The organism is Bradyrhizobium sp. SZCCHNRI3043, from assembly GCF_032377735.1.
Lineage (GTDB): Bacteria > Pseudomonadota > Alphaproteobacteria > Rhizobiales > Xanthobacteraceae > Bradyrhizobium.
In genome coordinates, this window is sequence record NZ_JAUHID010000013.1 from 1 (window position 1) to 54,956 (window position 54,956).

At 65.9% G+C, this 54,956-nt stretch carries 54 protein-coding genes and 1 riboswitch (1 of these 55 running past the window's edge); of the genes, 26 read left to right on the plus strand and 28 right to left on the minus strand.

The features are described from left to right. The first annotated feature begins 331 nt into the window (after positions 1-331). The gene (locus QX124_RS22600) at positions 332-1,012 is read left to right on the plus strand and encodes a DUF429 domain-containing protein (protein WP_315798323.1); all 681 of its coding nucleotides are present in this window, start codon (positions 332-334) and stop codon (positions 1,010-1,012) included. A 130-nt stretch (positions 1,013-1,142) separates the two neighbouring features. Here QX124_RS22600 and QX124_RS22605 read toward each other — a convergent pair whose 3' ends face one another. Next, positions 1,143-1,661, minus strand: a complete 519-nt coding sequence (locus QX124_RS22605; protein ID WP_315798324.1) for a hypothetical protein — start codon at positions 1,659-1,661, stop codon at positions 1,143-1,145. A gap of 618 nt (positions 1,662-2,279) precedes the next feature. Between QX124_RS22605 and QX124_RS22610 the strand changes: the two genes are divergently transcribed. Further along, entirely contained in the window at positions 2,280-2,453 is a 174-nt protein-coding gene (locus QX124_RS22610; RefSeq protein ID WP_315798325.1) for a hypothetical protein, read from the plus strand. A gap of 391 nt (positions 2,454-2,844) precedes the next feature. On the opposite strand, the gene QX124_RS22615 is transcribed toward QX124_RS22610, so the two are convergent. The 4 genes from QX124_RS22615 to QX124_RS22630 form a co-directional block, all read right to left on the minus strand. Then, complete coding sequence (locus QX124_RS22615) at positions 2,845-3,141, minus strand: hypothetical protein (protein ID WP_315739925.1); 297 nt, start codon at positions 3,139-3,141, stop codon at positions 2,845-2,847. 112 nt (positions 3,142-3,253) lie between these two features. Next, positions 3,254-3,805, minus strand: coding sequence for a septation protein IspZ (locus QX124_RS22620; RefSeq protein ID WP_315739924.1), 552 nt, complete (start codon positions 3,803-3,805; stop codon positions 3,254-3,256). Between the two features lie 25 nt (positions 3,806-3,830). Then, entirely contained in the window at positions 3,831-4,415 is a 585-nt protein-coding gene (locus tag QX124_RS22625) for a hypothetical protein (RefSeq protein ID WP_315798326.1), read from the minus strand. A gap of 116 nt (positions 4,416-4,531) precedes the next feature. Continuing rightward, positions 4,532-5,959: a carotenoid oxygenase family protein gene (locus QX124_RS22630; RefSeq protein ID WP_315798327.1), complete on the minus strand. Its 1,428-nt coding sequence runs from the start codon at positions 5,957-5,959 to the stop codon at positions 4,532-4,534. A 109-nt stretch (positions 5,960-6,068) separates the two neighbouring features. Here QX124_RS22630 and QX124_RS22635 point away from each other — a divergent pair, with 109 nt between their 5' ends. Together QX124_RS22635 and QX124_RS22640 are read left to right on the plus strand one after the other, a co-directional pair. After that, positions 6,069-6,803, plus strand: a complete 735-nt coding sequence (locus QX124_RS22635; RefSeq protein WP_315798328.1) for a TetR/AcrR family transcriptional regulator — start codon at positions 6,069-6,071, stop codon at positions 6,801-6,803. A 139-nt stretch (positions 6,804-6,942) separates the two neighbouring features. Next, positions 6,943-7,599 (plus strand): SET domain-containing protein, encoded by a 657-nt coding sequence (locus tag QX124_RS22640; RefSeq protein ID WP_315756537.1) that lies wholly within the window; start codon positions 6,943-6,945, stop codon positions 7,597-7,599. Between the two features lie 26 nt (positions 7,600-7,625). On the opposite strand, the gene QX124_RS22645 is transcribed toward QX124_RS22640, so the two are convergent. From QX124_RS22645 to QX124_RS22655, 3 genes are all read right to left on the minus strand, one after another. Then, positions 7,626-8,243: a class I SAM-dependent methyltransferase gene (locus QX124_RS22645; protein ID WP_315739919.1), complete on the minus strand. Its 618-nt coding sequence runs from the start codon at positions 8,241-8,243 to the stop codon at positions 7,626-7,628. 125 nt (positions 8,244-8,368) lie between these two features. Then, positions 8,369-8,767, minus strand: a complete 399-nt coding sequence (locus QX124_RS22650; protein WP_315798329.1) for a hypothetical protein — start codon at positions 8,765-8,767, stop codon at positions 8,369-8,371. Between the two features lie 33 nt (positions 8,768-8,800). Then, positions 8,801-9,025, minus strand: coding sequence for a hypothetical protein (locus QX124_RS22655; RefSeq protein ID WP_315798330.1), 225 nt, complete (start codon positions 9,023-9,025; stop codon positions 8,801-8,803). Positions 9,026-9,125: 100 nt separating this feature from the next. Here QX124_RS22655 and QX124_RS22660 point away from each other — a divergent pair, with 100 nt between their 5' ends. Then, positions 9,126-9,944: a helix-turn-helix transcriptional regulator gene (locus tag QX124_RS22660; protein WP_315777520.1), complete on the plus strand. Its 819-nt coding sequence runs from the start codon at positions 9,126-9,128 to the stop codon at positions 9,942-9,944. Positions 9,945-10,011: 67 nt separating this feature from the next. Beyond that, the gene (locus QX124_RS22665; RefSeq protein WP_315798331.1) at positions 10,012-10,677 is read left to right on the plus strand and encodes a DsbA family oxidoreductase; all 666 of its coding nucleotides are present in this window, start codon (positions 10,012-10,014) and stop codon (positions 10,675-10,677) included. Here the strand turns inward: QX124_RS22665 and QX124_RS22670 are convergent. From QX124_RS22670 to QX124_RS22680, 3 genes are all read right to left on the minus strand, one after another. Then, positions 10,655-11,890 carry a GNAT family N-acetyltransferase gene (locus QX124_RS22670; RefSeq protein WP_409997735.1) on the minus strand — a complete coding sequence of 412 codons (1,236 nt, stop codon included), beginning with the start codon at positions 11,888-11,890 and terminating at the stop codon, positions 10,655-10,657. The two genes, QX124_RS22665 and QX124_RS22670, sit on opposite strands and share 23 nt — an antisense overlap. A gap of 139 nt (positions 11,891-12,029) precedes the next feature. After that, on the minus strand, positions 12,030-13,076 hold the full coding sequence (locus QX124_RS22675) for an HD-GYP domain-containing protein (protein WP_315798332.1): 1,047 nt from the start codon (positions 13,074-13,076) through the stop codon (positions 12,030-12,032). Positions 13,077-13,288: 212 nt separating this feature from the next. Continuing rightward, entirely contained in the window at positions 13,289-13,699 is a 411-nt protein-coding gene (locus QX124_RS22680; RefSeq protein ID WP_315798333.1) for a hypothetical protein, read from the minus strand. Positions 13,700-13,917: 218 nt separating this feature from the next. Between QX124_RS22680 and QX124_RS22685 the strand changes: the two genes are divergently transcribed. Both QX124_RS22685 and QX124_RS22690 read left to right on the plus strand, forming a co-directional pair. Then, positions 13,918-15,426 (plus strand): caspase family protein, encoded by a 1,509-nt coding sequence (locus QX124_RS22685; protein WP_315798334.1) that lies wholly within the window; start codon positions 13,918-13,920, stop codon positions 15,424-15,426. A gap of 275 nt (positions 15,427-15,701) precedes the next feature. Next, positions 15,702-17,675 (plus strand): pyrroloquinoline quinone-dependent dehydrogenase, encoded by a 1,974-nt coding sequence (locus QX124_RS22690; protein WP_409997738.1) that lies wholly within the window; start codon positions 15,702-15,704, stop codon positions 17,673-17,675. A 15-nt stretch (positions 17,676-17,690) separates the two neighbouring features. Here the strand turns inward: QX124_RS22690 and QX124_RS22695 are convergent, their stop codons facing one another. Together QX124_RS22695 and QX124_RS22700 are read right to left on the minus strand one after the other, a co-directional pair. Then, the gene (locus tag QX124_RS22695; RefSeq protein WP_315716061.1) at positions 17,691-17,942 is read right to left on the minus strand and encodes a PilZ domain-containing protein; all 252 of its coding nucleotides are present in this window, start codon (positions 17,940-17,942) and stop codon (positions 17,691-17,693) included. A gap of 163 nt (positions 17,943-18,105) precedes the next feature. Beyond that, positions 18,106-18,564: a PaaI family thioesterase gene (locus QX124_RS22700; RefSeq protein ID WP_315798336.1), complete on the minus strand. Its 459-nt coding sequence runs from the start codon at positions 18,562-18,564 to the stop codon at positions 18,106-18,108. A 260-nt stretch (positions 18,565-18,824) separates the two neighbouring features. On the opposite strand from QX124_RS22700, the gene QX124_RS22705 reads away from it, so the two are divergent. Both QX124_RS22705 and QX124_RS22710 read left to right on the plus strand, forming a co-directional pair. Next, complete coding sequence (locus tag QX124_RS22705; protein WP_315739911.1) at positions 18,825-19,121, plus strand: hypothetical protein; 297 nt, start codon at positions 18,825-18,827, stop codon at positions 19,119-19,121. 121 nt (positions 19,122-19,242) lie between these two features. Next, on the plus strand, positions 19,243-19,491 hold the full coding sequence (locus QX124_RS22710; RefSeq protein ID WP_315798337.1) for a hypothetical protein: 249 nt from the start codon (positions 19,243-19,245) through the stop codon (positions 19,489-19,491). Positions 19,492-19,509: 18 nt separating this feature from the next. Here QX124_RS22710 and QX124_RS22715 read toward each other — a convergent pair whose 3' ends face one another. The 3 genes from QX124_RS22715 to QX124_RS22725 all read right to left on the minus strand — a co-directional run bounded on the left by QX124_RS22715 (position 19,510) and on the right by QX124_RS22725 (position 21,734). Continuing rightward, positions 19,510-19,647 (minus strand): hypothetical protein, encoded by a 138-nt coding sequence (locus QX124_RS22715; RefSeq protein WP_315739909.1) that lies wholly within the window; start codon positions 19,645-19,647, stop codon positions 19,510-19,512. Between the two features lie 182 nt (positions 19,648-19,829). Next, on the minus strand, positions 19,830-20,069 hold the full coding sequence (locus QX124_RS22720; protein ID WP_012045383.1) for a DUF6894 family protein: 240 nt from the start codon (positions 20,067-20,069) through the stop codon (positions 19,830-19,832). 1,371 nt (positions 20,070-21,440) lie between these two features. Beyond that, positions 21,441-21,734, minus strand: coding sequence for a hypothetical protein (locus tag QX124_RS22725; RefSeq protein WP_315777640.1), 294 nt, complete (start codon positions 21,732-21,734; stop codon positions 21,441-21,443). Between the two features lie 562 nt (positions 21,735-22,296). On the opposite strand from QX124_RS22725, the gene recA reads away from it, so the two are divergent. Both recA and QX124_RS22735 read left to right on the plus strand, forming a co-directional pair. After that, positions 22,297-23,385 carry a recombinase RecA gene (gene recA / locus QX124_RS22730; protein WP_315739908.1) on the plus strand — a complete coding sequence of 363 codons (1,089 nt, stop codon included), beginning with the start codon at positions 22,297-22,299 and terminating at the stop codon, positions 23,383-23,385. 297 nt (positions 23,386-23,682) lie between these two features. Then, positions 23,683-24,762, plus strand: a complete 1,080-nt coding sequence (locus QX124_RS22735) for a DUF1835 domain-containing protein (protein ID WP_315798338.1) — start codon at positions 23,683-23,685, stop codon at positions 24,760-24,762. Here the strand turns inward: QX124_RS22735 and gcvP are convergent. From gcvP to gcvT, 3 genes are all read right to left on the minus strand, one after another. Continuing rightward, positions 24,741-27,614, minus strand: coding sequence for an aminomethyl-transferring glycine dehydrogenase (gcvP, locus tag QX124_RS22740; RefSeq protein ID WP_315798339.1), 2,874 nt, complete (start codon positions 27,612-27,614; stop codon positions 24,741-24,743). The genes QX124_RS22735 and gcvP overlap by 22 nt on opposite strands. A gap of 149 nt (positions 27,615-27,763) precedes the next feature. Beyond that, positions 27,764-28,129: a glycine cleavage system protein GcvH gene (gcvH, locus tag QX124_RS22745; protein ID WP_315786738.1), complete on the minus strand. Its 366-nt coding sequence runs from the start codon at positions 28,127-28,129 to the stop codon at positions 27,764-27,766. A gap of 9 nt (positions 28,130-28,138) precedes the next feature. Then, positions 28,139-29,287 carry a glycine cleavage system aminomethyltransferase GcvT gene (gene gcvT / locus QX124_RS22750; protein ID WP_315798340.1) on the minus strand — a complete coding sequence of 383 codons (1,149 nt, stop codon included), beginning with the start codon at positions 29,285-29,287 and terminating at the stop codon, positions 28,139-28,141. 145 nt (positions 29,288-29,432) lie between these two features. Continuing rightward, positions 29,433-29,544: riboswitch (glycine riboswitch) on the minus strand. 181 nt (positions 29,545-29,725) lie between these two features. Here gcvT and alaS point away from each other — a divergent pair. Further along, positions 29,726-32,404 carry an alanine--tRNA ligase gene (gene alaS / locus QX124_RS22755; RefSeq protein ID WP_315798395.1) on the plus strand — a complete coding sequence of 893 codons (2,679 nt, stop codon included), beginning with the start codon at positions 29,726-29,728 and terminating at the stop codon, positions 32,402-32,404. Positions 32,405-32,406: 2 nt separating this feature from the next. Continuing rightward, positions 32,407-33,636: a cyclic nucleotide-gated ion channel gene (locus QX124_RS22760; protein WP_315739936.1), complete on the plus strand. Its 1,230-nt coding sequence runs from the start codon at positions 32,407-32,409 to the stop codon at positions 33,634-33,636. A 587-nt stretch (positions 33,637-34,223) separates the two neighbouring features. Here the strand turns inward: QX124_RS22760 and QX124_RS22765 are convergent. The 3 genes from QX124_RS22765 to QX124_RS22775 all read right to left on the minus strand — a co-directional run bounded on the left by QX124_RS22765 (position 34,224) and on the right by QX124_RS22775 (position 36,408). After that, positions 34,224-34,613 carry a hypothetical protein gene (locus QX124_RS22765; protein WP_315798341.1) on the minus strand — a complete coding sequence of 130 codons (390 nt, stop codon included), beginning with the start codon at positions 34,611-34,613 and terminating at the stop codon, positions 34,224-34,226. A 59-nt stretch (positions 34,614-34,672) separates the two neighbouring features. Beyond that, complete coding sequence (locus QX124_RS22770; RefSeq protein ID WP_315798342.1) at positions 34,673-35,311, minus strand: leucine-rich repeat domain-containing protein; 639 nt, start codon at positions 35,309-35,311, stop codon at positions 34,673-34,675. 719 nt (positions 35,312-36,030) lie between these two features. Then, complete coding sequence (locus QX124_RS22775; protein ID WP_315798343.1) at positions 36,031-36,408, minus strand: tautomerase family protein; 378 nt, start codon at positions 36,406-36,408, stop codon at positions 36,031-36,033. Positions 36,409-36,505: 97 nt separating this feature from the next. On the opposite strand from QX124_RS22775, the gene QX124_RS22780 reads away from it, so the two are divergent. From QX124_RS22780 to QX124_RS22790, 3 genes are all read left to right on the plus strand, one after another. Next, positions 36,506-37,363 (plus strand): LysR family transcriptional regulator, encoded by an 858-nt coding sequence (locus QX124_RS22780; RefSeq protein WP_315716073.1) that lies wholly within the window; start codon positions 36,506-36,508, stop codon positions 37,361-37,363. 432 nt (positions 37,364-37,795) lie between these two features. Next, the gene (locus QX124_RS22785) at positions 37,796-39,145 is read left to right on the plus strand and encodes a carbohydrate porin (RefSeq protein WP_315739900.1); all 1,350 of its coding nucleotides are present in this window, start codon (positions 37,796-37,798) and stop codon (positions 39,143-39,145) included. A 191-nt stretch (positions 39,146-39,336) separates the two neighbouring features. Next, a complete protein-coding gene (locus tag QX124_RS22790; protein ID WP_315798344.1) occupies positions 39,337-40,536 on the plus strand; it encodes an adenylate/guanylate cyclase domain-containing protein in 1,200 nt (399 codons plus the stop codon). A 156-nt stretch (positions 40,537-40,692) separates the two neighbouring features. Here QX124_RS22790 and QX124_RS22795 read toward each other — a convergent pair whose 3' ends face one another. Beyond that, positions 40,693-40,980: a DUF3303 domain-containing protein gene (locus QX124_RS22795; protein ID WP_315798345.1), complete on the minus strand. Its 288-nt coding sequence runs from the start codon at positions 40,978-40,980 to the stop codon at positions 40,693-40,695. Positions 40,981-41,156: 176 nt separating this feature from the next. On the opposite strand from QX124_RS22795, the gene QX124_RS22800 reads away from it, so the two are divergent. Then, entirely contained in the window at positions 41,157-42,065 is a 909-nt protein-coding gene (locus QX124_RS22800) for an amino acid ABC transporter substrate-binding protein (RefSeq protein ID WP_315770475.1), read from the plus strand. Positions 42,066-42,139: 74 nt separating this feature from the next. On the opposite strand, the gene QX124_RS22805 is transcribed toward QX124_RS22800, so the two are convergent. The 3 genes from QX124_RS22805 to QX124_RS22815 all read right to left on the minus strand — a co-directional run bounded on the left by QX124_RS22805 (position 42,140) and on the right by QX124_RS22815 (position 45,058). Beyond that, complete coding sequence (locus tag QX124_RS22805; protein WP_315739896.1) at positions 42,140-43,555, minus strand: TolC family outer membrane protein; 1,416 nt, start codon at positions 43,553-43,555, stop codon at positions 42,140-42,142. A 249-nt stretch (positions 43,556-43,804) separates the two neighbouring features. Continuing rightward, positions 43,805-44,584, minus strand: a complete 780-nt coding sequence (locus tag QX124_RS22810) for an enoyl-CoA hydratase (protein WP_315798346.1) — start codon at positions 44,582-44,584, stop codon at positions 43,805-43,807. Between the two features lie 84 nt (positions 44,585-44,668). Further along, entirely contained in the window at positions 44,669-45,058 is a 390-nt protein-coding gene (locus QX124_RS22815) for a hypothetical protein (RefSeq protein ID WP_315756518.1), read from the minus strand. A 324-nt stretch (positions 45,059-45,382) separates the two neighbouring features. On the opposite strand from QX124_RS22815, the gene QX124_RS22820 reads away from it, so the two are divergent. Together QX124_RS22820 and QX124_RS22825 are read left to right on the plus strand one after the other, a co-directional pair. Beyond that, entirely contained in the window at positions 45,383-45,928 is a 546-nt protein-coding gene (locus QX124_RS22820; protein WP_315798347.1) for a sigma-70 family RNA polymerase sigma factor, read from the plus strand. Positions 45,929-45,930: 2 nt separating this feature from the next. Further along, on the plus strand, positions 45,931-46,569 hold the full coding sequence (locus QX124_RS22825; protein ID WP_315798348.1) for a DUF1109 domain-containing protein: 639 nt from the start codon (positions 45,931-45,933) through the stop codon (positions 46,567-46,569). 28 nt (positions 46,570-46,597) lie between these two features. On the opposite strand, the gene QX124_RS22830 is transcribed toward QX124_RS22825, so the two are convergent. Next, positions 46,598-47,707, minus strand: coding sequence for a DUF2336 domain-containing protein (locus QX124_RS22830; protein WP_315798349.1), 1,110 nt, complete (start codon positions 47,705-47,707; stop codon positions 46,598-46,600). Positions 47,708-47,718: 11 nt separating this feature from the next. Continuing rightward, positions 47,719-48,867 carry a GGDEF domain-containing protein gene (locus tag QX124_RS22835; protein WP_315739890.1) on the minus strand — a complete coding sequence of 383 codons (1,149 nt, stop codon included), beginning with the start codon at positions 48,865-48,867 and terminating at the stop codon, positions 47,719-47,721. Positions 48,868-49,189: 322 nt separating this feature from the next. Here QX124_RS22835 and QX124_RS22840 point away from each other — a divergent pair, with 322 nt between their 5' ends. The 6 genes from QX124_RS22840 to QX124_RS22865 all read left to right on the plus strand — a co-directional run. After that, complete coding sequence (locus QX124_RS22840; protein ID WP_008961196.1) at positions 49,190-49,759, plus strand: sigma-70 family RNA polymerase sigma factor; 570 nt, start codon at positions 49,190-49,192, stop codon at positions 49,757-49,759. Continuing rightward, positions 49,756-50,601: a hypothetical protein gene (locus QX124_RS22845; protein WP_315785081.1), complete on the plus strand. Its 846-nt coding sequence runs from the start codon at positions 49,756-49,758 to the stop codon at positions 50,599-50,601. The genes QX124_RS22840 and QX124_RS22845 overlap by 4 nt, the downstream gene beginning before the upstream one ends. Before the next feature lie 33 nt (positions 50,602-50,634). Next, positions 50,635-52,278: a S8 family serine peptidase gene (locus tag QX124_RS22850; protein WP_315798350.1), complete on the plus strand. Its 1,644-nt coding sequence runs from the start codon at positions 50,635-50,637 to the stop codon at positions 52,276-52,278. 469 nt (positions 52,279-52,747) lie between these two features. Then, on the plus strand, positions 52,748-53,362 hold the full coding sequence (locus QX124_RS22855) for a TIGR03809 family protein (protein WP_409997736.1): 615 nt from the start codon (positions 52,748-52,750) through the stop codon (positions 53,360-53,362). A 123-nt stretch (positions 53,363-53,485) separates the two neighbouring features. Next, positions 53,486-54,082, plus strand: a complete 597-nt coding sequence (locus tag QX124_RS22860; RefSeq protein WP_315770663.1) for a TetR/AcrR family transcriptional regulator — start codon at positions 53,486-53,488, stop codon at positions 54,080-54,082. Positions 54,083-54,150: 68 nt separating this feature from the next. Beyond that, positions 54,151-54,956, plus strand: partial view of a DMT family transporter gene (locus QX124_RS22865; protein WP_315777538.1) — the 5' portion only. Its footprint extends 55 nt past the window's final position; 806 of the gene's 861 nt are visible here — the first part of the coding sequence; the start codon lies at positions 54,151-54,153; its stop codon lies off the right edge, out of view.

Here is a 54,956-nt window from a genome sequence, read left to right on the forward strand (position 1 = left end):
GAGACAACACAGCAGTGATCGAATAGTGTCAGGGATCAGCCCGGTCCAAAATGTCAGGGATCAACCCGGTCGGTCAGAGTCGCGCTCTATCTGATGGGCGAGGAAACGCAGCGAGATGCGACCTCGCTCTCTCGATAGTTTGGTGGTTGATGTGTATGCGCGCCCATAGCGTTCAGCGCCTGGAGACCCCCACCCCCGACCCCTCCCCGCAAGGGGGAGGGGAGCTCACTGCTGTTGTGGGGCCAGCTCGGCTCCGACTACCGTGGGGCTCAGCGTGCGTTCGTGGCAAGAGGAGCACGATGCTGAACGAAGCAACTGGTAGTCTGATGTAATGCACACCAACCGCATCATCGGTCTCGACGGCTTCTCCCGCGGCTGGGTCGCGGTGTCGATTGCAGGCGACCGGCGCGACATCGCCTTTCCCGCCGACGTTTCGACGGCACTATCGGCTCCTTTTACCCGCGCCGCGATCGACATCCCCATCGGCATGACCGACGACGGCAACAGAACCTGCGACAAGCTCGCGCGCGACAAACTCGCGCCTCATCGCTCGCGCGTGTTCACCGGCGCGCGGCGCTGGCTGTGGGAGAACTACAAGGACCCAGATGAGGCCAATATCGAGGCCTCACGGCGCGGGCAGAAGCGCGCCTCGCGCCAGCTCTGGCATCTCGGCCGCAAGATCATGGAGATTGACTCCTTCGTGCGCGCGCATCTCGATCGCGATATTCGCGAGGTGCATCCCGAGCTAGTGTTCCTGCGCCTCCACGGCGCGCCGTTGCCGTCGAAGAAGACGGAACATGGCGCCAGGCTGCGGCGCGACGTGTTAGTTTCTGCAGGCTTCGCCGCCATCGACGACTGGATGACCCGCGCCCGCATCGGCACCGGTGCCAAGCCCGACGACGTCCTCGACGCCTGCGCGGTCGCGCTGGGCGCTCGCGACTGCGCGGGCTGCGTACCGGAAGAAGCTGCGCCGCGCGACGCGCATGGCGTGCCGATGCAGATCTGGTTTTGAGGCGCGGCCCGGCCAAGTTTGTCCCACATCTGCTTCAGCGCGGAGGGCTGGCGTACATGGGGTAAGCGATCAACGGACGGGTTTCCGCTTATCCCTGCATAGGGCTAGGCCGTCGAGTTTCGAGATGCTGCTAGCGGAAATCGCGTGCGTTGAGCGGGTGCTTGTGGTTGGGCACCGGGCCGAATTCGCTGCGTGGTGCAAGAGGGAGCGTCTTTGTTGAGCACTGAACCATGTTCGTGCTGAGATTCAGGTCGCAGTCGTCATAATCCAACGTCACCCGCCGCTTGCAGCTGTTCTTCAGGCTGTACCAGTTGACCCCAGGAGCTTTCGGCCACGCCTTCTCTACCACGCACTGGCTTGGATCTGATTGTGGGGCCGAACTGACTGTCCGCGGCGGTCGAACTACGCTTGATGGTGGCTCGGCAACGGGATTGGTAATGGGAGTTGCTGCCGGATTCGGCTGCGTTCTGTCCACGCCGAGAATGTCAGCGGTCACATTCTTCGCTGCAGAGCCAAGATCCCGGGAACGAGCGTTTGCCGGTACCGCTCCGATGCGGACAGCGGTGGCGGCCCCGCCATTCGTGGACATGGACTTTCCGTCCGGCTCGAGCGTGTAGTTCCATGTCCCCGCGCTGTTCGTATAGGTCAATACGTTTCCCGAGCAGGTCCACGTACCCTGGACACAAGCCGGGTGTTCGCTGCACAATGCTCTGCCGTCAGGGAGTAGCGTACCTCTGTTGCCACTGCCTGAGTGTCGCCAGTCACCGATAAACTTGGCTGCGCAACTCGATTGCGGAGCGGCCTCTGCCGCGGCGGTACCGGAAAGTAGTACCGAAAGAAGTAAGAAATATCTCATTGTAGTTCCAATGAAGCAGGTTGGACTATGATTACCCAATTCCTAGCTCGAATGTGAGTTAGGTGATCCAATCAGATTCCGATCGCGACCGCAACGATGACCGCTTGAGCCATTGCGGCAGCCGTAGCGATGGATATAGGAAGTCCCCGCCTCACGGTTGATGGCTTCGATGCCTGCCAGGGGGCGAAATACAAACAAGTGCGCGCACTGTCCCGCTGGCCGGACCTCAATGAGGGGGGCGCGGCTTCCCTGACGGGCCATAGGCCAATGTTCGATCCGATTCCAAGGGGAAGGTTCTAAAAAAAATAAATCGCTTGTGATTTTTCCGAAATCGTGATTTTATCTCGCCATCCCGCCTCACTGCGGAGGGGCGTTGCGCGCGATCGTCACGACACGCGAGGCGGGGAGGCGATGGCCGCGATGGAGCCGCAGCGTGTCTTCGGATACGCGGACGAACGGCTTGGCGCGGACGCGAAGTCGCAGCGTCCTGACACCCCGAAGCTGGTGTCACGTTCGTGCGGTGCTGAGCGCATCGCGCGGATCATGGTGGCCAACAAGCCGGTGCACCAGGGAGACTGCGTATAAGCGTGAAGCCATCGCGCAGGGAAGGCCGGGCGTTTCCGGCTGCACCTGTGGTACCTGCCGCCTGCATTTTTTCTCGCAGGCGGGCCGCAGGCGTCAGCCGACGCCTGGCCTTCCCTGCGCCCTCTGCATTTTGAAGAGGGACATGTCGATGCATCCCTCGGGCGATGTTCGCTGCGAGGCTGCGTTCGCGTGTCCGGGCTGTTTGAGATGTGAAGCGGAACGAGCCGGACAAACGCTGCCGTAGGGTGGGCAAAGCGTCCGCCCGCGGGGCGGGGTGCGTGCCCACCGTCGATTGGCGCACTCCCGAGCTAATGGTGGGCACGGCGCGCGTGGGGCCGCCACGAAGCGGCGGCCGGCGTGGCGTGCCTTTGCCCACCCTTCAGAACGGTGATCAGGCCCGCGCGCCGGTGAACGGGAAGCTGCCCATGAAGCCGATGCCCATCTCGCCGGAGATGGTGTCGCCGGCGACCTTGCCCTTGAAGTCGAGCGTCAGCGGCATCGGGCTGGTGATGGAGACCTTCCAGGCGACGTCGTCGCCGTTGACGGTGCCGTCGAAGATCTCGGCGGAATCGCCCTCCGCGGCCTGGGTCCCTGTCAGCGTCGCGCCCGAGCTCTTCACGCTCAGCGTCGCGCTGCGCTCGCCCATCGGCGTATTCAAGGTCAGATTCCAGTTGCCGTCCACAGCCATCGATCGTTCTCCTGGCGTTGCCATCCCGCACCCCGAAGCACTGTTCGAGGAAGCCTCGGGGCGCCCCTATAGCGCATCTTTGCTGATAAGCCCAATACGGCGATCGGTTGCGTCACGCGCGCGCGGCCCGCAAGCGGTTGGCGACCACGAAGCGGAAGGCGACGAACTGCAGTGCAAAAGCCGCGACCTTGGCGCCGCCCGCGACCACGGTGATGTAGAGCACCCACAGCTTGATGTCGCCGGTCATGGCGACCGCGATGGTGCCGAGACCGAGCGCGAACATCAGCGCCGCCCAGGCGAAGCCGGCGACGTTGACGTATTCCGGAATGGTCTCCGCCACGATCGGCGGAACGTAGCGCAGCATCCAGCCGCGCTTGAGCATGATGAGGCCGATGGCGAAATGGCCGATCGCAGGCTTGGCGAACATGAAGCGCGGGTCGTTGGTCAGCAGCGTGACGCCGCCGAGCACGATGACGAGGCCGACGCTGGCATAGGCCATGAAGCTGAGGCTCACGCCCCTGACGCGGGCGTAGACCACCTGGACCACCGCGACGGCGACCGCGGCGGCCGTGGCCAGCACGACGTTATCGGTAGCGATATACAGGATGAAGAAGACCGCAGCCGACAGGAAGTCGGCCGTCAGTTTGGCAAACACGTCCTTCACGCACGTCTCCCTGGGGCACACCCCGTCACGAATCCTGGCCGGACATTGCGGCCGCAGTCGGTGCGGCGATGTCTTTCGTCTTACGATACTCAGGATACCAGCGCGTGAAATAAAGTGCACTGTTGCGTGCGGCAAAGGCGATGGCGAGGCCGGTCCAATAGGGCAGGCCGGGCACGTAGAGCGTCATCAGGTTGCCGACCATCATCAGCAGCGCCGACAGCGTCCAGGCGCCGGTGATGACGTAATTGGCGCGCAGAAAGCCGGGAATCGCCACGGTTTCCGGCGGGACCGCCTCGAGCGCATATTGCAGCGTGAACGGAGTGCGCAGCAGCATCGAGCCGAGCGACAGCGCGAAAATGCCGCAGTCGACCGCGAGGCGCACCGCCGAGGCGCTCAGCATCGGGTCGATGAGGCTGAGGTAGGCGGCTACGCTTGCGAACACGATCGCCGAGCCCAGGCCGAGGATCTTGATCGAACGTCCCTTGGCGACGTCGAGTGCAATCACGGCCAGGCACATCACCGTGGCTACGGCCAGGCTGAGCGGGGCCGAGACCACCATCATCAGCGCCGCGTAGACGCCGTAGGGCGCAAGGATAAGGAAGATCGTCATGGCGTTGGTCTGGTCAATCTTTACACTGCCAAGATTGATAGGGCGCGGATGGCACCGCGTCAAGCAAATCTTGACAGTGTCAAAATTTCGTGAGATCGCGAATTAATCCAGGCTGATCAATGGTTTGGATTTTCGCTGCCGACCCAATTGCCGTGGAAGCCATCGGGCACGCGGTGTCCGAGATGCACCAGGGCGACGGGACCGCCGCCGATATCGGTGGCGTTGAAGACGGCGAGGTCGCTGGTGTTGGAGCCGGCGCGCCAGACCACGGTCAGCAGCCAGCCGTCGCCCTCGGCGGCATCGAGGCTGCGCGGCACGAACACCGGCTCGGACAGGGTGTCGCCTGCGGGCAGCAGGTGGGTCGCCTGGCGCGTGCCGGCCCCGTCGACATGGGCGAGCCCGGACAATGCGCCGAACAGCGGCCCGTCCGGATTGGCGCAGGCGTACCAGCCGTGATGGCTCGAGAGCCCGGCGCGGCGGTCGTCGATGCGGGGGAATTCGCCGGTGAGGTCGTCGAGATAGGTTTGCGTGAAGCGGTCGGTGCTGCCGGCGAGGTCGAAGCTCCAGCGGCACAGCCGCGCGACCGACTTTGCCGGATCTGTCGGGCGCCCGTCGGGATGCGGAAACAGCGGCGCTTCCTCGAACTGCATGACGTCGGCGACGATGCGGCCGCCGTCCTCCCAGGCGTTCATGATGTGGAAGACGTAGCAGGCGTCACCGCGAAACCAGACGATGTCCTTGATGTCGCCGCTGCGCTTCATCACACCGACATAGGCGCCCTTGTCGGGCTCCCAGGCATAAGGCGGCTTGCCGGACATTGCGCGCTCGATGCTGCCGGTGAGCGGCAGGATTGGAAACAGCACGTGGTTGGCCGTGACGATGAAGTCGTGCACCATGCTGGCATAGGGCGCCTCGAAACGATCGATGCGCGTCAGTTTGCCGGCCGCATCGACCGTGCCGTAGGACAGCGCCGGCGTCAGCGGACCGGCGGCGTTGTAGCCGAAGAACAGCAATTCGCCGGTGACCGGATCGGTCTTCGGATGCGCGGTGAAGGCGCCGCGCAGGCGGCCGCCGAAATCGTGGTAGCCGCGGGTGGCGAGCGTGCCCGGCTCGATCTCGGTCGGCAGATGCGCCTCTTCGAGCGCGAGCAGGCGGCCGGCATGGGCGATGATGTTGGTGTTGGCGACGCCGCCATCGGTGACGTCGGCGGGCGCGTCCGCCAGCCGGCGGCCGAAGCCGCCGAACAGGGCGTGGCCGGCCTTGCGCTCGGCCTCGAATTTCGGCGTGCGGATCCAGCGGTTGCGATAGGACGCGCGGCCGTTCTCGAGATGGAAGGCGTGCAGCATGCCGTCGCCGACGAACCAGTGCGAGCCGGGCGAAGCGAATTGCGGGTTGGGGCCATTGCGATAGAGCGTGCCGTTCAGCTCACGCGGCAGCTCGCCGGTGATTGCGAGGAACGGCGCGTCGCATTCGAACGGGATCGGCGCGAGATTGCTGCGCTCCTTCCGAGTCTGCCGGGCGGTCGTCGGCGTAGCGTCGCTCATGGTCGTTCCTCCACTGTATCTTTACGTTGTAAAGATAAAGCTAGCGGGCGAACATGGCGGGGTCAAGCCAAATCTTTACGCTGTCAAAATTGATTGTATAAGGAGGCTCATGACGAGCAAGACTGAAAAGGTCCGGGCGCAGCCTCGACGCATCGCGACATCGGCGGCACGGGCGCGGGTGCGGCGGGCGGCCGGCACTGCGGGCGAGGCGGCGACGCCCTATCATCACGGCGCGCTGCGTGATGCGCTGCTGGAGGCGGCCGAGCGCGTGCTGGAGCGCGACGGGCTCGCCGGACTCACCCTGCGCGCAGTGGCGCGCGAGGCCGGCGTGTCGCATGCGGCGCCGACGCATCATTTCAAGGATCTCACCGGCCTCGTCAGCGAGCTCGCCGCGATCGGCTTCACGCGCTTCAACGCCGCGATGAAGGCGGCGGGCGAGCAGCCGGGCACGCCGATCGAGCGCGCGATGGCGCGGGCCCGCGCCTATGTCGCCTATGCGCAGGCCAATCCCGGCATGTACGGACTGATGTTCCGCACCGAGCGTCTCGACTATTCGCGGCCGTCGCTGCACGAGGCCGCGGAAGCCTCGTTTGCCGGACTCGCCGGATCGGTCGCCGCGCGCAGCGAAGGCCCGGTCGGCGACGAGGAATTGTCGCTCGATCAGTCCGCGGCGATCGCCCGCGCCTGGTCCCTGGTGCATGGCTACACGATGCTGCTGCTCGACGGCCGTCTCGCCGACATCCTGCGCCGCTCGCCGTCGGGCACGACGGCCGAATCGTTGCTGGAGGCGATGCTGAAGGCCACCGTGCCGAAGCTGCCGCCTGGCGCGCAAGTCGCGGGATGAGGACCAGGAATGCAAGAGAAAGCGGCTCGCGGCCCGCGCAAGCTGGGGACGGCTCGAAACGGCGGCCGGAAACACCTGACAGCGTCGCCAAATTATCCTAGAACGACGGCCTCGCGAGGTTCATCTCTTCTCATCGATCATGCCTGTCATCCCGCCGACCAAACCCTATCGCATCGGCCGCTCCAAGACGGGGCTCGGCCTGTTCGCAACCCAGCCGATCAAGAAGGGCACCAAGATCGTCCGATATTTCGGTCCGCTGCTGGATTCGAAGAAGGCGGACGAGGACGCGATCGAGAACAAATATCTGTTCGAGCTCGACAAGCGCTGGACCATCGACGGCTCGGTCCGTGAGAACGTCGCCCGCTACATCAATCATTCCTGCAAGCCGAACGCCGAGTCCGACGTCAAGCCGCGCAAGAAGAAGATCTTCATCCGGGCCATCAAGAACATCGAGCCCGGCGAGGAGATCAACTACGACTACGGCACCGACTACTTCAAAGCCTATCTGAAGCCGATCGGCTGCAAATGCGACGCCTGCGAGAAGAAGCGGGCGAAGCAGAAAGCCGAGGCGCGTGCCGAGCGGACGCGGGTGAAGGCGAAGGCCGAGAAGAAGGCGAAGAAAAAGGCCGAGAAGCCCGTCAAGGACAAGGCCAAGCAGCGGCCCAAGGCCAGAGCCAAATCGGGCGGCGAGGCTGCTCGCGGCAAGGCCAAGACCCGGCGCCCGGCTGCCGGCAATCGCGGTAAGACCAGATCCACCCCGGCGAAGACCCTGACCAGCCGCGCCAAGGCGGCCTGAGCCGATCAGCTCGTTTCCGGGATCTCTCAGGACGGCTTGCCGAAGGCCAGCGTCGTCCAGGTGACGCCGGCAACCCGGTTCTCCGCGCCGAGCGACTCGCCATGCCGGTTGAGCTGGAGCGTCAGCCCGAGCTGCCGCGCCGGCTCAACGATCGTCTCGGCCGCGATCTCGAACATCCGGCGGCCCGGCGGCACCGGACCATGCCGCAACGTCATGATCAGTATTCCGCCGGGAGCAATCCGCGCCGCGATGTTGGGAAGCGCGCGTCGCCGCTGCTCCTCATCGAGATGCATCAGGACGGCGGTCAGCATGACGAGGTCGAACTGCTCATCACGAGCGGCCAGTGTGGCGAGCTCCGGAAGGCTGTCGTCGATCCAGGTGATCGCAGGCGAGGCATGCAGCCGCATGGCGCCGACGCGCAGCGCATCGGTCGGCTCGACGGCAACCACCTGATGTCCGAGGCCTGCAAACCACGCGGCGTCGCGCCCCGTGCCCGCTCCAATGTCGAGCACGCGTGCGGGCGTATTCGGCAGCAGATGAAGCACGGCGGCATGAACCTGTTCCGACGGGATGCTCTCGTACCGCACGAAGAGACTGTCGGCTTCAGCGGCGTAGCCTTCCGTTCCTCTCACCTGCGGCTGCATCGCTGCGATCTCCTGTCGGTCGCCGATTATGCCGAAGGTGCATTCGCCGCGCATGCCCAATCTCGGTTGGGGCGGGAGCGCCGGCCCGCGCGAGCACGATGGCCGGCGCTCATCACCGATCGGCGTCACGCCGTTACGGTGCCGGAACTGCGGCGCAAGCCGATATATTGCAGCTCGGCGAAGACGCCGGTGCCCACCGCCTGGGCCGCGACGAAGATCTCGCCGAGCGCGTTCGGCGTGACGAGGCCCGAGAACAGGAGCGCGATGCTGCCGATCGTCCACGCCGCATTGCCGGCGATGACCAGAAGGATCAGCGGCCTTGGCGCCATTGGCCGCGCGCCCAGCCAGCCGACGAAGGCCGCGTAGACGATCAGGAACAGACCGGTCTCGCGCAGCAGCGCGTCGGGCAGTTGCAGCAGCGCCGCCAGCGGCGAGGCGCCGAATGTGAGCGCGAGCCCGGCAATGCCGCTGAAGGCGGCATCGGCGAGCAGGGCGCGGCGGAGCAGGGCGGACGAGGTGATCATGTCGGGTCTCCTTTGGTTTGGCGTGAGGGCGGTTCAGCGGAACCAGGCCAGGAGCTGACGGCGCAGGCGCGCCGGGCGCAGCGAGCGTGCTGCCCTTGTCTCGATGGCATAGACCTGCGCGAAGACGAGGCTGCCCGTGACGTGCAGCAGCGGCTCCGGCAGGTTGAGCGAGCGCGCCAGCAGCGATGTCGCGAGATCCGCCAGCCAGTGGCCAACTGCGGTGAAGGGAAAGGTCTCGGGATTGCGCTGCCTGCTCATCGTCATCTCCTGTGGTGAGGACGATGACCTGCGCCGGGAGGCATTTCGATTACCTGGCAGGTCATGGAGGCGCTGACGTCAGCGTGATAGGTCTTGGCCCATGAATGCACAGCTTGCTTCGGCGCGCGCCGACCGCGCCAGACCCGTTCATGTCGGTGAGCACCTGCGGCAATGGCGGCAGCGCCGGCATCTCAGCCAGCTCGATCTCGCGCTCGATGCCGAGATCTCGGCGCGCCATCTGAGCTTCGTGGAAACCGGCCGCGCCGCGCCGTCGCGCGACATGGTCCTCAAACTCGCGGAGCGACTGGACGTGCCCTTGCGCGAACGCAACGTTCTGCTGGTGGCGGCGGGCTACGCGCCCGCCTTCCAGCAGCGCCCGCTGGATGATCCGGCGCTCAAGCCCGCGCGCGAGGCGATGAATCTCGTGCTCAAGGCCCATGAGCCCAACCCTGCGCTCGCGATCGACCGGCACTGGAACCTGGTCGCGGCGAACCGGATGATCGCGCCGCTGCTGACAGGCGTCCCACCGCGGCTGCTTGCGCCGCCGCTCAACGTGCTGCGCGTGGCGCTGCATCCGGAGGGGCTCGCAGCGCGGACGGTGAACCTTGCCGAATGGTCCGGACATCTGCTCGAGCGGCTGCACCGGCAATGCGAGGCGACCGCGGATGCCGATTTGCTGAAGCTCTATGAGGAGCTGAAGTCCTATCCGTTCCCGGCGCGATCGGCGCCGCTCGCGGCCGACAGCGTCGCGATCCCGCTGCGGCTGCGGGTCGGGACCGACGTGCTGAGCTTCTTCTCGACGACGATGGTGTTCGGCACGCCGGTCGACATCACGTTGTCGGAGCTGGCGCTGGAGACCTTCTTTCCGGCCGATGAGCTCACGGCCATCAGGCTGAAGGAGATGGTTACCTCGCCGTGACCGCGCTTGTCTCGGCGATGCAGAGGCTTATCTTGCGCGGATCGCAAGCGAACCTGGAGCGAGGCGCATGAGCACCTTGAAGCCGCTGATCATTGATGTCGTCTCCGACGTCGTCTGTCCCTGGTGCTACATCGGCAAGAAGCGCATCGAGGACGCGCTGGAGCTCGTGCCGGACGTTCCGGTCGAGGTGAATTTCCGGCCGTTCTTCCTCAATCCCTGGGTGCCGCGCGAGGGCATCAGCCGCGAGCAGTACCTGACGACCAAGTTCGGATCGGTCGAGGCCTACAAGGGCATCGCGGGCCGCGTGGTGGCGGCCGCGGAGCAGGAGGGGCTGAGCTATCATCCCGATCGTGTTGCCCGTCAGCCCAACACGATCGATTGTCATCGCCTGATCCGCTGGGCGGGCGAGATCGGCAGGGCGCCCGAGATGAAGCAGCGGCTGATGGAATTGTATTTCCGCGACGGCGGCGATCTCACCGATATCGATGTGCTGGTGCAGGCCGCAGCGGATTGCGGGCTCGATGCCCAGGTGGTCCGCAAGATGCTGGCGACCGACGAGGATGTGGCGCTGGTCTCTGCCCAGGCGCAGGAGGCCGCGGAGAAGGGCATCTCCGGAGTTCCGACCTACGTCTTCGCGCAGAAATACGCCATCTCCGGCGCGCAGGATCCGCAGATGCTGGCCCGTGCCATCCGGCAGGTGTCGGCGGAGGTCAACGCCGAGGCGGCTGAGTAGTCGGCCGGCGCCTTCGGATAGCGCGGATCGCGTGTACGGCGCGACGTGCGATGGCCAGGCCTTCGCGTCGTGCCGTCAACGCGGCATGAATGAGCTCGACGATCGGATCGCGCGCGTAGAGCGGGATCAGCACGTCACCGATGGCGAGGCGCTCGCGCCAGATCGGGTTGATCATGGGATGGTCGGGACCGGCAGTGGAGTCGGCGGCGTTGATCTTCGGATCCGCGCAAAGGTGCCGTGTCAGGTCGAGCGTCAGCTGGACACCGGGCGAGTATTTCGCGAAGCGCTCGTCGACGCCGAGCTTGAAGAAGAAGGCGCGGTCCTGATGGCGCAACACGACGCCCGCGGCGACGGCGGTGTCGCCCGCCCGGAGGCTGATGATCTCGCAGGCCTCGTGCTGCGCAAGCGCCGGTGCCGCGCGTCGGATGAACGTCGCGTCGCCGTCGTGCTGGATCAGCGCAGTGCAGCGGCGTCCCTTCCAGCCGCTCGCCTCCAGGACCAGAAACGTCTCCAGCGCAGCGGAGACGTCGCCGGGAGAGCGCGCGACCTCGAAGCGAACCGCGCCATGCTCGGCCAGCCGATGACGCAGGCGGCGCAACTCCTTCAGCTTCTTGGCGCCGAGCGCGTCATGCAGCACTTGGTCGGCGTCCCCGGTCGCATCGAGAAAGGCTCTTTCATAGCAATGCAGCACGCGCGGGCGCAGGCCGCCGCGACGAAGGGCCGCGTCGAACGCCTGCATCACGGAGCCTGCCAGCGACATGTCGCGCAGCAGCACGGCGCGAGCGCCTGTTCGTCGCGCTTCGTCGAGCATCTGCGCCGCAGCCGGCTCCGCGCTCCCTGCGTCGAGCAGCGGCGTGCACAAAGTGCCGTAGGGATGGCCACTGGCGAGCGCGGGCAGTGGAAGCCTGCAGGCATGCCATAGGGAGGTCGTGGGCATCAGGCCGATGAGACGCGAGGGCTGATCGTCGTCCCATGCGCACAGCGCCGATGTTCCGGTGCGGCCGCGCGCCGTGGCGTTCACCGCGCGTTCCCAGCCGGGCAGGTAATAGCCGTTCGGCTCGCGCGCACGCTCCGCGAGATCCTGCCATGCTTGCGGTGAAACGGTCTCGAGCGGCACCAGGTGGGCGGCGCGCACGCGCGCGAGCGGATCGGCCTGGTGGTCCCTTGCCGTCGATGAAGCAGTCGCAATCGCGCGATCGATGATCTCGGCCACGTCCCGATGGTCCCCTCGCGGCGCGGACAACCCGCACCGCGCGGGCGACACTAGCGCAAAGCTGAGAAGAGACACTTGACGTTGGCAGACAATTCGAATCGATGCGTTAACGGCCGGTTCAGCCTATCGCCGGCTGCGATCAGCGGATCAGCGCCACCTCGCGGAAGGCGCCGATCAGGGGCTTCTCGAGCTTGCCCTCCATCTCCTGGAGGATCTCATAGGCCTTCTCGCGCGTCATCACCGGCTTGTAGCTGCGATATTCGATCAGCGCAGAGAAGATGTCGGAGATGGTGAGGATGCGTGTCAGATCTGGAATGTTGTCGGCCATCAGCCCATCGGGATAGCCGCTGCCGTCGAGAAATTCGTGATGGTGGCGCACCGCCTTGAGCACTTCGTCGGTGATCGCTACGTTGTCCTTCAGCGCTTCGTAGCCGGCCACCGGATGGGTTTCCACCAGCGTGCGTTCCTTGACGTCGAGCCGTCCCGGCTTGTCGAGAATGGTCAGCGGGATTTTGGCCTTGCCGATGTCGTGGAACATCGCGGCCATGTAGAGACGCTCCAGATCGGAACTGTGGACGCCGAGGCTCAAGCCGAAATCCACGGTGATGCCGGTCACGAGCAGGCAGTGTTGATAGGTGCCTTCGTGATGGCGGCGAACGGTGGCGAGCCAATCGGACAGACCGTTTTCTGCTATACAGTCGGCGATCCGCTTGCCCGCCCGCCGGGTCTCCTCGACGTCGATCGCTGCACCGCCCAGCACGGCTGCAAACATCGAGGCGATGCAGGACGCGCCGGCAAATGCGGCCTGTCGGTCGTCGACCGCGATGCTCTTGGCCGCAGAACCGGGGCGCACATCGAGCAGCTTTCCGAGCAACTGATTGCGGCTCGGCGTGCTCGACAGCACGCTCGTCGCGCCGAGCGCATAGGCCTGGACCGTCGACAGACGGGATTTGTTGTTGGTGAGGAAGATCCGCCGCGGAATACGCGAGAGCCGGTCGGAGATCTCCTTCAATGCGGTGATGTTGTCGACGCGGCGCAGATCGGCGGCCACGACGATCGCGTCGATGTCTCCGCCTTTGAAGTCGGCGTCACCGATCAGTTCAGATGTGAGCGAGCAGCGCTCGGCCAGCATGCCGCGAAGCAGAGCGAGCTTGGCTGTGTCATCGCCGACGAGGTGAACGTTCATGGAAAGCCGTGTCCAGGGTCATTCCGCGCTTTTGCGAACCGGATGTTCCGCAGGAATCGTTAAATTTGAGCCATTCGTTCGCTGTGCGGTTGCGGAATTGCGTTAGCTAAGAACTAACAATCCGCAGCCGATGCGGTAGCCCGTTCCAGCACGCCAACTGACGTGGCGAGTTCCAGTCGACGTGGCGGATCCAGATCGCCTTCGGGTCAAAATCACTTCGTCGGCAGGATGGCTTTGTAATCTTCAGAAACACAGTCGTCGGCGGACGCCGCGCGTCGCCGGTCGATGATCTCGTTGTGCCTGATCGTGAGCCGATAGGTCTGGCGCCGGAGCGTTGCGCCGCTCACCGAGATGATTCCGGCCCGCACGCAGGCGGTCCATGTATCGCCGGCATCGGTCTGTCGGGCGGATGTGGCCTCGAGATCGCGCGGCAGCGTCGTTGCGACGAAGATCATGTCGAGATTCTTGCGCACCAGAAGTGCGACATCCGGCGCGGCTTCGGGTTGCGGCGGCGCGGGCGCCTTGGCGCGCATGAAGGCCGGCAGGCGCGCATTGCTGTCGGCGGCGCAGCCGGCCAGAAGCAGGGCCGAGAGCAGCCCCACCTGTGACGCAATCCGCCGCATGTATCATCGCCCCCATTGCGGCGCGCACGCTAGCCAGCGATCGCGGCATTGCTACGGGGATCTCGTGCAGCAACGATGTCCGGCCGCGGGCGGATGCAGCAAGGGCGCGAACGGCGCCGGCCGTGCGGCATCGTGCTCACCGGATTGTGCCCGTCGGGATGAACCGGGTCACGAACCGGCCCGACCAACAGGCACGCCATGAGCAGATTGGAGGTCCCATGTTTCGGCACGCTCTCAGGGCTGCATTGCTCGCCGGCGGCCTGTTTGCCGGCCTCACTCCCGCATTGGCCGAAACCAGCAGGCTGGCGCTGGTGATCGGGCAGTCGGCCTATCGTTCGGTGACGCCGCTGCCGAATCCCGCCAACGACGCCAAGGTCATGGCGCAGATGCTGGGGGAGGCGGGGTTCGAGGTGACGACGGCCGCCGATCTGTCGCAGCGGGACCTCAACAGGGAGGTGGGCGACTTTGCCGCCAAGATCGCGGCCAAGGGACCCGACACGGTCGCGCTGGTGTTCTATGCCGGCCACGGCCTGCAGATCGATGGCGAGAACTATCTCGTGCCCGTCGACGTGGATCCGCGACGTGAAGCCGACATTCCGCTGCAGGCCGTGCGTCTCAACGATCTCCTGAACACGCTGAATTCTGTGCCGAGCCGGATGCGCATCCTGCTGCTCGATGCCTGCCGCAACAATCCGTTTCCTGCCATCAGTCAGAACGCGGGCCGCGGCCTTGCGCTGGTGGACACCAAGACCGGAGCACCGGGCACGTTCCTGTCCTACTCGACCTCGCCTGGCGCAGAAGCCGAGGATGGCACCGGCGCCAACAGCCCCTACACCACGGCGCTGCTGCAGGCGGCGCGGGAACCGGGCCTTCCGATCGAGCAGGCGTTCAAGCGCGTGCGCGTCGCGGTGAACAAGGTCACCGAGGGTCGGCAGACGCCGTGGGACTCCTCGTCCTTGACCGAGGATTTTCGCTTCGTGGTGTCGGCGGATGCGGGCGCTGCCAATGCCGGCCCGCGGCCGGTCGTCGCCAAGCGCAGCGTCGACGAATGGAAGCGCAACCTGCAGGGCATGCCGATCGAGGCCGCCAACGAAATCATCGTTGGCGACGGCAGCGTCGAGGCGTATGAGGCCTTCGTGGCGCTCTACACCGCGCCGCCCTATGGCCCGCAGGCGCGCGAATGGCTCGACCTCCACAACAGGATGACAGCCTGGAACGAGGCGGTGCTGATCAATACGGTGGCGTCCTATCAGGGCTTTCTCGACCGCTATCCGAACAGCGACCTGACCCCGACCGCGCGCAAGCTGATCGAGCGCTTGCGCAACCGGCCTGTGGTGACGCCGGTGGTGGCGGCCGCCAATGCGGCGATCCCGGCCGCCGCTCCGGCAACCCCGCCGGTCGTGCCGGCCGTTGCCGCGGCTGGTCCCACCTGTCCATGCTCGCAGACGCCTCCGCCAGCCCGGAAGTCCGAGACGCAGAAGCGGGTCGAAGAGAAGCCGGCCCGAAAGCGCGACGAGGATCCACCCAGGCGCGCCAGCCGCACACCCCGTCGCGACCCAGATGATGTCGTCGTCTATGCGCCGCCGCCTCCGCCGCGCGAGTATTATGGACCGCCGGTGCGCGTGGCGCCGCCGGTCAGTATCGGGATCGGCATCGGCGGTGGCTATGGCGGTGGTTATGGGCGGGCTCCGCAGAGCTATCCGACACGGCGTGGTTACGGCTACTGAAGCTCGCTGACCTCTCCGCATCGATGTGGCCGTCCGCAGGGGCGGCCACTGACGTTTGAGAGGTTCGTTCGGGTCATCCTCTCGGTTCCGCCATCCGTCATCGCCCACCACCACTCGTCCCGCGGATGCCGCCGCCCGTCCCATCCTGCTCGATCCGCCTGCGAAGGCTGCTTTCATGGCCCGGCTGCGTCGCCTCGGATGCAGTTTGCGGGAGGAAGAGGTCCATGTCATTGCGTCGAGCGGGTGTTTGCGCGGTCGTCATCTGGAGCCAACTGATGGTGGTGCCGGCCGTCTCCTGGCAGCACTGGGGCGGCGATGCCGGTGGGACGCGGTTCTCTCCACTGGCGCAGATCACGCCTTCCAATGTCGATCGGCTCGTGCCTGCCTGGGACTATCACACCGGGGATCTGCAGAGCCGGCCGCCCGCGGCCGCCTTGCGGACCAAGTTCGAGGCGACGCCGATCCTGGTCGAGGACAGCCTGGTGTTCTGCACGCCGTTCAACGAGGTGGTGGCGCTCGATCCCGGCACCGGCGTTCAGCGCTGGCGTTTCGATCCCAAGGTCGGCAACGGACGGCGCCCGGCCAATCGCTATGCCTGCCGCGGCGTTGCCTATTGGGTGGACGAGCGGGCGCCGGCCGGCGTGGCGTGCCGCAGCAGGTTGTTCATGGGCACGGTCGATGCCCGCCTGATCGCCCTCGATGCCCGGACAGGGCAGCCCTGCGCCGGCTTCGGAGCGGACGGTGAAGTGCGGATCGACATCGCCAAGGACCTGCTGTGGCCGGGCGAATTCCAGATCACCTCGGCGCCGGTGGCGAGCAGGGGTGTCGTGGTGGTCGGCTCATCGATCGGCGACAATGTGCGGGTCGATGCGCCCGAAGGCACGGTCCACGGCTTCGATGCGCGCACCGGCGAGCTGCGCTGGCGTTTCGATCCGCTGATCCATGACGGCATCGCGGCGAGACATGCGAACGTCTGGGCGCCGATGTCGGTCGACGAGGTGCGCGGCCTCGTGTTCCTTCCGACATCCTCGCCCAGTCCGGATTTCTTTGGCGGTGCGCGTCCGGGTGACAACAGGCACGCCGATTCCGTGGTCGCTCTGCGGATCGAGAGCGGCGCACTGGCCTGGTCGTTTCAGACCACGCATCACGACGTCTGGGACTACGATCTGCCGGCGCAGCCGACCCTGGCGCGGATCGAGACCGGGCAGGGTGCACGTGACGTCGTGATGCAGCCGACCAAGCAGGGTTTCGTGTTCGTGCTCGACCGCGACACCGGCGCGCCGATCTGGCCGGTGGAGGAGCGCGCGGTGCCGCAGGGCGCCGTCGAAGGTGAGGTTCTGTCGCCGACGCAGCCGTTCCCGACCCATGTGCCGCCGCTGCTGAATCAGCACTTCGAAATGGCAGAGGTCTTCAGGGCCGTGCCGCGCGTCGTCGATTCCTCCTGTGACGATCAGCTCGCGGCATTGCGCAATGATGGTCTCTACACGCCACCGACGACCCGGGGCGCGTTGCTGTTTCCAATGACCGGAGGCGGCGTGAACTGGGGCGGCGTGGCGTTCGATCCCGTGCACCAGATCCTCTACGCCAATATCAGCCGCGCCATCCACATCGTCAGGCTGATCCCGCGCGCCGAAGCTGACCGGATGACGCCGCCGCGCGGTGTCGATTTCGGATTGCAGCGCGGGTCACCGTTCGCGGTGACGCGGGTGGTCGCCATGTCCAAGCTCGGCCTGTTGTGCAACCGGCCGCCATGGGGCGAAATGGTCGCGGTCGATCTCAAGGCCGGCAGGATCCTGTGGCGCTCGACGGTCGGCACCACCGAAGATCGCGCGCCGCTCGGGCTGGCGTTCAAGTGGGGCACGCCGCTCGTCAACGGCGTCGTGGTCACGGGCGGCGGCCTCGTCTTCACCGGCGCGATGGACGCCTATCTGCGCGCCTTCGACGCTGTCTCAGGTCAGGAGCTCTGGCAGGGCCGGTTGCCGGCGCCGGGCGTCGCCAATCCGACGACCTATGAATGGAAGGGCGAGCAATTCGTGGTGATCGCAGCGGGCGGCCATTCGGAGGCGGGCACATCGCTCGGCGACAGCGTCGTGGCGTTTCGGCTGGCGCGCGATGGCGAAGGGCCCTCGCTGTGGTCACGGACGATTGATCGTCCGGGCGGACGGTTCGCCGCTGGCGTCCTGCTCGCGGTCGGGGTGCTGGTCGGTCTGTTGGTGACGTTGTGGCGATGGCGCCTGCGGCGGGTCTAGCCCGCCGCGCCGCTATCAGTCGAATGCCACGCCGATCCGCTTGTCGTGGCTCCAGACTGCGTGGCAGCGCCGCGTGAACTTGTCGGCCGGGATCACCAGCGTGAAGGCTTCGGGCAGACCGACCGGGCTGACCACCTCGACCCTGGCGCCAGTGTCGGACATGTTGCGGACCATGCAATCGACCGCGCCGCCGCCGTCGAATGCCAGCCTGCCCTGCTTCAGCACCCGATGCCTCGGTGCAATGCGCTTGTCACTCGTCTCGCTCATGGCCTGTAACCCGGTGCCGAATGGCGTCACCTTTCGCGTCAAAAGCACCTAAAATAAATCAGTCTCGCGTTTCGATCAGATGAATCCGGCCTGCGAAGCCCGGGCCGTCGCCTTCATGTTTCGTTAACCCCCCCGCCGGGCCGCGGATCAGAGAGGCCGCAGATCAGAGCATCGCGAAGGCGCTCGACACCATGGCCACCGGCTTGCCATCGCTGGCGCTGGTCAGTGTGACCCGCCCGAAGCTCATGGTGCGGCCCATCCGCACCACGCGCGCATCCGCCAGCACGTCAGCGGAGGCAACGGCGCGCATGAAATGCGTGGTCTGGTCGACAGTGGTCATCGGCCGGTAGCCGCCGCTCGCGGCGACCATCCCGATCACCATCGCGGTATCGGCAAAAGCCATCAGCGCCTGGCCGCAGACGACGCCATTGTCGCGGCAGAGCCGCGGCGAGAACGGCATGCGCAGGATGGCGCCGGCTTCGCCCTGCGGAGACGGCGCGATGTCCTCGACGATCAAGCCAAGATCCTTGATCCAGGGCGCGAACACGTCATCGAGGATGCGCCTCGCGTCGTCGGTGGTGAAGTTCAGGGTCTCGTTCGGCACGCGCGGAGGTCCTTCCATGATCGTATCATCGATTTGTCTTGGCATCGACTTGCCTCGCCGCGATCGGCGGAGCCGCCGGAATGTTGCCGCAGAGCGGCGGCTTGAAAAGGCCGGAGTTGGAAAACTATGATGAGGGCACACCGTGGCACAGACGGCAGGTGCGCGCAGACGATGCGGCCGTGAACATCCCGACCTGCGGTCCACCGTTCCGGCACAGTGCCGCGGGCTTGGCGCATGGCGAAGCGATGGTATAAGGCGCCTATACCGGGGAGTAACCAATGAAGAAGCTGATCGTGACGATGGCGGTCGCCGTGCTGGCCGGCTGGGCGGTTCCCGCAATGGCGCAGATGCCCAACATCAACCTTCTCGCCGACGGTCCCTCCAAGTCGCCCGAGGAGAAAGAGGCCGAAGCGGCGCGGGAGCAGGCCTACAAGGACACCATGCGCAAGATTCCGGACGCCAAGACGAGCGCCGATCCCTGGGGCAACGTCCGGGCGGCGGAGCAGCCCAAGGCGGCGCCTGCCATGAAGACCACCGCGGCCAAGAAGCCGAAGGCTGTCGGCAGCACCAACTGAGATTTATCGCGTTCGGGTCGGGCGGGCTCTGACCCTCCCGGGCCCGCTTGCCCGATTGCGGACTCGGATTCCTCGCTGCCCCGTCTATATTGACGGTGTGGCAGCGCGTTGGAGTTCGTCGATGGGGATGCGTCCTCGAGACATGGCCAGCCGGATGGCGGCCCGGCGCCAGAAGAAGAGCGCGGGCCCGGTTCGCGACGGCTACGTTCGTGACACGTTCACGCTGCCGCGCGAGCAAGCGCGCGCCAAGGCCCGCGATTATCTGACCCGCTATCCCAAGGCCGGCTACATGAGCGCCGTCGAAAGCTGGCGCGAGCTTCCCGATGGGGCCATCGAGTTCACGATGCGGCGGCTTCCCAGCGCCGATTGAATCATTCCGGCTGGCGCCTCATTCCTTCTCGCCGAGAAGCTTGCGCGTGTCGCGATTGATGAAATGAAGCCGCGTGCAGGCCTTGCAGACCACGGTTTCATAGGCGTACGCGGGATCGCCGGGCTTCGGCTCTTCCAGCCAATGCTGCACGTTCATCCCCGTTCGCGGACATTTGAAGATCAGATTACCCATACAAATTTAAATGTCTGCCAGGATGCAGACAGGCATTTTGATCTGGATCAAGCTCGGCTGGCGAAATGACGCGCAGTCACCTCGCCGGCCACAGGCTTCGGTTGTGGTTCTCGTCGGTGACGATCTACAAGAGGTGTGGCGAGCCGTCAGGCCTGATCCAGCGACTCGGCGACGATCCGGATGCGGAAGACCGGCTGCCGTGCCTCGTCGAGCAGCTCCATCTGCCATTCGGAGTTTTCGGCGAGCTTGCGCGAGATGCTGCTGGCCATGTCGGCACAGACGGTGGTCATCTCTTTCCAGGCTGCGTTGCGGTCGGCGCACTCGGTCCCATACTCGGACGCGCCTGAGAAGTGGCCGTTACGGATACGAAAGAAATAGAGCGGCATTGCCAAAACCGGTGAGCCCTGACCGCCCCAGGCCGCTGGGTTTGATGTACGCATCGCAAATGGAAGCGCAAAACCCCCTCGGATCAATTCCGGTAAAATACGGTCGGTCGCGCTGTCCGCTTGGTTGAGCTGATTGCCGTTGGGGATGTGCGGCGCAATCGGACGGATTGCGGGCCAACGAATGAGCCTCGGAGAATGAGCCTCGGACCGCCGCGGTCCGAGGCTCGGCGTCAACGTCGTAGCTTCCCAGCGAGGGCAGTTCGGCAATGACGTAGTTAGATTAGTGCGAAACTTGTAGGCGCGCCTTGCGTCAGATCAAGGTTGCCATCTCGATCAATCGCCGTGGGACGCGCGCCTAGCTGTGATCGAAGATCCGTTCCGGCACGACTGTCAGTCGGTAGGCGATCTGCGTCGCGCCGTCGACCATTTCCAAGAGTTCATCGCAAGCCGGACAACGCCTCTCTCCCGCGGCGCCTTGCTGCGAGTGAAGCTCGATCCTTTGAAGGCCGGCCCTGCAGGACGGGCACGTCACGTCATCTCTTGTCATCGCCAATATGAAGCGCAACGCAAGCGATCCGTTCCTCGACATCACGACAATGACGGGGGGATGCATCCCGAGCGGAGCTATCAACGTCGAAAGCCCCGGACGTCGTCCGGGGCTTTCTTTCGGCGCGGATGGTTTCAGGGCCGGGCGCCTACGGGTGACGGAGCCTGCAAATGTTGTAGCTGGCAGGCTGCAAGGGATCGGTCGACGGCACACACCACGGCGATACACCAAAGGCGATACACCACTGACAATGTGCGGCCACATCATCGCAACGAACAAACAAATCCGGGGCTGATCAAAAATTTGCTCAGACGTACGACAACCACGATTCTATAACGCAACCCAAAGTTTATGACAATGGTTTGTGGCTTGAAGATGTCGTGAGCGCCGCGTGCTGCGTGATGCGGATCACGCCGGCTTCCATTCGGCCCACTCATTCGCCCGGTCATAGGGGGCTGCGCGAACGGCCCTCGTGGCTCCCTCTGGCATGGCACGAGACAGCGTCCTGGGGTTCGCCGTTTCATCTGTCGCTCCGTCATATGGCGGCCGTCGAGCTGTTCGCGCGCCGGCCATTGCTTCGGTCGGGACGCTGGGTGCCATTCCGATCCAGATAGCCGCGGCAGATCCGCGGACGCTTCTGTTGCGGAACGTCATGGCCGGACACAGCTTGCGCGCGGCCGAGCATTGCATGCGCATCTGCATCGAAACGGTGCGCCTGCACGCACGATGAGCCGAACAAAAGCAGAAGAGGCGAGGGAACTTCGTTCCTGTCAGGAGAACCCCGGAATGTGCGATCTACGCACGCGTGTAGGAGTTTGGTAGTTTCAAGGGAAAGACCTGACGAGCACGATCGGTCCAACGATCGCGGCGTTGAAGTCGGCGAGGTCTTCGCTGGGAATCCAGTACTCGAGATGCTCGCGGCCGCCGGCCTCACGCACCTCGTAGTTGTCGATGAAGCCTCGCAGGATCGCGAAGCGCAGCACATGGCCGCGGCCGCTCGCCGGCACGTTCCAGTCCCGTGCGATCTTCACGGCATAGTCCTCGGTCAGCACCGGGTAGAAGATCGGCTGCTCCGGAAGGCGCGGCGGAAACGCACGCATGCCCGACGCCTCGATCAAGGCAAGCTCCTTTGGGCCGACGGGGCGCCACAACGTGAGGGTCTGTTCCTTGTTGGATCCGGTCATGCTGGTCCCGAAAATTGGAAGCGGTGTGCGATGCCCGCAGAGAAGGACCAGCAGGATGATAGGGCACGGCCGGGACGATACTAACAACTTATAATTGAGTCGACGTCTGCCGCAGGCGTGGGAAGCGAGGTTGGAGCGCTCGGACAGGCTGGTCATCATCCGCGCGATCGCCGGTCGGCGGCTGCGCCGCTCGCGCACATGGCTTCCGCCTCCAGCCGGATCAGGATCCTTTCGCGGTCGCCGTCATCCAGCACCCCGTACTTCGCTTCTGGGCGCGCTGATCGGGCAGCGCTCCCTCGCTGCTGCTCGGTGGACTGCGCGCCGGCCCTCGAGTGGCAGGCGTGTCCCCCGCGGTTGTCAGGGGGGCTGAGAGCGATGATTCTTGAGAAGAACATATTGCGAACAAAGAACGGATGGAGTACATTCACCTCAAGATTGCTGGCCGACCTCGTTAACCGTTTGTCCATCTCGCGAATCCCCGCCATAAGGAGCGCCAATGTCCGCCACCGCCCTGCGTATCGTCGAAGGTTCCTCAATGGATAAGAGTAAGGCGCTCTCTGCTGCGCTGTCCCAGATCGAACGTCAGTTCGGCAAGGGTTCGGTGATGAAGCTGGGCAAGAACGACCGTTCGATGGATGTCGAGACGGTGTCGACCGGCTCGCTCGGGCTCGACATCGCGTTGGGGATCGGCGGGCTGCCAAAAGGGCGGGTGGTCGAGATCTACGGGCCGGAATCATCGGGCAAGACCACCTTGGCGTTGCACACGGTGGCCGAGGCGCAGAAGAAGGGCGGCATCTGCGCCTTCATCGATGCCGAGCACGCGCTCGATCCGGTCTATGCGCGCAAGCTGGGCGTCAACATCGACGAGCTGCTGATCTCGCAGCCGGATACGGGTGAGCAGGCGCTGGAAATCTGCGACACGCTGGTGCGTTCGGGGGCGGTCGACGTGCTGGTCGTCGACTCCGTCGCGGCGCTGGTGCCCAAGGCCGAGCTCGAGGGTGAGATGGGCGAGTCGCTGCCCGGCCTGCAGGCCCGCCTGATGAGCCAGGCGCTGCGCAAGCTGACCGCTTCCATCAACAAATCCCACACCATGGTGATCTTCATCAACCAGATCCGCATGAAGATCGGTGTGATGTATGGCTCGCCGGAAACCACCACGGGCGGCAACGCGCTGAAGTTCTATGCCTCGGTGCGCCTCGACATCCGTCGCATCGGCGCGATCAAGGAGCGCGATGAGGTGATCGGCAACACCACCCGCGTCAAGGTGGTGAAGAACAAGCTGGCGCCGCCGTTCAAGCAGGTCGAGTTCGACATCATGTATGGCGAGGGCGTGTCCAAGATGGGCGAGATCCTCGATCTCGGCGTCAAGGCCGGCATCGTCGAGAAGTCCGGCGCCTGGTTCTCCTACGATAGCCAGCGTCTCGGGCAGGGACGCGAGAATTCGAAATCGTTCCTCAAGGCCAATCCGGACATGACTGCCAAGATCGAAGCCGCGATCCGCCAGAACTCCGGCCTGATCGCCGAGCAGATCCTGGCCGGCAATGCCGAGCGCGACGCCGACGGTGAGGAGCCGGCGGAAGAGTAGGGGTACGGCGGCGGCGGGCGCCGTGGACGTTGAGTTGCCGACGTTCCAGCGCCCGTTTGCAGATGTGTGGTGCTCTGCCGAAATCTGCGGCTGCTGCATTCCCGAATGCAGCGAGTGGGCGTTTCTGAGCGCCGGATACGATCTTCAACGCGAATAACTGAAAGCGCGTGCGCGGACGAGCGGACCGGATCCGCGCGGCGGCACCGGGATTTCCGACGCCGATCCTGGGCGCCGGGAGCCGATCGCGAATATGTTGATAGCGCCTTGAGCCAATCGGGCCGTGCCGGAGCCAACAGCATGACGCGTTTGATTCTAGCGGCCGATGATCCAAGCGCCGGAGCGCTTCGGAGGGGCGGCTTTGCCGACCTGGTGGTGCCAATTCTCCATCGTTTCGTGTGGGGACCGCTGCCATCCGATGCCGAATTATCGGCGTATCTCGTCCAGCGCACCACGCGACGGAAGAGGGGGCATTGGTTGGATTTCGCCTCGCGTAGCGACGTCATGGCGGCCGGCGGGCGGAGTCACAGTTTTCTCGAACTTGTCGACCGCTGCGATAGCGTCGAGCTGTGGATGGGGACCCGTCCGAACGACCAGTTGGTGCTGATCTGGCTCTTGGATTATCTGCGCCATCACGCGGAGATCGCGACGAAGATCGTATTGCGGCATGTCGATGTACCGCTATTCGATGCCCCGGCCGGGCGACTCGCCGGTCGGACCATTGCCGGCGTCGAGCTCGCACGTGAGCATCTCGACCTGGGTCATCTGGCATGGCGGGCGTTTCGGGCGCCGACGCCGCAAGCCTGGTTCGATCTGTTGAAGCAGGATCTCAGTGCACTGCCGCAGCTTCGCCGCTGCGTGCAGGAGATGCTCGATGAGCTTCCCGGTGTTGCGACGGGCCTTGGAGCATCGGAGCTGAGAATCCTCGAATTGCTGTCAGCCGGCTATCAGCACCCATTCGACCTGTTGCCGCATCATCGGGATCGCTTTCAACGGCGCGTCTATGACTATTGGGAAGGAGGCACGTTGCTCGACGGTCTGGCGCTCGCGCCGGTGCCTGCAATTTCGGGCCTCGCCGAAACGCCATTCTCGGTCGAGATGCACGACAGCCGTGAACGCCTCGAGCGCTACAGGGCCAGCACGCTGTCGCTGACACCGCTCGGCAAGGCAATCCTCGCCGGCGAGGAGGATTTCAGCAGCCATAATCCGATCTGGCGCTGGTGGGGCGGCACCGAATTGATCAACGCCAATCTCTGGCGTTGGCATGCGGTGCTCATCGCTCCGGATCATGGCACGCCTCACGTCATTGATTGTCGCGAGCCGTGGCGCCCGATCCCTTGGAGCATGCGTGAGGAGGCTTACTCCGCCGCCTGGGCGTAGTCGGCCACCGGCGGGCATGAGCACACCAGATTGCGGTCGCCGTAGACGTTGTCGACGCGGCCGACCGGGCACCAGTACTTGTCGGTGCGCGAGGTGCCCGCGGGGAAGCAGCCCTCGCTGCGCCGGTAGGCCCTGTTCCAATCGTCGTCGGCGATGTCATGCACCGTGTGCGGCGCGTGGCGGAGCGGCGAGGCCTCGATTCCGAAGCGGCCCTGCTCGACCTCGGCGATCTCCTGGCGGATCGCGATCATAGCGTCGCAGAAGCGGTCGAGCTCCGCCTTGGACTCCGATTCCGTCGGCTCGATCATCAAGGTGCCCGCCACCGGGAAGCTCATGGTCGGCGCATGGAAGCCGTAGTCGATCAGCCGCTTGGCGATGTCGTCGACGGTGACGCCGCTGCTCTGCTTGAGCGGCCGCGGATCGATGATGCATTCATGCGCGACGCGGCCGCGCTCGTTGCGGTAGAGCACCGGAAAATGCGCATCGAGCCGCGCCGCGACGTAGTTGGCATTGAGGATCGCGATCTCGGTGGCGCGGGTCAGGCCGTCGCCGCCCATCAGCAGCATGTAGATGTAGGAGATGGTCAGGATCGAGGCGGAGCCATACGGCGCCGCCGAGACCGGCCCGATCGGATGCGCGCTCGCGCCATCGGTCGCAGGGTGACCGGGCAGGAAGGGCGCCAGATGCGCCTTCACGCCGATCGGCCCCATGCCCGGGCCGCCGCCGCCATGCGGAATGCAGAACGTCTTGTGCAGGTTGAAATGGCTGACATCGGCGCCGTAATCTCCGGGTCTGGAGAGGCCGACCTGCGCATTGAGGTTGGCGCCGTCGAGATAGACCTGTCCGCCGTGGGCATGGACGATGTCGCAGATGTCGCGGATGTGCTCCTCGAACACGCCATGCGTCGAGGGATAGGTGATCATGATGGCGGCGAGCTTGGCGCTATGCGCTTCCGCCTTGGCCTTGAGATCGGCCAGATCGACATTGCCGCCTGCATCGCAGCCGACCACGACCACCTCCATGCCGGCCATGTGCGCCGAGGCCGGGTTGGTGCCGTGGGCGGAGGAAGGTATCAGGCAGATGGTGCGATGGCCCTCGCCGCGGGCGGCGTAGTAGCCGCGGATCGCCAGGAGGCCGGCATATTCGCCCTGCGCGCCCGAGTTCGGCTGCAGCGACACGGCATCATAGCCGGAGATCCGGCACAGCCAGTCGGTCAGATCGGCGAACATCGTGTGATAGCCGGCGGCCTGCGCGCGCGGCACGAACGGGTGCAGGCTGGCGAATTCCGGCCAGGTCAGCGAGATCATCTCGGTGGTCGCGTTCAGCTTCATCGTGCAGGAGCCGAGCGGGATCATCGCACGATCGAGCGCGAGGTCGCGGTCCGCGAGCTTGCGCAGGTAGCGCAGCATCTCGGTCTCGGAGCGATGCGCGTGGAACACCGGATGGGTCAGGTACGGCCGCTGCCGCTTGAGCTCGGCCGGCAGCGCCTCGCGCGCTTCCGCCTCGATCGCCGTGTAGGAGAGGTCGCCGCCGAATGCGCGCCAGACGGCTTCGACGACATCGGCCGTCGTGGTCTCGTCTAGCGCGATCCGCAGCCTGCTGCCGTCGCGGCCGAGATTGATCCGCTCGCCTTCCGCGCGGGCGATGATCGAATCGGACTTGGCGCCGGCCTCGACGGTGACCGTGTCGAAGAAGGTCTCGCTTTCCGGCGCAAAGCCGAGCTTGCGCAGCCCTGCAGCCAGCACCGCGGTCCGTCGATGCGCGGTGCGGGCGATCGCCTTCAGCCCGTCGGGGCCATGATAGACCGCGTACATCGCAGCAATCACCGCCAGCAGCACCTGCGCCGTGCAGATGTTCGAGGTCGCCTTCTCGCGGCGGATGTGCTGTTCGCGGGTCTGCAGCGCCAGCCGATAGGCGGGGGCACCGCGCGAATCGACGGACAGGCCGACGATGCGGCCGGGCAGCGACCGCTTCAGCGCATCGCGTACCGCCATGTAGGCGGCATGCGGTCCGCCATAGCCCATCGGCACGCCGAAGCGCTGCGCCGAGCCGATCGCGATGTCGGCACCGAGCTCGCCCGGCGAGGCGATCAATGTCAGCGCCAGCAGGTCGGCAGCGAGGATCGCGAGCGCGCCCTTGTCGTGCAGCCGGGCGATCGCGGGGCGCGGATCGCGCAGCGCGCCCGTCGTATCCGGATATTGCAGCAGGCCGCCGAACACCTCGGCGCTGTCCAGATCCTTGGCCGGGTCGCCGACGATCAGCTGCCAGCCGAGCGGCTCGGCGCGGGTGCGCAGCACCGCCAGCGTCTGCGGGTGGACATCCTGATCGACGAAGAACGCCTTGGTCTTGGTCCGTGCCGACCGCTCGGCCAGCGCCATGGCCTCCGCCGCCGCCGTGGCTTCGTCCAGCAGCGAGGCATTGGCGACGTCGAGCCCGGTGAGATCGCAGATCATGGTCTGGAAGTTGAACAGCGCCTCCAGCCGGCCCTGGCTGATCTCCGGCTGATAGGGCGTATAGGCCGTGTACCAGGCCGGGTTCTCCAGGATGTTGCGCTGGATCACCGCCGGCATCAGCGTGCCGGAATAGCCTTGGCCGATCAGCGAGGTGAAGACCTGATTCCGCGCCGCCAGTGCGCGCATATGCGACAACGCTTCGGGCTCGCTCAGCGCCGGCTCGAGGGTGAGCGGCGCCGTCTGCCGGATCGTGCCGGGCAGCGTCTGCGCCATCAGCTCCGCCACGCTCTTGGCGCCGACGGTCTCCAGCATCGCCGCGACGTCGCGCGGCGAGGGACCGATATGGCGGCGGGCGAAGCTGGTGGCGGCATCATCGAGCGGCTTGAGCGGCGTGGTCATGAGCAAATCCTCTATGCCTCGTCATGCCCCCGCGACGGCGGGGCATCCAGTAAACATCGATGGTGAGATCAGGCGGAGAGAGCGCGGCGTAGTGGATCGCCCGGTCGAGCCGGGCGATGACAGTGGTGAGTATCGCCGCACCGCACGTCTCACGCCGTATGCGCCTTGTAGGCGGCCTCATCCATCAGGCCGCCGAGCTCGCCCCGGTCGGCGATCTTGAGCTTGAAGAACCAGGCCTTGCCGCCGGCGTCGGTGTTGACGAGCGCAGGCTCGTCGGCGATCGCCTGGTTGACCTCGACCACCTCGCCGCTGATCGGCGCGTAGACGTCGGAGGCGGCCTTGACCGACTCGACCACGGCGGCAGCTTCCGACTTCTTCAGCGCGCGGCCGACCTGCGGCAGCTCCACGAACACGACGTCGCCGAGCTGGGCCTGCGCATAGTCGGTGATGCCGATGGTGGCTGTGTCGCCATCGACGCTGAGCCATTCATGGTCGGAGGTGTAGAGCGTGGTCATGGACGTCCTTCAGCGCTTGTAGGTGTTGGGAACGAAGGGCATGGCGGCGACGCGCAGCGGTAGGCGCTGGCCGCGCACATCGGCGAACAGCCGGGTGTCGATTGCGGAGAGGGCGGTCGGCACGTAGCCCATGGCGACCGGCGCATTCAGCGTCGGTCCGAAGCCACCGGAGGTGACCTGGCCGATCGGCTCGGCCGAGTCGGCGCTCGCGAACAGCGGCGCGCCCTCGCGCACCGGTGCGCGGCCCTCGGGCCTGAAGCCAACGCGGCGGCGTGTCGCACCGCCATCGAACTGCACCAGGATCCTGTCGGCGCCGGGGAAGCCGCCAGCACGCGCGCCGCCGGTGCGGCGGACCTTCTGCACCGACCATTCCAGCGCGGCCTCGACCGGCGTCGTCGTCGTGTCGATGTCATGGCCGTAGAGGCAGAGCCCGGCCTCGAGCCGCAGGCTGTCGCGGGCGCCCAGCCCGATCGGCAGCACGTCGTTGTCGGACAGCAGCGCTTCGGCGAGCTGCTCGGCCTTGGCGGCGGGAACGGAGATCTCGTAGCCGTCCTCGCCGGTATAGCCGGAGCGGGAGACGTAGCAGGGGAGCCCGTCGACCATGCGCGGTCCCGCATCCATGAACCGCATGCCCTCGGCCTCTGCGTAGAATTTCGCCAGCACGCTCGCGGCCTTCGGCCCCTGCAGCGCCAGCAGCGCGCGGTCGGTCAGCGGCTGCACGTCACAAACGTCGGACAGCCCGTCGCGCAGCAGCTTGATGTCGGCGTCCTTGCAGGCGGCGTTGACCACCAGCAGCAGGTGCTCGCCGAAATTTGCCACCATCAGGTCGTCGAGAATGCCGCCGTCGGCGTTGGTGAATTGGGCATAGCGCTGCCGGCCTGCCGGGATGCCGACGATGTCCTGCGGCACCAGCCGCTCGAGCGCGGCTCCGGCGTCGGCGACCTTGCCGGATTTCGGCACCAGCGCGACCTGGCCCATGTGGGACACGTCGAAAAGTCCGGCCGCGCTGCGGGTATGGAGGTGTTCCTTGAGCACGCCGGGGGCGTACTGCACCGGCATCTCATAGCCCGCGAAGGGCACCATCTTGCCGCCAAGGCTGCCATGCAGCGCATGGAGCGGCGTTCGCTTCAAAGAAAGGGGGGCAGCCGGTTCAGCCATCGATCAGGGGTCCTCGCGCGGTTCCTCGGGACCAGTCCCGAAAAACGCCACCGAAGCCCCATCTGTCGCTGTGCCTGAGAGTATTATCCCGTCGGCGGACGCGGTCCGGTCAAAGCCCGGCCAGCGTCTCTTTCCAGATGCAGTTGCAGTCGCGAGGGTCCTTTTGCCTGAGAGTTTCCGGGGCGGTTGCTCCTTCGGCGCCGACCCTTGAAGTTCAACCAGAACCTCAGAAGACCGGTCTCTCCCGACGCGACTGTCGTCTATGTCCCGGACCAAACACCAGCCCGCGCAGGCTGTCAACGCGTCACTCGGGCTTTCAACCAGCTTTAGGAGCCGTGCAGCAAGCCCATGATGTTTCTGCACAGTTTCTGGACACGCGAAGTCCCCTTGTCTAAAAGCATCACCGCCGAATTCCCGGACTTCTTCGATTGGATTGCTATGAGCGGCGTCAACGAGATCAGGTCGACCTTCCTCAACTTCTTCGCCGCGAACGGCCACGAGATCGTGCCGTCCTCGCCGCTCGTGCCGCGCAACGACCCGACCCTGATGTTCACGAACGCCGGCATGGTGCAGTTCAAGAACGTCTTCACCGGCGTCGAGAAGCGCGCTTACAACCGCGCCACCACGTCGCAGAAATGCGTGCGCGCCGGCGGCAAGCACAACGACCTCGACAATGTCGGTTACACCGCCCGCCACCACACCTTCTTCGAGATGCTCGGCAACTTCTCGTTCGGCGACTATTTCAAGGAGAACGCCATCGAGCTCGCCTGGAAGCTCGTCACCAAGGAGTTCGGCCTGCCGAAGGACAAGCTGACCGCGACCGTCTACATCGACGACGACGAGGCGTTCGGGCTCTGGAAGAAGATCGCCGGCCTGCCGGAATCCCGCATCATCCGGATCGCGGGCTCGGACAATTTCTGGCAGATGGGCGACACCGGCCCGTGCGGCCCGTGTTCGGAAATCTTCTACGACCACGGCGACAAGATCTGGGGCGGCCCGCCCGGCTCGCCGGAGGCCGATGGCGACCGCTTCATCGAGATCTGGAACCTCGTGTTCATGCAATATGAGCAGCTCGAGGGCGGGGTCCGCAATCCGCTGCCGAAGCCGTCGATCGACACCGGCGCGGGCCTGGAGCGCGTTGCCGCGGTGCTGCAGGGCAAGCACGACAACTACGACATCGACCTGTTCGTCGCCCTGATCCGCGCCATCGCCGACCTCACCAATGCCGACCCGCAGGGCCCGCAGAAGGCGTCGCTCCGCGTCATCGCCGACCATCTCCGCGCCTCGTCGTTCCTGATCTCCGACGGCGTGCTGCCGTCGAACGAAGGCCGCGGCTATGTGCTGCGCCGGATCATGCGCCGCGCGATGCGCCACGCCCAGTTGCTCGGCGCCCGCGAGCCCTTGATGCACAAGCTGGTCGGTACGCTCTCCCGCGAGATGGGCCAGGCCTATCCGGAGCTGATCCGCGCCGAGGCGCTCATCAAGGAGACGCTGCGGCTCGAAGAGACCCGCTTCCGCAAGACCCTGGAGCGCGGGCTGGCCATCCTCGACGAGAAGTCTGCCACTCTGAAGAAGGGCGACATGTTCGACGGCGACGTCGCCTTCACGCTGTACGACACCTACGGCTTCCCGCTCGATCTCACCCAGGACGCGCTGAAGTCGCGCGGCATCAGCGTCGACCAGGCTTCCTTCACCGACGCCATGGACCGCCAGCGCGCCAAGGCGCGCGCGGCCTGGGCCGGCTCCGGCGAGGCTGCGACCGAGACCGTCTGGTTCCCGCTGCGCGAGAAGCTCGGCGCCACCGAGTTCCTCGGCTATGAGACCGAGACCGCCGAAGGCGCAGTGACCGCGCTGGTCAAGGACGGCGCCGAGGTCGAGAGCCTCAAGGCCGGCGAGAGCGGCGTCATCGTGCTCAACCAGACCCCGTTCTACGGCGAATCCGGCGGCCAGGTCGGCGACACCGGCCTCATGACCGGCGACGGCGTCCGCGTCCGCATCACCGACACCCAGAAGAAGGCCGGCGACCTGTTCGCGCATATCGGCACGGTAGAGCAGGGTACGCTCAAGCTCGGCTCCGCGCTGCAACTCGACGTCGATCACAGCAGGCGCTCGGCGATCCGCGCCAACCATTCGGCGACCCACATCCTGCACGAGGCGCTGCGCCAGGTGCTCGGCGACCACATAGCCCAGCGCGGCTCGCTGGTCTCGCCCGACCGGCTGCGCTTCGACTTCGTCCATCCGAAGCCGATCTCTCCGGAAGAGCTCGCCCGCGTCGAGGACATCGCCAATGACGTCGTGCTGGAGAACGCCGAGGTCACCACCCGCCTGATGGGGCTGGACGATGCCCGCGAGGCCGGCGCCCGCGCGCTGTTCGGCGAGAAATATGGCGACGAGGTCCGCGTCGTCTCGATGGGCGACGCCGCGCGCGAGCAGGGCTCGAACGCGATGGGCTGGTCCGTCGAGCTGTGCGGCGGCACCCATGTCAGGCGCACCGGTGACATCGGCCTGATCGCGGTCACCTCCGAGAGCGCGGTGGCGTCCGGCGTCCGCCGCATCGAGGCGCTGACGGCGCGCGGCGCGCGCGCGCATGCCAACCATAATCTGTCGCTCGCCAAGGCCGCCGCGGCCGAGCTGCGCACCACGGTCGAGGACGTACCGGCGCGCATCACCGCGCTGATGGAGGAGCGCAAGAAGCTCGAGCGTGAGCTGTCGGACGCGCGCAGGAAGCTCGCCATGGGTGGCGGCCAGGAGCCCGGCAACGGCGCTCCCGCCGGGATCCGCGACGTCGGCGGCATCAAGCTGATGGCCCGCGCCGTCTCGGGCATCGAGATGAAGGATCTCAAGTCGCTGGCCGACGAGGCCAAGAAGCAGCTCGGCTCGGGCGTCGCCGCGATCGTCGGCGTCACCGAGGACGGCAAGGCCGGCGTCGTGGTCGGCGTCACCGCCGATCTCACCGCGCGTTTCAATGCGGTCGACCTCGTGCGCGCCGCGTCCGAGGCGTTGGGCGGCAAGGGCGGCGGCGGCCGTCCCGACATGGCCCAGGCCGGCGGCCCCGACGGCGGCAAGGCGGAGGCCGCGCTGGCCGCGATCGAGAGCGCGATCGGCAAGGCCAGCTGATCGTGCCGCCGCTCGGGCCGGGCGAGAGCGTTCGCGATCCCGATCTGCGCGACCGGCTGTACGAGCTGCTCGAGCACGACCATCTGCCGAGCACGCACGGCTCGCGCGTCGTCCAGTTCATCGTGCTCGTCATCACGCTCGACGTGCTGGCGGTGGTGCTGGCATCGGACCCGGACATCGCGGCCGCCATTGGCGGACTGCTGCGCGCGATCAAGATCGGCGCGCTGATCGTCTTCGCCGCGGAGTATGTCGCCCGTCTCTGGAGCGTCGCCGGCCACATGCCGCGGCGGCAGTCGCCGCGCCAGGATCGCTTCGCTTACGCCTTCTCCGCGCTCGGCGTCGTCGACCTCCTGTCCTTCGTGCCGGCCGCGATTGCGCTCGTGCTTGGCGACCGCAGCCTGGAAGCGGTGTGCATCGTGCTGCCGTTCCTCAAGCTGGTGCGCTATTCGCCGGCGCTGCGCTCGCTGCTGTCGGCGGTGCAGGCCGAGCGGCGCATCTTGATCGGCTGCCTCGTGATCCTGGCCGGCGCGGTGCTGCTGTTCGCCTCGCTGCTCTACGCGGTCGAGCGCGACGTCCAGCCGGACAAGTTCGGCACCATCCCGCATGCGATGTGGTGGGCGATCGTGACGCTCGGCACCGTCGGCTATGGCGACGTCGTGCCGGTGACGCCGCTCGGCCGCATCATCACGGTGTTCGCGATCATCTGGGGCTTTGCCATGATCGCGCTGCCGGTCGCGATCATCTCGACCGCGTTCGCCGAGGAGATCAAGCGGCGCGACTTCGTCGTGACCTGGGGCATGCTGGCGCGGGTGCCGCTGTTCTCGCATCTCTCGGCGTCCGAAATCGCCGACATCATGCGGCTGCTGCGCGCGCGCACGATCGAGTCCGGCGAGGTGCTGGTGCGGCGCGGCGATGCCGCCTCCTCGATGTATTTCATCACTGCCGGCGAGGTCGAGATCGAGCTGCCGACGCAATGCGTCAAGCTCGCCGACGGCACGTTCTTCGGCGAGATCGCGCTGCTGCATCGGACCAAGCGCTCGGGCACCGTGACGGCGACACGCAAGACCCGGCTGCTGGTGCTCGACGCGCAGGATTTCCACGCCTTGATCGCGCGGATGCCGGCGCTGGCCGCGCATGTCCGGACCATCGCCAAGGCGCGCATGGCCGATTCCGGCGACCTCGCCCTCGCCGAGCTGTCGCAGGCCGAGCACGACGACCAGACGGACGGGTAGGTCCGAACAACGAGTCCGGCTGTCATCCTCCCCTGGAGGGGGAGGGTCGCCTCGCGGGGAGCGAAGCGAGACGTGAGGCGGGGTGGGGTGATCTCTCCGGCAGCACCAGCATCCGTGGCTTCACCCCACCCCTCTCGCCCGCTTCGCGTGCGATCGACCCTCCAGGGGAGGGTGAGACCGAGATCGCCGCCCAAGACAGATTGCCCATCAACGTCCTCGCTGCGGCGCGCGGGAGTGGCGCAGCTACGAGCTTTATCTCATCTACCAACCAGTCAAACAGCCGGGCATGCACATGCGGTCCCGTGGCGCGGTCGCGCCCGGGGGATGCGGAAAGCATTCGCCCTCGATAGTGATGAGGGCGCAGGGAATGCCGGGTGAGGGCCTCACCCATGGCCCGCCTGCGAAAAAAATGCAGGCGGCAGGTACCACAGGCAAAGCCGATTCATCCGGCATTCCCTGCGCGGCGGTTTTAACGCTTATACGCGATCTCCTCGGTGCACCGGGCTTGTTGGCCACCGTGCGCGACGACGCGCTTCTCGCTCGCCGCCGCGGGGACACCAGCTTCGGGGTGTCAGGACCACGCGACTTCACGTCCGCAAGCGCATCATTCGTCCGCGCATGAAGCGCGCTGATGCCCTCACGTCCACCGCATTGCCGGCCCAACGTTTCGTGACGACGCGTACGCCCCTCATCCGGACCGGAACGAAGGGAGCATAGACATAATTTGCTGATTTTCGGAAGTAGTTTATTTTTGCGCGAAGCTCTTGAAATGAGCGATGATATTGAAGTCGCTGACGAAACGCGCCGTTCCGGCGAGCGCCGATCGGGAGGCGGCGGAGACCGATTTCGTTGCATGAAAGGCAGGGACGCTGCTCGTCGGGCAAATCAACGAACAGGAGGTCACGACCGAATTCGACCCCATCGCTCTGACCTGCGCGGCGCAGCAAGTCGGCGGCTGTCTGCGGTACAACGGCCATGGCGCTCAGGCGTTCGAGACGGCAGCTTGTGACCAGAGTGCACGTTGCAAACGCAAGCGTTACAGGTAAATCGCGCAACCTCGTTCTTCGAGCTCAGCGAACCAGTTCGGGCGTGAAATCGTCGTCACCCAGCGCAGATCAAGCTTTTCGAGACGTGGAAGCTTGAGCAGCGCTTCCGGCAAGGCGGCGACAGGGTTCCCTCTCAAGTCGATCTGCCGCAGCTCCACCATTGAACCGATATCTTCCGGCAAATGGGTCAAGCTATTGTTCCTGAGATGCAGCTCACGCAGCCGCGTCAATTTGGAAATGGTCGTCGGCAGAGTCGTCAGGCGATTGTCGGTCACGCGAAGTTCGAGAAGTCCTGACATCTCGGTAACCGCGTCGGGCAGTCTCTCGAATTCGTTTGCGCTGATGTTGAGGTAGCGCAACCGGGTAAGTCGCCCCAACGACGATGGAAGCTCTTTCAGCGCATTGTCGTGCAAGTACAGGAAGTCGCTCAGGCCGACGAGTTCGCCTAGCGCAGCCGGAACCTGCCGTAACAGGTTGTGGCCCAGGTCCAGCGTTCTCAGGGCGCGTAGCTCGCCGACCCTGTCCGAGATCTCCACCAGGCGATTGTCGGCCAGCACGAGCGATTGCAGGTTCGTCCGATCCCAGACATGATCCGGCACGGCGCCGAGCGCCTGTTTCCACAAGGACAAGTGCAGGTCCGACGCGTTCCTCACAGCCGGATCATGCCTCGACTTCACCCGGAGACCAAGGGCAGTTCTGATCCATCTCGGGCCTTTCGGTCCGCGGCGGAAGTTTACGCTATCGAGGTTCAACTGTAAGCAAGCCGACAGTGACACGACAAGGCAGTTTCTGACCCGAAGCTGGCTGACCCGCCAGCCGGCGCGCAACTGGTGTTTACAAACTTGAACCGCAATTGCCGATGCAATTCTGGTGGGTTGGATTTCATGGGATCGATGCTTTGAGAACGGCAATTGCATTGCTGCTTGTTGCAGTTGCGCTGTCAGTGTCCGCACGGGCCGAGAACGACAAATTACGTCAAGTGGTCTCAAACCTCAAAGCCTGCGTCCGCACGCATGCACCAACGGCCAAAGCCGCTGGGGTTAAGACAGCAGGCGACGCCGTCAACTTCTTCATCGAGACATGCGGCCCACCGCCCAGTTATCTTGGGCCAGCAAACGTGGGCACGATCCCTCCTGGTCTGCTTCGGGGCGTCGTTCGCGATGAGTGGAATGCCTTCATTCAAGATGCGCAGCCTCGCTAGGACGTACGACGCGCTCTCTCCTTGTCATTGCGAGCGCAGCGAAGCATTCCAAACTGTCTCTCCGAAGGATTCTGGATTGCGTCGCTGCGCTCGCAATGACGCGCGCAGACATCGTGCTTCCAGGCGAGCCGCTCGCCGCCGATCGCCTCACGCAAATTGCGCGAGGCCGTGGCCGACCGACCAGTTCTCCTTGGCGGCGTCGAGGATGGTCATGAACAGGTCCTCCGGCCTGATGCCGGGGCTGTCCCCGAGCAGGTCGGCGATGCGTCGGAACAGCGCCTTCTTCTGCTCTCGCGTGCGGGTGTTGAAGACGGTGATCTGGATGTAGACGAGATCGTCGCTGCGGTTGATGCCGAAGGCGTTGCCATAGCGGAAGTTGGAAGGATCGTGCTCGGTGATGGTCATGAACTGATCGTCCTCCGGCACGTCGAGCGCCTCGCGCATCGCCCGGTAGAGGCTGTCGAAGATCGCCTGCCGGTAGGCCTCCGGCTTGCCCGCGCGCAGCGAGATGTGAAGCAGCGGCATCCCTGGTCCTTTCATCCGTGATGTCGGCTGAGAGGTTAGATGCGGCGGTGCGGTTCGGGTATGCTGGGGATCGAGATATCAGTCATAATGGCTGGAAATGACCGAACACCCGCTCGACCTGGACGAGGTCCAGGCCTTCGTCCGTATCGCCGAGCTCGGCAGCTTCACCCGTGCCGCCGAGGCGATGCAGACGACCCAGGCCGCGATCAGCCTGAAGCTGCGGCGGCTCGAGAACAGGCTGGGGTGCCGGCTGATCGAGCGCACGCCGCGTCATGTGCAGCTCTCGGAGCGAGGCAGGGTCTTCCTCGATCCTGCCCGTCAGCTGCTGGCAGCGCACGACCGCGCGCTCGCGGTGTTCGCCGGCGTGCGGCAGCGTCTGATCATCGGCATCAGCGACCATGTCGCCGGGCCGGAGCTGCCGGCGCTGATCGCGCGCATGAACGACCATGATCCGCATCTCGTGGTCGAGATCCGCATCGGATCGTCGGCCGACCTGCTGCAGAGCTACGACCGGCGCGAGCTCGAGGCGGTGATCGTCCGCCTGCATGCCGGACGCAGCGATGGCGACCTCGTGGCCGAGGAGAAGTTCGGCTGGTTCGCTGGCCCGGATTGGGAGCCGCGCGCGGGCGAGCCGTTGCCGGTCGCGACCATGGCCGAGCCGTGCGGCGTGCGCGCGATGGCCGCGCAGCATCTCGATGCGGCCGGCGTGTCCTGGGCCGAAATCTTCGTCGGCGGCGGCGTTGCGGCGGTCGTCGCGGCCGTCACGGCCGGGCTCGGCGTTGCCGCACTCGCGCCGCGCATGCTGCCATCGGGCGCGGTCGATGTCGGCGCAAGGCTCGGATTGCCGGAGCTGCCCCGGCTGCCGGTCGTGCTGCACACGCGGGTGAGGGATGGCCGGGCGCGCGCGGCGCTCGATGCCCTCGTGGCGGCCTTCCGAAGCGCGGTGCGGGCGTGATGCATGCGGCGCGTGCCGCGGCGCAGGTGATGGAGCTTGGAGCTGCGATCAACTCCGAACGCTATTTCGACGGCCGGATTGATGTCCTGCTCGCGGATGGATCGCGCGTGCCCGCGCGCAGATCTGATCGCTCTTGGAATTGGCTCCTCAGGAGTCGCCGGGGTGGAATTGACGTAAGCCTTATTCCGCAATGCGGGATGTGACACTCATGTCACAGTTACGGTTATACCGACTCCCAAATATAATATGACTATTCAAGGGCGCCCTGGTGCTTGCTAGGATTGCCATCCAATCTCAGGTTGACGAAATCGCTCCTCGAATGAGCGGCGGCCGGGATTGAGCCGTGGGGAAGCGCGTGCCGGGACGGAGGCTCTGGGCCGGACGCGACAGAACAACATCCAGAGCCTGGGGACGCTGCGAGGAGCAGGAAAAATGAGTGGGTTTGCGACGACCGCGCGCATGTGCGGCGTAGGGGTTGCTTTGTCTTGTTTGTTGGGTGGCGGTGGTGCGGTCGCGGCCGATCTGCCGATGAAGGCGCCGCCGATTCCCTATGCGGGTGTCGATGATTTCTGGACGCGGCCGTATCTGTTCGGCGATCTCGGCCGGACCAGGCTGAAGGAGCAAGGCATCTCGCTCGCGCTCACGCTCGGCGACGAAGCCGTCACCAATCTGTCGGGTGGCTCGCGCAACACCGCGGCCAATGCCGGGCAATTGTGGTTCGAAGCCAAGTTCGACATGGCCAAGCTCGCCGGCATCCAGGGCGGCATGATCGGCGTGACGCTGGTCGATCGCTTCGGCAAGAATCTCAACAGCGAGGCCGGCATTCCGGCGCTGCAACTGACCAACGAGGTGTTCGGCCGCGGCAACATCCTGCGCCTCACCGAATTCTACTATCAGCAGAAGCTGTTCGACGACCGCCTCGTGCTCAAGGGCGGCCGGCTGCCGGTCGGCTCCGACTTCTTCTTCGGCCAGTGCGAGTTCATCAACCTGACCTTCTGCGGCGGCCAGCCGGGCAACATCCAGGGCGGCTACATCTACAACTGGCCGGTGAGCCAGTGGGCCGGCGTCGTGCACTACAACTTCACCAAGGAATGGAAGCTGTCGGTCGGCGTCTACGACGCCAATCCGAACTATCTGACGACGTCGGACGCCGGCGTCTACCTCGCGCCGGGCATTCCGCGCTCCACTCCCGCCTCGGGCGTGCTGGTGCCGGTGGAAGTGGTGTGGGAGCCGAGCGGTCCGCTGAACGGCACCTGGCGCTTCGGCGGCTGGTATGACAGCGCGTCGACGATCGACGGCGGCTTGCCCGGCATCGTCGCCGTCGTCCCCGGTGGTCCCGGCGTGGGAGATCAGAATCTCAGCAGCCAGCGCGGCCGCTACGGCTTCTATGAATCGATCCTGCAGCGGCTGACGGTCGAGGGTCCCAAGGCGCAGGGCTGGTACACCTTCCTCAACACCAGCGTCGCCGATCACCGCACCTCGTATCAGGACTACCAGATCTCCTGGGGCGTCAAGCACACCGGCACCTTCTCGTTCCGTCCCGACGACGAGGTCGGCTTCGCGGTCGGCACGACGCATGTCAACTCGGCGGCGCTGACGCCGAATGCCGGCGGCAACGAGGTGCCGATCGAGGCCTGGTATGGCTGGCAGGCGACCGGCTGGATGAACCTGAAGTTCGACGCCCAGTATGTCATCAATCCGGGCGGACGCGGCTTCAACGCCGCCGGCGTGAAGACCGGCAATGCGGTGGTGCTCGGCCTGCGGACGGTCGTCCACTTCTGATCCTGTGATGTGAGCCGACGGGGCGGGTGTGCAGCATCCGCCCCATCTGCGCGAGGCGTCTCGGCGATCCGATGCGGAGCTGGCGCATCCTGCCCATCCGGGTGGGCCGCGATGCGATGACGTCGATTGACTCTTTCGCATTGCGGCACGACATCTCCTGGGTCGCGCCGCCGACCTGCCAGGAGACCGCCATGACCGCAACAGACACCCATCCCGTTGCCGGCCGACGCCTGGGCGACGAGGTCGTGGACTGGCTCACCAACGGCACCCGCGACGAGCGCTTCATCGACAACATCTTCGGGCAGATGTGCAACCGGCTGCAGCGCGCCGGCATTCCGGTGAAGCGGGCCTCGCTGCACGTCCAGATCAATCATCCGCAGTGGCTCGGCGCGCGCATGCTGTGGAGCGACGGCATGCAGGGCGCCGACATCGCCCGCGTCGACTACGACGTCCGGGAGCGCTCCGAATATATCGGCAGTCCCGCCAGCGAAATCCATGAGGGCGTCGAGGAGATCCGCGAGAACCTCGCGCGCGACCCCGAGCTCGGCCGTCGGCACGCGATCTATGACGAGATGCGGGCGCAGGGCCTGACCGACTATGTCGCATGGCCGATGTATCACACGCTCGGCAAGCGCCACATCGTCACCTTCGCGACCGACCGGCGCGGCGGTTTCGACCAGGCGCACATCGACGCGCTGATCAGGCTCGTGCCGGTGCTGGCGCTGGTCAGCGAGATCCGCATCAAGAACCGGCTGGCGCGGACCCTGCTCGAAACCTATGTCGGGCCGCATGCCGGCGAGATGGTGCTGGCCGGCGCCACCCGGCGCGGCAGCGGCACCACGGTGCGCGCCGCCATCATGATCTGCGACCTCCGGGACTTCACCCGCATCTCCGACAACTGGCCGCGCGACGACGTCATCGATCTGCTCAACAGCTATTTCGATGCCATGGTGGAGCCGATCACGCAGCACGGCGGCGAGATCCTGAAGTTCATCGGCGACGGCCTGCTGGCGATCTTTCCGCTCACCGAGCCCGCTGCCTGCGCCAACCTGCTGCACGCCGTGAGCGGCGCCCGCAAGGCGATGACCGAGCTGAACGCGCGCAACGGCGAGACCGGCCGCGCGCCGCTGAACTACGGCATCGGTGTCCATGTCGGCGACGTCATGTACGGCAATATCGGCTCGCGCACCCGGCTGGATTTCACCGTCATCGGCCCCGCGGTCAACATGGCCTCGCGCATGGAGGCGCTGACCAAGCAGGTGGGCCGGCCGGTGCTGCTGTCGCGCGATTTCGCCGAGCTCGTCGAAGGCCCGTTCGCGCTGGAGCGCGTCGGCGAATTCCCGGTGCGCGGATTCAACGATCCGATCGAGCTGTTTTCGTTCGATGGGTAGGGCATTCAGTAGGGTGCGCAAAGGCGCAGCCGCGCTGTCTCCACGTTCGAGATCATCGTGGCGCCGTGCCCATCATCCTGCTGATGAGTTCGTGGAAAAACGGCGTGCACGCAGCCGCCTGCTGCTTTGCCCACCTTACGCGGACTTCTCCGCCGTTCACGCCTCGTCCAGAAACGGCGCCACAACCTCGCGCGTCTCAGCGCTCGTCACCACCGGCACGATCTCGAACGTCATGCCGGTGTCGCGAGCATTGGAGAGAATCCATTGCTGCAGCAATCGGGCGTCGTCGCATTCCATCAATTGGAAGCAGCGGTCGAAATTGGGTTCGATCCAGCTGCCGAGATATTTCAGCCCGTCGGGAAACGTGATGCCGGGATTGCGGACACGCCGATAGACCGGGATCGGATCGCGGTCCTTGAAACGTTCGATCACCATGAACAGCATGCGCGCCTCCGTCCTGACGTGCACGCATTGTGCGGTGAATCGGTGCGGGGTGCCAGCCCGGGGGGACATCGTTCGCCTGACGGACGAGGCCTCGATGGCCTCGTGGACGAGACGCCTTTCCCTGGCGCAGTCCTTGCTTCTGCGAGGGAACTCGCATCCAACGGGAAGAGAAACCCATGAAGAAGGCACGTCTCGTCGCGTACGCTCTGGTTGCAGCGGTGCTGGCCGCACCCGCCTTCGCGGAGGAGCTGACCGGCACCTTGCAGAAGATCAAGGAGACCGGCGCGATCACGATCGGCTACCGCGAAACCTCGCTGCCGTTCTCCTACATCGACGACAACCAGAAGCCGCTCGGCTTCGCGCTCGACATCTGCAACAGGATCGTAGACGAGATCAAGGCGACGCTGACGCTCGACAGGCTGGAGGTGAAGCTCACGCCGGTGTCGTCGGCGACCCGCATTCCGCTGATCGCCAACGGCACCATCGATCTCGAATGCGCCTCGACCACCAACAACATCGAGCGCCAGCGGCTGGTGTCGTTCTCGCCGACCTATTTCCTCACCGCCAACCGCTTCGTCGCCAAGGCCGCGAGCGGCCTCAAGACCATCGACGACCTCAAGGGCAAGACCGTCGCCTCGACATCGGGTACCACCAACATCAAGCAGCTCTTCGAGGCCAACACGGCGCGCCAGCTCGGCATGAACGTGCTGACGGCCAAGGACAATGCCGAAGGTTTTCTGATGGTCGAGAACGGTCGCGCCGACGCCTATGTGATGGACGACATCCTGCTCGCGGGCCTGGTGGCCAGCGCGAAGACGCCGTCGGACTTCGTGATCTCGACCGATCAGTTCTCGATGCCGGAGCCCTATGGGATCATGCTGCGCAAGGACGATCCGGCCTTCAAGGCCGTCGTCGACCGCGCCGCCACGAAGCTCTATACGAGCCCGGAGATCGCGGCCTTGTACGCCAAATGGTTCATGGCGCCGGTGCCGCCGAAAGGCGTCAACTTCAACTTCCCGATGACATCCGCGCTGCAGAAGGCGTTCGCGCATCCGAGCGACAGCGGCGATCCCAAGGCCTATTAGTATCTTCGGCTTATGTCATACGGCGTATCGACAGGATGGGATGAGGCCGGCGCTCGCGCGGGTCTCGTCGCGCGCTACTGCCCCGAGGGCGTGCGCAGGCCGTGCCAGGCGTCGCGCACCTGGTGGTAGTGAACCTCGGGCAGATAGTCCGGCGTGTTCAGGTTGAGGTTCTTGACGTCGAGCCGGCCGATCGCGCTGAGCAGCGTGTAGGAGGCGATGACGCGGTCGCGCTGGGCGCCGATCAGCCGCGCCTTGGCCTGGATCAGGTCGGCCTGCGAGTTCAGCACGTCGACGGTCGTGCGCTGGCCGCCCTGGGCCTCGCGCGAGACGCCTTGCAGCGCGACGGTGGCGGCCTTCACCTCGGCCTCGGAGGCGCTGACGGCGACCTTGGCGCCTTCATTGGCGACCCAGGCGCTGACCACCGCGGTGCGCGCCTGGTTGCGGACCTGGTCGAGCACGAGGCGGCTCTGCGCCGCGAGCTCCTTGCTCTGGCGGGTCTGCGACGCCGCCGTGCCGCCGTCATAGATCGGCGCGGTGACGCTGCCGACGATCGAGGCCTGGTCGGTGCCGAAGGTGCCCAGCGTCTGATCCGAATCGCGGCTGCGGCTGACACCGCCCTGCAGGGTCACGCTCGGCAGCAGCGCGCCCTCGGCGACCTTGATCGAGGTCGAGGCCGCGTCGACGTCGAAGCTCGCCGCAGCCACGGCCGGATTTTCCTTGTTGCCGAGCGCAATCGCGTCCTCGCGGCTGCGCGGCAGCAGGCGATCGATCGGGTCGGCCGCGCGCAGCTGGCCTGGCGCCATGCCGATGACCTGGGCATAGGTCGCCTGGCTGATGGCGAGGTTGACCTCGGCGGCGTTGAGATCGGACAGGCCGCGCGACAGCCGCGCCTCGGCCTGCGAGGCGTCGGTCGGCGTGACGTCGCCGGCATTGAGGCGGCGCTGCGTGACGGAGAGCGTCTCGCGCAGGAAGGCGACGTTGGAGCGTTGTGCCTCGACCAGCGACTGGTTGGCGAGCACGTTGGTGTAGGCGGTGACGGCGTCGAGCAGCACGCCCTGGCCGACATTGCGCAGCGCCTCGCGGCCGGACTGCACCTGCAGCTCCGCCATGCGCACGCTGTTGGCGGTGCGGAAGCCGTTGAACAGCGTCTGCGTGACGGTCACGCCGATGGTCCAGGGCTTCAATGTCGCGGTCTGGATCGTGTTGTTGGGGAGCAGGTTGCGCACGGCCTGCAGGCCGGCGCCGAGGCTCGCGATCAGTTGCGGACGATAGCCGGCCAGCGCCTGCGGCACGTTCTCGTCGGTGGCGCGCTGGCGCGCGCGCTCGGCATTGAGCGCCGGGTTGGTCTGATAGGCTTTCGCGAGCGCGGCCGCGAGATCCTCGGCGCGCACAGGCGAGCAGACGACGAGGCTGGCCGCGAGGGTCAGGCCGAGGCCGATCCTTCGCGCACGCACCTCGCCGACGCCAAATTCCTTGGCTCGACCCACCATCCGACTCCGCCGCGTCCCACTGTCTTAACCAGTTGTTTACCTGTTTAGGGCGGATGGCGGCCACACACAAACCGCGGATGTGGAATCCGGCAGGCTTTTCCATGGTTTGTTGTGTCGTGCTCGCCACAGACCGTTTGTCGCAGTGCTGCGACATGGCCGCACGGATACGCGCTCGGTAGGCGGGTGAGGGGCACCCGTGGACATCAGAGGCAGATCGATTCGTTCAGCTGCGAGTGACCCGCAGCAATCTCACCGGTTCTTGTTCACCGGCTTGCGCTTCTCGATGAAGGCAGCCATGCCCTCGGCGCGGTCCTCCAGCGCGAAGGTGGCGTGGAACAGGTTGCGCTCGACATTCATGCCTTCGGAGAGCGGGGTCTCGAAGGCGCGGTTGACGGCCTCCTTGGCCATCGCCGCCGCCGGGCGCGACATCGCCGCGATCTTCTCGGCCGCAGCCATCACCTCGTCCATCAGCCTGTCGGCCGGCACGATGCGGCTGACGAGGCCGGAGCGTTCGGCCTCGGCCGCATCCATCATGCGGCCGGTGAGGCAGAGGTCCATCGCCTTGGCCTTGCCGATCGCGCGCGTCAGGCGCTGGGTGCCGCCGATGCCCGGAATGGTGCCGAGCGTGATCTCGGGCTGGCCGAATTTCGCGGTATCGGCGGCGATGATGAAGTCGCACATCATCGCAAGCTCGCAGCCGCCGCCGAGCGCGTAGCCCGCGACCGCGGCAATGGTCGGCTTGCGGCAGCGCGCGACGCGGTCGCCGCCGATCGCGGTGAAGTCGCTCGAGAACATGTCGATGAAGCTCTTCGGCTGCATCTCCTTGATGTCGGCGCCGGCGGCGAACGCTTTCTCGCTGCCGGTGATCACGATGCAGCCGATGGCGTCGTCGGCCTCGAGATCATCCACGGCGGCGGCGATCTCGCGGAAGACGCCGAACGACAGCGCGTTGAGCATCTTCGGCCGGTTCAGGGTGATGACACCGACCGCGCCTTGGCCTTCGACGATGATGTGCTCGTAGACGCTCATGATCCCACCCCGAGAAATCAAAACAGCGGGCAATGTGCCCGCTGGATCGATGCGCATCAAGTAGGTGCGGCGCCGCGCTGCGCCTCAGATCATGAACATCCGCGCCGCCGAGCCCAGGGTGAGCAGGGTGCCGCAGGCGATGAAGATCTTGCCGATGATCGAGGCCTTGTCCCAGCCGGAGCTGTCGTCATTGCTGACCGTGACCATGTTCACGGTGACGTCCGAGGCCGCCGGCGCATCGCTCGGCGCGGCGTCGGCCGCTTGCGCCGCAGGTGCGGCCTGAGCCTGGGCTTCGGCCGGCAGCGGCGCCGGGAAGCCGTCCTGCTTCGCCGCCGGAGCGCTCTCGGACCCCACCGGCAAGAACGGACTGTAGCTCTGCTGTTCGGCCGCGCGCGCGAATCCAGTGCCAACGAGGCCCAGAACGAACGCGGCGGCAATGATCAATGCTGAACGTCCACTGGCTTGGATCGTCATCGTCGGCCTTCTCCCCATCCCGCCAGCCCAAGCCGGAGTGAGACCCCGACAGATGTCGAGAACGGGGCAGAAAATGGGTATCTTCCTGCCGCTCACGGCAAAAGCTGGGCGCCGCCGCACTTTGCGAGCGGCCCATCAAACCCGATCATGCACCTCGCGATTCGGTGCTATGGAGCGGTTCCAAGACTTGCCCGGTGGCGTGCTCTCGGTGTGGCGTAACTCGGATGGTTCCGAGGCCAATGTCTTCATCACGAATTAGTGATGAGGATGGAGCGAGAGTAACAAACTGAGTGTTTCGGGCGAATTGCTGGGGGTGGAGCGGAGTTGCGCGAGCGTGACGACGAGTGGACGGGCTGGATGCGCCAGGCCGTCGCCGGTGACGACGAGGCCTATCATCGCCTGCTGAGGGCGATCACGCCGGTGTTGCGCGCAGCATCACGGCGGGGGTTGGCGCGCGCCGGCCAGCCCCCCGACCAGGCCGAGGACATCGTGCAGGAAATTCTGTTGGCGGTTCACCTGAAGCGGCACACCTGGGACGTCGACGCGCCGTTCGCGCCCTGGCTGTTCGCGATCGCGCGCAACAAGCTGATCGACATGCTGCGCCGGCGCGGCCGGCGGGTGTTCGTCGACATCGACGATTTTTCGGAGACGCTGGCCGACGCGCCGGCGGCGCCCACCGTCTCGGCCAGCGAGGTCGAGGCGCAGCTGAAGACGTTGCCGCAGCGCCAGCGCGACGTGCTGCAGTCGATCGCGGTCGAGGCCGCCTCGATCAAGCAGACCGCAGAGAAGTTTTCGATGAGCGAGGGCGCGGTGCGGGTGGCGCTGCACCGGGCGCTCGCAAGCCTCACGGCCAAGCTACGGGATACCTGACCATGGACACCGATCAGCTCATCCGCACCCTCGCGGCCGACAATGCGCAGCGCGCGCAGCCGGTCGGCATCGTGCTGGCGCTGGCCCTGATGGCGGCGACGCCGGTATCGACCGCGATGCTGCTCATCGGCCTCGGCGTCCGGCCGGACATCTGGCTCGCGGTGCGCAATCCGTTCTTCGACCTGAAGTTCGTCGTCACCACGGCGCTGGCGATCCCGGCGCTGATCATCGGCCTGCATCTGTCGCGCCCCGAAGCCTCGCTGCAGGGCTGGAGCTGGCTGCTGATCGCGCCGATCGTCGTCCTCATCGGCGGCATGGCGGCGGAGATGATGCTGCCGCAGCGCACGCCGATGATGGCGCGGCTGGTTGGCCACAATTCGATGGTGTGCATGAGCGCCATTCCCGTGCTGTCGCTGCCGCTGCTGGCCGCCGCGCTGTTCGGCCTGCGCCATGGCGCGCCGTCGCGTCCGGCGATGACGGGCGCGATCGCCGGGCTGGTCGCGGCGGGCATCGCCGCGACGCTCTATGCCGCGCATTGCACCGACGATTCGCCGCTGTTCGTGGCCACCTGGTACACGGTGGCCGCGCTGATCGTGGCCGGGCTCGGCGCGCTCATCGGCGCAAGGGTCCTGCGCTATTGAGGGGGCTGCGCGACGAGCGAGGTCGCGACTACGCCTGCATCGGCGCCGCGGCGTCCTGCACGCGGTGGAAGCGCAGCACCTGCTGCGCGGTGGACCGCCGGAGCCGCTCATAGGTCGCCTTGCAGGCGTCGAGATCGGCCGGCGCGGTGGTGGCGAGCTCATCGCGCATCAGGATGATCGACTTCACCGTCGGCCAGGACAGCCCTGCGACCTTGGCAAGGATCATCACGCCCTCGGCGCGGCTTTCGATCATGATGCTTTCGGCGACCGCGACCGGCACGTTGGCCATGGCCGCGACGGCGGCATTGGCCTCGTCGAACTTGCGCTGCTCGGTGAACTGCACGACGAGACGGTCGTCGAGCCGGCCCTCGGCATGCAGCGAGCGCACCAGCGCGTGCGCGATCTCGGTCTGGCTGGTCAGCGCCACCGCGCTCGATCGCGCCCGCCGGCCCGCCATGCGCACCGCCGAGGAAACCTCCTGCGCGAGCTTCGGATTTGCCGCCTCGAGCCGCGTGCGGACCGTGGCAGACGCCTTGGCGACCAGCTTCAGATAGAGGTGGCGCGGCAGATTGGGCCGCATGGCGAGGCACGCGGCGAGGTTTTCGTCCAGCGCGGCGCGATCGACCAGCGTGTCGAGGCTGGTCCCCGAGACGTCGGCGCCGGGATTGCTGACGGTGCTGTGAACGACCTCGTCGTTGCCGCGCCTGAGCAGGATGTCGGTGACGGCGTGGCTGAGCACGCGCCGGAGCGAGATCGCGAGCAGATGCGCCTGGCTCTTGGTCTCGGCTGTGCGGATCAGCGCGGCCTCATCGATCCGTTCCGACTTCGACAGCACGGGGCCTGCGACATCGATGGCGTCGTCATCGGCCAGCCGGTGCAGCGTCCGCGGCGGCGCCGACGCAAGCGGCGCAAGCCGGCGCGCGAGCAGGGCGCGGGCCGAGATCTCGATGTGGTCGATCAGGCATTCGAATACGTCGTCGAACAGCGCGACCTGGTCATCGGCGAAGTCCGTCGCGCCGTCGACGAGCAGGTCCGTCACCTTGCGCAGGGTCTCGACCCGCCGCGCGACGGTGCCGTGCGCGAGCGTGTCCTCGAGCTCGTCGAGCAGGCTTTCGTTCGGGGTGGGTTTCGGGGGCATGCCGGGATGGCTCAGGCGCTGGTGACGCGATTGCGGCCCTGCGCCTTCGAGTCGTAGAGCGCCCGATCGGCCCGGGCGAGCAGCGAATCGGCGGTCTCGTCGCCGCGCGGGGCGGCCACGCCGGCCGAGAACGTGACCTGCAGGCCGGTCGAGAACGCACTCCAGTCGAGGCCGGCGATGATCTGGCGCAATCGTTCGGCGAGCCGCGCGGCGGCGTCCGCCGGCGCGCCCGGCAGCACCAGCAGGAATTCCTCGCCGCCGTAGCGGCCGAAGCGGTCGCTGCCGCGAATGTTGGCGAAGATCGTGATGGCGAAGGTGCGCAGAACGTCGTCGCCGGTCGGATGACCATGCGTGTCGTTGATGCGCTTGAACCAGTCGAGATCGATCAGCACGACCGAGCAGGGCTGGCCGCCCTGCCGCGCCTGCGCCATCTCCTCGTCCAGCACATCCATGATCGAGCGCCGGTTCAGCGCGCCGGTGAGCTCGTCGATCTCGGCCAGCTCCTCGATGCGGCGATAGGCTTCCTTGAGCTTCTGTCCGCGCTGGTAAAGCGTCTCGCGCAGCGCGCTGGAGAAGATGCCGAGGAACATGCAGCCGGCGATGGTGAGGAGGAAGACCAGGAGCGTCGCGAGCCGCTCGAGGCCGCTGTCGTGCGGCATGCCGAGCGGCTTGTCGGTGAGCAGGAACAATCCCGCCAGCCCGATCGCGAGGAACGTCCAGCAGATCGCGCTCTGGCGCGGCGTCGCGCGCAGCGAGGCGAAGGCGACGACGATGTACAGCGTGCACAGGAACAGGATGCTGACTTCGGGCGCGATGTAGCAGAACGCGACCGTGATCATCATGCTGGCGAGCGATTGCGGCACCACGAGGTAGTGGTCGCGGAAACGGTCGTTGAAGCCGCTCTCCGACAAAGCGGTCCACAGCGCGACGGTGAGAACGCCGATCGCTGCGTAGGCTGGCGCGATCGTGACCGGGACGGTGCCCGCCTTGGCGTAGATCAGCAGGATGACGGCGTCGATCAGGTAGCATCCTGCGACCAGCGCCAGCATCTGCCGGCGCCGCCCGGCACGACGCGCGCGCAGGTCGCTGGACGGAGACGGCTGCGCGTCCCCGGCCTCAGCGACATTCGGACTGGGAAAAGGCGGTGCCGTCGTGCCCATGTGCTCGCGATTCTTCGTCGTTGGCTCAAAATCTACGTGGGAAAGCATTTAACTTTGGTATCTATGGGCATGGACGAAGAGGCCGCCGGCGTCGTGCTGCGACGGGGAATCTACGGCTTTCAGGACGCGCAGTTGGCGGGAACGGGCGGAACATGGTAGGCGGGAACCCGTTGGTCGCGATCGACCTGGGCGCTGCAGCGAAATCTGCAAGTCTGTGCGCCAACTCACATTTCGGGACGTATCTTTCCGGTATTTTGAAGATTTTTGCGGTTGTATTCGAACCGCGACGTCAATCCTCCAGACCAATCTTGCGAGACGGCCATTGAGCGTGACAGCAGCGGCGTCAGATGAAACCCTGATTGCCCGGATCGCTCAAGGCGACCGGCTCGCCATGCAGGTGCTGTACGGACGGCACCATGTCAGGGTGTACCGTTTCGGGCTCCGGCTCGTGCGGGACGAGCAGGTCGCGGAAGACCTCATCAGCGAGGTCTTTCTCGACGTGTGGCGTCAGGCCGGCAAGTTCGAAGGCCGTTCTGCCGTCTCCACCTGGCTCCTGGCGATCACGCGGTTCAAGGCCCTGTCGGCACTTCGGCGCCGGAAGGACGTTGAGCTGGAAGACGAGGCCGCGAACGCGATCGAGGATACCTCCGACGATCCGGAGGTCGCGGTCCAGAAGAAGAATACCGGCGAAGCATTGCGCAAGTGCCTGACGGCGCTTTCGCCTGATCACCGGGAGATCGTCGATCTCGTCTACTACCACGAGAAGTCCGTGGAGGAGGTGGCCGAGATCGTCGGAATTCCGGAAAACACCGTCAAGACGCGCCTGTTCTATGCGCGCAAGAAATTGGCCGAACTCCTGAAAGCGGCCGGCATTGAAAGAGGCTGGCCATGATGGCTTTGAGCAAGATGCTGGAGCAAGAGCCCGGAGAGATCGAACTCCTGCTGCCGTGGTACGCCGCCGGCACCCTGAACGCGCGCGACATGCGCCGGGTCGAGGAGGTGCTTGCCCACGACGCCGATCTCGCCAGGCAATATGCGGAGATCCAGAAGGAATATGCCGAGACCATCGCGCTGAACGAAAGCCTCGGCGCGCCCTCGATGCGCGCGATGCAGAAGCTGTTCGCGGCGATCGAGGCGGATCCGGTGCAGAAGCCTGCCGCGCCGCGCGGCTTCAGCGCGCGGCTGATGGATTTCTTCGACAGCTTGTCGCCGCAGACCTTGGCGTGGACCGTCAGCCTCGGCGCGCTTCTGGTACTGGCGCAGGCCGGCGTGATCGGCGCCGTGCTGATGCGCTCGCAGACCGCGACCTATCAGACCGCCTCGGTCGAGGACAAGAACGCAGCTCCCGAGCCCGCGAGCAAACCGATGGCCGCGCCGCCGCCGCCACCGAGCGCTGCTGCGCCAGCCCCGGCGGAGCGGACGCCCGAGAGCATGACGCGTTCGCGGATGGCCGAAGCACCGGCCCCGGCCGCTCCGCTGATCCGCGGCCTTGGATCGCAGGTCGCCGGATCGACCGCGCCCGCCTATGCGCTGGTGCGGTTCGCGCCGGATGCGCGCATGGCCGACATCTCCGCGTTGCTCGACAGCTACCAGGCGTTGATCGTCGAGGGCGCCAGAGGCGGCCTGTTCAAGCTGCAACTCGGCGATCGGCCGCTGTCGAAGGCCGAGGCCGACAGCCTGATCGGCCGTCTGGCGCGAGAGAAGATCGTCAGCCTCGCGGTGGCCGCGCAATAGGCCCGCGCCGTCCGAACGTCATTCGGAGGCTCCATGTCGTCCACTTCGCCGCTACAGTTCGCCAGATCGGTCGCGATACTGATTGTCGTCGCAATGCCTGCTTTCGCCGGTGGCGACCTCAGTGCCCATGCCCAGGCGATGATGCGTTCGCCCAACATCAACATCCCGAGCCGGGTGCCGAGCATCAACCCGGGCACCGCGATGCGTGTGCCGCCGCCGACCGGGATGGCCTTGCGCCCGACCTTGCCCAATGCGCGATTTGCACCGAACCTGCAGGCGTCCTGCAACCCGGCGGATCGCAGCGTGTCGGGTGAATGTCTCGACCGCCGGTCGGTGACGGGGGACGGGCAGGGCCGGCGGTCCCAAGGAAGATTGGACAAAGGCAGGTCCGCCAAGGTGACGCAGCGCGGCGAGCCGAAAGCTGCGGCCGCGGTCGACCCGCGGACCGTCGCCAACGAGATCGTCGCCGAGATCGATGACGGTCTCTCGATCGACCAGGCCGACGCGCTGGCGCGCCGCCATGGCCTGCAGCGCATCAGCTCGCAGCGCTTTCCGCTGATCGGCGCCACCATCGGTCTGTTCAGGATCACCGATCGCCGCTCGGTGCAGGCGGTCAGCCGTGCGCTCGCGGCAGATGCCAGGGTGCGTTCGGTGCAGCCGAACTACCGCTATACGCTGCAGCAGCAGAGTGCGCCGCCTGTCGAGGGCGATCCGGCGCAATACGCGCTGGCGAAGCTGCGGCTGCCGGAAGCGCACAGGCTGGCCCAGGGCTCCAATGTCACCATCGCAGTGATCGATTCCGGGATCGATCTCAAGCACCCGGAATTCGCCGACGCCTCGTTCGACGCATTCGACGCGCTCGGCGGTGACGAGGGGCCGCATGCGCACGGCACCGGCATCGCCGGCGTGATCGTGTCGCACAAGCGGTTGATGGGCAGCGCGCCCTATGCACGCATCATCGCCATCCGCGCCTTCGGCATGGCCAAGAAAGGCGGCGGGCCGGAGAGCAGCTCCTATGTGATCCTGAAGGCGCTGGACTACGCGGCCCTGCACGGCGCGCAGATCGTCAACATGAGCTTCGCCGGCCCGAAAGATGCGGTGATCGAGCGCGCGATCGCGGCCGTCGCTTCCAAGGGCGTCGTGATGGTCGCCGCGGCCGGCAATGCCGGGGCCAAGTCGCCGCCGCTGTATCCTGCGGGCAATCCGAACGTCATCGCCGTCAGTGCGACCGATGACAGGGATCAGTTGCTGCCGGCGTCGAACCGCGGCAATTACATCGCGCTGGCCGCGCCCGGCGCCGAGATCTTCCTGCCGGCGCCGGACGGAAAATATCAGATCATCTCGGGCACCTCGTTTTCCGCGGCCTATGTCAGCGGGCTTGCGGCGCTGGTGCTGGAGCGCAATCCGGCGTTGAAGCCGGAAACGGTGCGGACCGTGCTGACCGGGACCGCGCGCGATCTCGGGACCCCCGGACGCGACGATCTGTTCGGGGCAGGGGAGGCGGATGCGTTGGCGGCGGTCCAGGCCGTGGTCTCGCCGCAGGATGCGCCTGCTGCTGCTGTGCCTTCCGCGGGGCTGCAAACGGAGCCCGCGGCGGCCCGCGAGTTGCGTCCGGCGCCGGCCGCGGTGACCGAGGCATCTCCAGCCGGCGACACGCTTCGGCCGGCGCAGCAATGACGCCAACGTTTTCGTGAACGTTCCGAAATTCTCCCGCTCGTTTTGAACGTGCAGCGGGGCGGTCACGACAGAAAGCATGTGGGAGCGGTGATCCCCTCCCCAAGGCTATATACGGCGCGAGCGCCCATCCACCCCAAGCGCCCATATGGCTCGACCCGTCCGGTTGTCCCCCCGGACGGGTCTTCCATTTCTGGGCCAGGTCAAATCCCGGCGATATTGATATCCGGCAGTGTTCGCCCGCCCGATGGGCACATCTTCGGGTTGTCAGGCGATGTCGTTGGCCGCGCTCGCGTGGCTGCACTAGGCCGGATTCCGAAAAAACACGGAGAAAATTTCCGCACGACTACGGTTTGGCCGCCAAACAACATGGCATTAGCTAGACTTTGTTAACCTTTTCCACAAAATATTCACGTCACGTTGCGTTGATTCGTGCCGAGTGCGTCCGTCCCCTTATCTCACGGGCTCCCCCATGACACATCGACCGGACGTGACTTGCAGCCGCGAACTGGCTGCGCGCTGGTGCGCGCTTGCCGAAAGGCGCCTGGACCATCTGACCGAGCTGTTCCAGAGCGGCCGCTGGCGCCGCTACTACACCGAGCAGTCGCTCCTCGACGATATCCGGCACGCCAAGGCCGCGGTGCAGACCTGGCAGGCGCTATCCCGCGCCGAGCCCGAGCAGGTGAGCATCGTGCCGAGCCAGCGGCCGGCTGCGATGGTGGCTGCGCCACCCGCTCCCGTGCGCCCCGCCGAGCCGGAGCCGATCAAACTCCGTCTCCACGAGAATCATCCCATCGAGCGGCGCCCCATCGCGCTTCCGCCCTCGCTCGAAACCATCCTTGCGGAGTCCGAGATCATCGTCGAGCCCGAGATCGAGCTGGCGGCGAATGATCTGGAACCGGACGACGTCATCGAACCCGACTATGTGTCCGAAGATGCCATCGCGCCGGAGCCGCCCCGCATCGACATGTTCGCCCTGGAGCAGGCTTTGAGCATCGGCATTCAATCCGACGCCGAGTATGACGAGCCGGTGGTCGATCTCGACGCCATCGAGCGCCGCTATCCCGCGCTGGCGGTCGCGTTCTAGGCGCAGGGCGAGCTCCAGACCCAAACCGCATCGCAGCCAAGGGGGCCGCAAGCCGCCCTCAATCTGGTCACTTGATTTCAAGACCGAATGGTCCATATATCGGTGATGAGCCGCCAGACTCCGATGCAGTTGCCGCGTGGGCGCCCGCGAAGTTTCGACATGGACGCCGCTGTCGAGCGGGCAATGGGTGTGTTTTGGTCGCGTGGCTATCACGCGACGGCGCTGCCTGATCTTCTTCAGGCGACGAAGCTCTCGCGTGGCAGCCTCTACGCCGCGTTCGGTGACAAACACTCGCTGTTCCTGCTCGCGCTTGACCGTTACATCGCCGATGCCCTGGCCCGGATGGATACCGAGCTCGACCCAAGCAGGGAGCCGGTCGACGGCCTGCGGGCCTATCTTGCCGGCTACGTCGACCGCACCTGCGGGGCCAAGGGTCGGCGCGGCTGCCTGCTGGTGGCGACAGCCATGGAGCTTGCTGGCCAGGACGCCGAAGTTGGTCGGCGCATCGCGAGTTTCTTCAAGGCCATGGAGGTCCGGGTGGCGGATGCACTGTCCCGCGCGAAGATGGCGGGCAAGCTGGCCGAGGGTGTCGAACCTTCGAGTGCCGCGCGAATTCTCGTCTGTTTCGTTGAGGGGCTGCGCGTGGTCGGCAAGACGGGGCCGACGCCGATCACATCGCAAGCCACCGTTGACGCGCTTCTCGACCGCTTCATTCGATAGAGACCGTTGAGCGCCTTGCTTTCGAGTCGCCTATATCTGGACCGATCAGTCCTTAAATGGAGAATGCCATGACCATCGTCCAGATTCTCTGCTCGGTGGCCGTTCCCTTGCTGTGGGGTTACCAGTTCGTCGTCATCAAAGTGGGGGTGACGGAGTTTCCGCCGCTGTTCTTTCTCGCGCTTCGATTTCTGGCCATCGCGCTGCTGCTCGTTCCGTTCGTCAAAAGGCCGACGCGTCAACAGCTCGGTCACATCGCAGTCATTTCCGTTTTCCTGGGCGGCCTGAACTTCGGGCTGTTCTATGTTGGTCTTGGGCTCGGCTCGGGAAGCATGTCTGCCGTCGCCTATCAACTCGCCACGCCCTTCACCGTCCTGTTGGCGTGGCCGCTGCTGGCGGAGAAGCCGTCCCTCTCCACATGCGCTGGAGTAGGGCTTGCATTCGCCGGCGTGGTCGTGCTGGCGGCCGAGCCGGGTCTGACGGCAAACGTGCTCCCGCTGCTGCTGGTGGTTGGCGCAGCCTTCGCATTCGCGGTGTCCAACGTCCTGACCAAGCGCTACGGCCCTTTTGAACCGCTGATGCTGATGGGATGGTCATCGCTGCTCACCGTGCCGCAAGTCATGGTCATGTCGTCGTTCCTCGAATATGGCCAGGTGGCGAGCCTTGCCGCGGCGGATGAACGCGGATGGCTGGCGCTCGCCTACACGGTCTTCATCGGCGGAATTGTCGGGTTTGGCGTCTGGTTCTGGTTGATCGCCCGCTACTCCATGAGCCGCGTCGCACCGTTCAGCCTGCTGCTTCCGGTGTTCGCCTTGATCTCGAGCGTATTGTTCCTGGACGAGCGGATGACACCGAAGCTGATTGCGGGCGGGCTGCT

Excerpts from the sequence above, each read along its gene's own strand:
- QX124_RS22600 (WP_315798323.1), top strand. The coding sequence starts at position 332 with ATGCACACCAACCGCATCATCGGTCTCGACGGCTTCTCCCGCGGCTGG.
- QX124_RS22610 (WP_315798325.1), top strand. The coding sequence starts at position 2,280 with ATGGCCGCGATGGAGCCGCAGCGTGTCTTCGGATACGCGGACGAACGG.
- QX124_RS22615 (WP_315739925.1), bottom strand. The coding sequence starts at position 3,141 with ATGGCTGTGGACGGCAACTGGAATCTGACCTTGAATACGCCGATGGGC.
- QX124_RS22625 (WP_315798326.1), bottom strand. The coding sequence starts at position 4,415 with ATGACGATCTTCCTTATCCTTGCGCCCTACGGCGTCTACGCGGCGCTG.
- QX124_RS22630 (WP_315798327.1), bottom strand. The coding sequence starts at position 5,959 with ATGAGCGACGCTACGCCGACGACCGCCCGGCAGACTCGGAAGGAGCGC.
- QX124_RS22635 (WP_315798328.1), top strand. The coding sequence starts at position 6,069 with ATGACGAGCAAGACTGAAAAGGTCCGGGCGCAGCCTCGACGCATCGCG.
- QX124_RS22640 (WP_315756537.1), top strand. The coding sequence starts at position 6,943 with ATGCCTGTCATCCCGCCGACCAAACCCTATCGCATCGGCCGCTCCAAG.
- QX124_RS22645 (WP_315739919.1), bottom strand. The coding sequence starts at position 8,243 with ATGCAGCCGCAGGTGAGAGGAACGGAAGGCTACGCCGCTGAAGCCGAC.
- QX124_RS22650 (WP_315798329.1), bottom strand. The coding sequence starts at position 8,767 with ATGATCACCTCGTCCGCCCTGCTCCGCCGCGCCCTGCTCGCCGATGCC.
- QX124_RS22655 (WP_315798330.1), bottom strand. The coding sequence starts at position 9,025 with ATGAGCAGGCAGCGCAATCCCGAGACCTTTCCCTTCACCGCAGTTGGC.
- QX124_RS22660 (WP_315777520.1), top strand. The coding sequence starts at position 9,126 with ATGAATGCACAGCTTGCTTCGGCGCGCGCCGACCGCGCCAGACCCGTT.
- QX124_RS22665 (WP_315798331.1), top strand. The coding sequence starts at position 10,012 with ATGAGCACCTTGAAGCCGCTGATCATTGATGTCGTCTCCGACGTCGTC.
- QX124_RS22675 (WP_315798332.1), bottom strand. The coding sequence starts at position 13,076 with ATGAACGTTCACCTCGTCGGCGATGACACAGCCAAGCTCGCTCTGCTT.
- QX124_RS22680 (WP_315798333.1), bottom strand. The coding sequence starts at position 13,699 with ATGCGGCGGATTGCGTCACAGGTGGGGCTGCTCTCGGCCCTGCTTCTG.
- QX124_RS22685 (WP_315798334.1), top strand. The coding sequence starts at position 13,918 with ATGTTTCGGCACGCTCTCAGGGCTGCATTGCTCGCCGGCGGCCTGTTT.
- QX124_RS22690 (WP_409997738.1), top strand. The coding sequence starts at position 15,702 with ATGGTGGTGCCGGCCGTCTCCTGGCAGCACTGGGGCGGCGATGCCGGT.
- QX124_RS22695 (WP_315716061.1), bottom strand. The coding sequence starts at position 17,942 with ATGAGCGAGACGAGTGACAAGCGCATTGCACCGAGGCATCGGGTGCTG.
- QX124_RS22700 (WP_315798336.1), bottom strand. The coding sequence starts at position 18,564 with ATGGAAGGACCTCCGCGCGTGCCGAACGAGACCCTGAACTTCACCACC.
- QX124_RS22705 (WP_315739911.1), top strand. The coding sequence starts at position 18,825 with ATGAAGAAGCTGATCGTGACGATGGCGGTCGCCGTGCTGGCCGGCTGG.
- QX124_RS22710 (WP_315798337.1), top strand. The coding sequence starts at position 19,243 with ATGGGGATGCGTCCTCGAGACATGGCCAGCCGGATGGCGGCCCGGCGC.
- QX124_RS22715 (WP_315739909.1), bottom strand. The coding sequence starts at position 19,647 with ATGAACGTGCAGCATTGGCTGGAAGAGCCGAAGCCCGGCGATCCCGCG.
- QX124_RS22720 (WP_012045383.1), bottom strand. The coding sequence starts at position 20,069 with ATGCCGCTCTATTTCTTTCGTATCCGTAACGGCCACTTCTCAGGCGCG.
- recA (WP_315739908.1), top strand. The coding sequence starts at position 22,297 with ATGTCCGCCACCGCCCTGCGTATCGTCGAAGGTTCCTCAATGGATAAG.
- QX124_RS22735 (WP_315798338.1), top strand. The coding sequence starts at position 23,683 with ATGACGCGTTTGATTCTAGCGGCCGATGATCCAAGCGCCGGAGCGCTT.
- gcvP (WP_315798339.1), bottom strand. The coding sequence starts at position 27,614 with ATGACCACGCCGCTCAAGCCGCTCGATGATGCCGCCACCAGCTTCGCC.
- gcvH (WP_315786738.1), bottom strand. The coding sequence starts at position 28,129 with ATGACCACGCTCTACACCTCCGACCATGAATGGCTCAGCGTCGATGGC.
- gcvT (WP_315798340.1), bottom strand. The coding sequence starts at position 29,287 with ATGGCTGAACCGGCTGCCCCCCTTTCTTTGAAGCGAACGCCGCTCCAT.
- alaS (WP_315798395.1), top strand. The coding sequence starts at position 29,726 with ATGAGCGGCGTCAACGAGATCAGGTCGACCTTCCTCAACTTCTTCGCC.
- QX124_RS22765 (WP_315798341.1), bottom strand. The coding sequence starts at position 34,613 with ATGGCCGTTGTACCGCAGACAGCCGCCGACTTGCTGCGCCGCGCAGGT.
- QX124_RS22775 (WP_315798343.1), bottom strand. The coding sequence starts at position 36,408 with ATGCCGCTGCTTCACATCTCGCTGCGCGCGGGCAAGCCGGAGGCCTAC.
- QX124_RS22780 (WP_315716073.1), top strand. The coding sequence starts at position 36,506 with ATGACCGAACACCCGCTCGACCTGGACGAGGTCCAGGCCTTCGTCCGT.
- QX124_RS22785 (WP_315739900.1), top strand. The coding sequence starts at position 37,796 with ATGAGTGGGTTTGCGACGACCGCGCGCATGTGCGGCGTAGGGGTTGCT.
- QX124_RS22790 (WP_315798344.1), top strand. The coding sequence starts at position 39,337 with ATGACCGCAACAGACACCCATCCCGTTGCCGGCCGACGCCTGGGCGAC.
- QX124_RS22795 (WP_315798345.1), bottom strand. The coding sequence starts at position 40,980 with ATGCTGTTCATGGTGATCGAACGTTTCAAGGACCGCGATCCGATCCCG.
- QX124_RS22800 (WP_315770475.1), top strand. The coding sequence starts at position 41,157 with ATGAAGAAGGCACGTCTCGTCGCGTACGCTCTGGTTGCAGCGGTGCTG.
- QX124_RS22805 (WP_315739896.1), bottom strand. The coding sequence starts at position 43,555 with ATGGTGGGTCGAGCCAAGGAATTTGGCGTCGGCGAGGTGCGTGCGCGA.
- QX124_RS22810 (WP_315798346.1), bottom strand. The coding sequence starts at position 44,584 with ATGAGCGTCTACGAGCACATCATCGTCGAAGGCCAAGGCGCGGTCGGT.
- QX124_RS22815 (WP_315756518.1), bottom strand. The coding sequence starts at position 45,058 with ATGACGATCCAAGCCAGTGGACGTTCAGCATTGATCATTGCCGCCGCG.
- QX124_RS22825 (WP_315798348.1), top strand. The coding sequence starts at position 45,931 with ATGGACACCGATCAGCTCATCCGCACCCTCGCGGCCGACAATGCGCAG.
- QX124_RS22830 (WP_315798349.1), bottom strand. The coding sequence starts at position 47,707 with ATGCCCCCGAAACCCACCCCGAACGAAAGCCTGCTCGACGAGCTCGAG.
- QX124_RS22835 (WP_315739890.1), bottom strand. The coding sequence starts at position 48,867 with ATGGGCACGACGGCACCGCCTTTTCCCAGTCCGAATGTCGCTGAGGCC.
- QX124_RS22845 (WP_315785081.1), top strand. The coding sequence starts at position 49,756 with ATGATGGCTTTGAGCAAGATGCTGGAGCAAGAGCCCGGAGAGATCGAA.
- QX124_RS22850 (WP_315798350.1), top strand. The coding sequence starts at position 50,635 with ATGTCGTCCACTTCGCCGCTACAGTTCGCCAGATCGGTCGCGATACTG.
- QX124_RS22855 (WP_409997736.1), top strand. The coding sequence starts at position 52,748 with ATGACACATCGACCGGACGTGACTTGCAGCCGCGAACTGGCTGCGCGC.
- QX124_RS22860 (WP_315770663.1), top strand. The coding sequence starts at position 53,486 with ATGCAGTTGCCGCGTGGGCGCCCGCGAAGTTTCGACATGGACGCCGCT.